Raw genomic sequence first — 57,671 nt, forward strand, 5'->3', positions numbered from 1 at the left:
CCGCCCGTGTCGCCGGCGCCCGCGGCCGGCGGCAGGCTCTGCCCCGCGGATTGCGGGGCTTGCGCCTGCGCTGGCGGCGGCTGTGCCGCCGGGCTGGCCGTGCCGGCCGGAGCGGCCGGGTCGTCCGCGCAGCCGGCCAGCGCCAGCATCGCCGCCAGTCCGGCGGCGATAAGCCATGTCGGTCTTCTCATGATGATCACCCCACACAATAGAAATGGAACAAAGGGCTTCATAATGGAGCCCTCCGCCGATTATTCGTTTTAAGAAGATTCGTTTAAAAAATGATTCGTTTGCACTACTATTTAATTCTCCGCCGCTTGGCGCTTTATGTCCGTGCGAATTCATAAGGAATTATCTTCATCTTGCTTATCTGCAGCCTACTTGCCGATTTTTTTCTCATATACCCGCACGGCGACAGCAGCCGCCATCTCGCGGGTCATACCTGCATTCGGCTGGAAATTGCCCTGTTCGTCGCCTTCCATAAACCCAAATTCCTGAACGGCGCTGATCGCCAGCTCAGCCCGGTCGTACGCCTGGCTAATATCTTTAAACTGCGAGCCGTCTCCCGCCGCCTTCAGATTAAAAGCACGGGCCAGCACAATCGCCATATCTTGTCTCGACATTGTGTTCTCAGGCGCAAACGCCTGACTGGTGACTCCTTGCACAATGCCTTTCTCCGCCGCTTTGGCGATATATGCGCCATACCAACTGCCCGGTTTCACATCGGCAAAGCCGCTTTGCGCCGCTAGGTCCGGCTTTTCTCCCATCAGCCGCAGCACCAAAGCGACAAGCTCTGCCCGGGTCAATTGCTTCTTCGGTTCAAAACGATTAGCCTCTACGCCTTCCATCAAGCCGTATTGCCGCGCACGCTGCACATAATCGCGCGCCCAACCGGATATGTCGGAAGCATCAGTGAATACGGCAGCGCTCACGGCCGCCCCGGAGCCTGCATCCAAAGCAGTCCCAAAGGCGTTCTGGTACATCGCCAGCGCCAGCAAAGCTTGCTCTGTCGGTATGTCGCCGCTAGGGTCGCCTTTTGTATGCGCAAAACCTCCGTCGGCCTGCTGGTAACCCAGCAGATGAGTCAGCGTATTCCCGCCCGATTTTGTAAATCGCGCGTCCGCAGCCGGAATGCCGTAAGCCGTCCCGGCCATCAGCGCCCATGCCGCGCTTTCGCTGTTCTCCAGCCCGACCAGCTTAAACCCGCCTGTCTCCGTCTGCTGCGCCGAAAGCCAAGCCAACGCCTTATTCGCCGCGGCCTTGACTTCAGGCCGGTCCTGCAGACCCGAAAGTGCGATCAAAGCCATTCCCGTCAAATCCACATTTGGCTCATCGCCAGTGTCTAGCGACCAGCTGCCGTCGGCATTTTGCCGCTCCACTACCCACTTGATTAAACTGTCCAAGCTCCATTTAGCCGAAGCGGGAACCGCATAACGGCCATTTTGCAGCGTCATGACGGCAAAAATCGGCCCATTAACGCCTTGTGCAGTCATACGATCATTATTGTATATTTTCTCGATCAGATCAATACCCGCGATGTTCTGCGGGTTGCCGCCCGCCGCCTTAACGCCAAGCGCCATCCGCTCATAATCCGTGACTAGCCGCAGATTTCCCTGCTTTTCGTTCAGCGTGTTTTCCACAGATTGCAAATAAGAAGCAGGAATCGTTTGACCTGCCGTCCCAAGCGCATAAGCTTCCCAGTCGGAAATATCCGGATCGGCCAGCACACGGTTCACCGCGTTTTGAATCTGCTTGCTCAGGTCAAGCGCCGGTTTATTCATCTTAACCGGAACGGCCGCGCCCAGCTTGGTTTTATCGACCACCGCGAATTTCGTAAAATGATTGACCGCCCCGGTAACAATACCCGTAGCCGCATCTACCGCCGCCGGAATCGGAATCCATTCGCCCGTTTCCTCGTTCAGCCAAACCAAAGCCAAATTGTCCAAATGTTCGATATCCAGTGGTGCTGTAATCGATATATATACAGGCTGATCGAACTGTGCGCCGCTAGGCGAGAATTCGAACATCCCACTTACCGCTTCCGTTCTTTCACCGCTATCCAGCTTGCGAATGCCGATGGTTTGGTCTGATCGCAGCGCATTGGACGGCAGCCGGAGCTTCACTTCCCCTTCGGCATCGCCGATGGTTTGCGCCATTCCTGCAGCAGCCGCCTGCTCCAGCTCCACTTGATTGGCCTTAAGCCGCTCACGCAGCTGCTGTGCGGCGGACAAGCTCATCTTCGAGCTTTCGTTCAGCACACTCACGGTAAACAACTTCATGCTGTCGGCTTTCATATTGCCATAACCAAAGGAAAGCCTGCTGATGCCATCCAGCACTTGACTGCTCAACTCCGGAAGTCCGGCTACCGAGCTGCTGCCGCCGCTACTGCTCGAACTGCCGGCCGGTATGACACACCAGCTGGAAATCGAAGCTTTAATATCGTCGCCATTATTGATGGTATACCGCCAATCGACCCGGTCTCCGCTGCGCAGGCTGTAGCTTCCGGCGCCTATGCCCGGCACGGTACAGTTAACAGCGTAAACCCAGCCGCTTTTGGCACCTTTGTCTAACTCGTGCAGCCCGTCAATGCCGCTGACGTAGATGGAACTGCTGCCCGTTCCTTTTGTTTCCACCCGGTCGGTACCAAGCACGCGGGTCAGCACCGTATACGGATTGTCTCCCGATTGGTAATCCACCTTTTGCTGCGAAACGATGGTTCCCCGGCTGTCATCTCCTTCCACGCTAATCGTAACGGATGGCCCAGGGGGAGTCGTTCCGCCCCCGCCTGTCGTCGGCTGAGGTAATACGGTCAAAGTGCTGACGCTGCGAATCACCTTGGACGGACCTGCGCCGCTTAGCTGGTCGTAGACGTATCCGGTTACGGTGACCGGATACGTTCCCGCCGTCACGCCGTTAAAGGAAGCGACGCCCGACTCATCCGTCGTTGCTTTACTATCGCCGACTTGAACTTGAACGGCAGCTGCCGGCGCTGTAACCGATTCGTTTCTGCCAAAATCGTAATAACCTTTTTTCACTGAAACGCCGAAGCCGTTTCCGCTGTAAATTGTTTCCGGATTTGAGGCAACCGAATCAATGACAAACGTTTTAGCGCTGTAATCAACCGGATCCAATCCCAAATAATAAACAAGCAATTGATCGCCGGATTGTAGCATATACTCGCCGATGCCAACCATCGGCGAATAATCCCACTTGCCGTTATGCTTAACCGCAAAGCTCCAGCCGTTGACCCCTTTGTTTTCCTCGCTAAACGAGAGATTTTCTACTTTTTTGAGAAAAGGGCCATAACCTGAGGTTTCCATCACATACGAGACATTATTTGCATCAAGCACCGATTTGATCGCGCCTGCCACGGTTGCATCCGTACCGATGGCGGCTGTGCCGGCGGCAAAAGTTTTCTGCAAACCTTCAATCGCCACACTGGCGTATCCCGCCGTGCCGATCACGACCGGTTGGACAGCCCTTGCCACTTTGGGCGTGCTGTCCGGCACATATCCGGTTACGGCGAGCGAATAACTTCCGGCATTAACGCCGCTTCGGAAAGTAGCCACACCCTGCTCGTTGGTTGTTGCAATCAGCGAGCCGATTTGCACCTGAACGCCGGAAGCAGGCGAATTCTCGTTTGCATTTGTTTGCCAATTGTACAACTGCTTCTGCACAATCACGGAAAATGGCTCGTTATCTGCCGGCAGCGCCGGGTACAGCTCGACGGAGCTGATTACGCCCGTCGGCGGCGCAAAACCGCCGTAATAAACAATAACTTTGTCCTTTGGCTTCAATTCGAAATCCGCCATGCTTACTTGAGGCAGCAGCAGCTCTCCTTGGCGCCATACGGCAAAGTTCCAATAGTCGGAAAAACCGTTGATCGTTTTGATGTAATTGCCGTAGCTGGAGCTCGTAATTTCATATCCGATATGATTGTCTGTCAAGAAGCCGGTAAGCGCATCCTGCAAATGAACGCCTTTGGCCGTTCCAGTCGCAATCGGCGCTTGCGGACCTTCCACCTGCAGCGAAACGCTTGCGCCGATTCCGATATCCAGCTGTCTGCTGAAGGAAACCAGCTTTGGCGCTCCGTTATATACACCGGCAGATACGGTTAATGTATAGGAACCTTCATTCAGCCCGGTAAAAGCGGCGATACCGCCGGCGTTTGTCGTCTGCCGCTGGCTGCCGATGCTGACGTATACATTATCAGCCACCGTCGGCGCAGCAGGGCCGTTTTCGGAATATGCCAAAATTTGCGTTACCTTGACTTGAAATGGGTTATTTGCTGCGGGAACACCTGTATGGAATTCGTTGTTTTCCGTCGACCCAACGGTGACCGAATCGACTAACTGCGTACTCGACGCAAAATAATACACATAAACGTCGTCCCCGTCCTGCAGCGCATAATCTTTGGTGCCGGCGCTGCCGGTTCCGGCGAAGTCCCAGGCGTCTTGTCTTTTGACGTTATACGCCCAATAATTCGACCAATCGCTTGAAGGACCATATCCCGCTATAGAGTTAATCCAGCCAGAATCGGCTATATCGACTTGACTTCCGGTATATCCCGCACGGGTCAGCAGGCCGGTAAGCCCTTCGTATACATTCGCCGCCTCTACGGCGCCTTCGGCGATGATGCCGTTTGGCCCTTCCACATGGATTTTCGCAAACGCTTTGCGCACATTCCCCGGTCCCGTCGCGGGCCTGCGGCTGCCCTCATAAACGCCGCCGTCCGCATTTAGCGCATGGTATGCCGCAAGCGCTTGAAGCGACTGATTGGTCGCCATGACGGAAGAGGTAACAAGCGATTTGAGATGCGCAAAACCGCCGTCATTTTGCCTGTATCCGAATAAGTAGGTTAAAGGGTCACCGCCAGGCTTGGTGAAATTACCGCTTTTGGCGTCGATGCCCCATGCAGACAAGCCAAAGATAACCTGGGCCGTGCTCTCCGCATTTTCTCCGCCGTCATTATAGCCGCCGTTGGAAAGCTGTCTCGATTGCAGCCAGGCCACCGCACGCGAGCCTGCCGCTTGAACGGCCGGGTCGCTTTTATATGGGGCCAGAGCCGCCAAAGCGGCCGCCGTCATGTCCACGCCGCTGGCGTTTGCGCCTGCGGTACAGCACCAGCCGCCGTCGGCATTTTGGCCGCCGAGCAGCTCGGTTACGATTTTCGACTGGGTCCACACGGCATTTCCCGGTATAACGTAGCTGCCGGCGTCCAGAGCAAGCAACGAATAAATAAGTCCGTTGCTGCCCTGATTTTTCATTTTATCGTTGTTGTATATCTTTTCAATCAGATTGTAACTCGGGTTGCTGCTTCCGCTGGGGATGCTTGTTGCATCTCCCCCAGCCGCGCGAATGCCCAGCGCAATCCGGGCATAGTCGGTTACCGAGCTGTATTCGCCGTTTGCCGTTCTGATCTGCTGCGTCACCTTAGCCAAATAGCTGGATGGCACAGTCTTTCCGGCTTTCCAAAGCGCGTAAGCATCCCAATCGCTGAGATTGCTTTGAGCTTGCAAATACGCGCTAGCGTCTTCAATCGCCTCGGCAATCGTAATCGTGCCGCTTTGCGCCGCTGCCCTTTGGGCCGGCAGGAAAGCGCCCGCCAGCTGCAAGACCAGCATGGTGGCAAGCAGCAGCTTGGCCATCTGTGATTTTACTTTTTTGTTCCCCATTGTATTTCTCCTCCCCTTACTCCTGCGAACCCTACATGTCCTCAACAAAAAAACACCTTCCAGCGGAAGATGCCATGGTCTCAGTATAATCCGGCTGCGCATTGTCCCGTTGTACCCAATTTCCCCTTTGGTCCACCGTCGACCGGGATGCGCTGCTTTCATACACCTCCCTAATTCCGCGTAGGGCCACAATTGGTGTCGACAGAACAGGCAGGTCTCCTGACTTACGGATCAAAGCTGATTGCCATGCCTTCCCGCTTCGCTTACGCGCAGCAGTGGCCTCTAGGCAGCTCCCCGTTTACAGTGGCGCGACCGTGCCGGATTTTCACCGGCTTCCCTCTTGAGCCCTCTCTGCAATGAATTGCAGAAATTGGCACCCGTTCCCTCAATTGATCATGATTTGCTCTCAGCATACCATTCACAGCTTGCCGAGTCTACTGGAAAAGCGCAAGTAAAAAGCCGTCTCGCTTTTCGAAACGGCTCTTTGCAGCTAGCGGACATGCTTGAAACGAGGCGATATCAAATCGGCCGTTTACCCGGCTACATCTCTTCTTGTAAACAGCAGCCATGCTACAGCGTAAAACAAAATCCAATACAAGACGAGCATCGTAACCGAAAATCCGAGCGTCATTCCTTGAAGCATCGGTTTTCCACCGAAGAAGTAAACTTCCAGATTCGTATTGGCAAACAGGATAAATTTAACCCAACCATACTGCATCATCGCAAGTATCCTGACAAACGGATCGGCCATAAACATGAGGAACATCGAAAGGCCAATCGCAAACGAGCTGCTGCGGAAAGCGCTGGAAATCATAAAGGAAAGCGTCACCGCCATCAGCATGTCCACGGCCTTTAATCCATATTCGCCCAATATCCGGCTAAACGACACATTTCCCGCCGTCGGCCCGCTGGCGCCAAAAAACACAAGCCCGATGAAATAAGAACAGATTAACGTCACCACCAGCATACCAAGCATAAACAGCACTACAGCCACATATTTGGACAGCAAAATTTTACTGCGGCTGGCCGGGCGGATCAAGAGCAGCTTGATCGTCCCCCAGGTGAACTCGGAAGCGACGATATCCCCCGCCACGATGACCGAAAAGATAAGCACCAGGGTGCTGACGTTGGTGCTCATACTGGCAAAGGTGAGCACATGATCGATTCCGCCCTTGATGACAAACTTCATCAATATAGCAAATGCGAGCAAAATAACCGGGATGAGCCCGATCATAATCCATGTGCGGGCGCGTAAATAAATTTTCATATTCTCATTTTGAATCAATGAAAGCATGCTGGAGTTAGACAATGCGATTCCCCCTTGTCACCTCAAGGAACTGGTCTTCGAGCGATTTGGTCACCTGCCCAATACCGTACACCTGAATGCCTGCCGCCACAAATTCGGCATTCAGCTTCGCTGTCATTTCCCGCGTCAGCCGCAGCGTCACGGAATGCTCGTCCGCCGATATTTCGGCATCACGGACCATCCCGGCGGCGATCGTTCTGGCCCGCTCTATCGGGTCCAGCTCAAAACGGATCGTCAATCCTTCTTCGCCCTCCTGCGTTTCCTTGAAGGTGCGGACATCCAGCAGCTTCCCGTTCTGGATAATCGCCACCCGGTCGCACATCAGCTCCATCTCCGATAACAGATGGCTGGACACGATGACGGCAATGCCTTCGGTTCTGGACAAATGCCGCAAATAATCGCGCAGCTCGCGGATCCCTTCGGGATCGAGACCGTTGGTCGGCTCATCGAGAATCAGCACCGACGGCTTATGCAGAATGGCCTGGGCCACGCCAAGCCGCTGCCGCATGCCTAGCGAATAGGTCTTCACTTTATCCTGAATGCGCTGCTCCAGCTTGACAAGCGCGATCACTTCATCGATCCGCGCTTTATCCACTCCGCCGGGCACCATGCGGGCATAGTGCTCGAGGTTCTGGTATCCGGTCATAAATTTGTACAGTTCCGGATTCTCCACAATGGCGCCGACTCGAACCATCGCCCGCTCAAATTCCTTAACGACACTGAGCCCTTCAATCGTCACTTCACCGGATGTCATGGAGATCAAGCCGACCATCATGCGGATCGTCGTTGTTTTCCCCGCGCCGTTTGGCCCTAGAAAACCGAATATTTCTCCGGGCATCACATCAAAACTCAGATCGTCCACTATGGTACGGGTGCCGATTTTTTTGGTCACTCCGCGCAGCTGTACTACGGGTTGCTCGTTCATAAGCGCCTCCCTATGCGTTTTAAGCGTCACCGGCCTTGTTTTTCTTTAAGGTCTATAAACGACAGCTTTCCCAATTCGGGCATAAAATTTTCCATTAAGATAAACCTTTAAGACAAACCTTCGTAATATTTGGCCAATGAAACGATCATACTGCCCATCCGTTCTTCTTCCGGAGCGACAATGCGCTCTATGCCTTCCTCCCGCAGCGCTTCCGCGGTTACCTTGCCCACAGCCACAGCAACCGTTGGACCGGCAAACGCCTCAAGCAGACGTGCGGTGTATCCGTTCTCCCTTGCATACTTCATCATAAACCGGACCTGCGGCGTGCTTGTGAAAGTAACCGCATCAATGCTGCCCTCCATAATTTCGCCGATCAGCTTCTCCAACACGTCCAGGTCGGGTGGAACGTGCAAATAAGGCAGGATTTCGTAAACATGCGTTTCCTTCTCCGCAAGCCAAGCTACCAGCTTCGGAGCATGGTCGCCATATAACTGCAGCGCGACGCGTTGGCCGGACAATTCGTAAGGCTCAAGGGCCCGCAATAATCCTGCCGTCGTTCCGTCATCGTCGCATACGGCTGGCTTCAAACCCAGCGTTTTCAAAAAATTAACCGTTTTGTAGCCTCGTGCGGCTATCGACGCCGCTTGCAGCCGTTCTACAAATTTCGCAGCTTCGCCCATTTTTTCGGCCGCTTTATATAACAGCTCCGTACCGATTCCGGTGGTCAGGATCACCCAATCGGCACCTTCGTCCAGCAGTTTCCGGAGCTGCGGCTCCACTTTCTCTTGCTCGACGGCTACCGTGCCTTGAGCGGGCCGAACAAGCGGAACTCCGCCAAGTCTTTCGACAACTGCGCTTAGTTCCTCCGCTTTCCGCGGACCGGTCAAAGCGATTCTTTTTCCTTCTAATCTTCGCATCGTATGCCCCCTATGAATGCTGCCTCGGCGTATGCCTTTATAATGCAGTAATCATAGCTGAAAGCTTCGTTTATTTCAATCCCGCAGATCGGGCAAGCGGGAGGCCTATGACAATTACAGCATATCCCCCTCAGCAAAAAAAACGAGCCAGACAGCCCGTTTCTTCATGCGAAATATGAAAGTATGTACACCTTTGCGTGCTTCACCGGTTCACAACACGACCGTCGGCCCGTTGCCAAACGGTTCGGGTTGCACCGTGCCCGGCTGAGGCGTTGTTCCCGAAGACGGAGCCGGCGCGGGGGACGGAGCCGGAACAAGCTGCGGCGCCGTATCCAAGCCGCGAGGCTGGCCAAAGCTAGGCTGCACTTCCGATCGATTCTCAGGCGCTGAGTCCAAGCCACGAGCTGGTCCAAAGCTCGGCTGATCATCCACCCGATGCTCCAGCGCTGTATCCAAGCCACGATGCTCGCCGAAGCTCGGCTGCGCTTCCGACCGATGCTCCGGCGTCGGGTCCAGGCCGCGAGCTTGGCCGAAACCCAGCTGCATTTCCACCCGATTCTCCGCCGCTGGTGCCGCCGCCGTGTCCGGAGAGGTTTCCTTAGGCATAGCCGCCCGGCTCGAGTCAATTTTACTCATGCCTTGGAAGATGCCGCCATTGTCGATGATAAAAGAGCCGGCTACCACATTGCCGTAAAGCTTGCCTTTGGACATGATCGTCACTTTCCCCGTGGCGGTGACCGAACCATTCAAAGTCCCGGCAATGACGACATCCCTTGCCTTAATATTCGATCGCGCAGAACCCATTTCCACTACGGTTACATCGCCTTTGCACTCGATATCCCCGGTGACCTTCCCTTCAATCCGCACGCTGGCATCCGAATTGATTTTGCCTTCAAACACCGTTCTTTCGCCAATCAGCGTATCTGTCAAGTTCGGGTTAGATGATCTTCTTTTCCCAAACATCTCATTCAATCCTTTCCGTTTTCAGTTAAATATGGCAACGGATCTACACTTTGGCCGTTTTTCAGCAGCTCATAATGGAGATGAGCGCCTGTGCTGCGGCCTGTACTGCCGACCAGACCAATTTGCTGCCCCTTCTGCACGGTGTCGCCTCTGCTAACCAAGATTTTATTGAGATGCATATACCAGGTCTTTAGTCCGTTCGAATGATCGATGATAATATTGTTTCCATGAGAACTATCCGAGCCGGTCGTTACAACGATGCCGTCGGCCGTAGCAACCACGGGGCTGTTCAGCCGGGCCGCGATATCCATGCCGGAATGAAAGCTGGGCTGGCTGTTAAACGGATCCTTGCGGTACCCGAACGGAGAAGTGATGACACGCGAAGTGACCGGCCATAACGTCGGCGTCACCTTCAGTTTTTTTTGCTTTTGCAAAACTTCCTCTTTGACGTTGGCCAAACTGATCTTCAGCTTCTCCAATTGGTCCGTCATTGCAGTGAAGGACGTCTTGGTATCTTCCGACAGTTTGACGATTTCTTCATCCGAAACCGGATTATAAACACCGCCGAGTCCCGAAGCATCTTTTTGACCGCCTGTCGATATTGCCGAACTAACTGCCGTGCTTCCTTGAGTGATCGACCTCAAGTCCTTTTCCAGCGTTTTCATTTCCTCCATCTTCTGCTTGATTTCCGTCGCTTGCTGGGAAAGCTGGATCACATCGTTTTGCAGCTGCTCGATCGCTTCGTTTTTGCCCGCCAGCGTCTGATCGAATTGAATCGTTCTTCCGCTTAACTCCGTAGCCAACTGCTCGTTCGCCAGCTTTTCCCGGGATTCGTACCGGTACAGCGTGACGATCGTGGCCAGAACCAGCACCAAGCTCAGCAAGATGGTATAGATCACATAGTGCGGCACTCTCAGCCGAATTGCGGAGCTATGGGCATCCGGAATGATCACGAAGGTGAGCTTCTTTTTTCGCCAATTAAGCTTCATAGCGGTCTCCTCGGAACTGTTGTCATGTTCTTCCTGTGTGTGATATGTGCAAGTATTCTCCAAAATTTAAGGAATCCCTTCCGATGTTGTCGAAATCACGTAAAAATAGGAAAAAAGTAGCAAGGGATTATGGACATAAAGCTCGAAATTAAGTAGGTATTACGAGGGAGGCCTATTTTTCCTTAAGCATATATGACGAAACCGGGTTTACCGAAAACTGACCGGATAGCATGCAGGTTCCCCTGCAAAGAACGCTTAGGACGCTTAATGAAGCCAGCTTGGCTGGCGTAAAACATTTAGGAGGAATACGGATGTATAAAATTGCCGGTATCGACTTAGGAAACGACAGCATCAAACTCGTCCTGGACGGAGCCCAGGATGCGCTAGTGATCCCTAATATCGTGTCGACAGGCTACGACAGACATATTTTGCAGGAAGAGGATTCTCCGCTGAAGGCGCTCGACGTTGTGGTGTACAGCCCGGCGTTGTCGCAAAACAATAAACGCTGGTTCGTCGGCACGCTGGCCACGGAATTGGAGGACAGTCTGGAGCTGGAGGAGACGGATAACAAAGCGTTGTCGGACCAATCCCTGATTGTCGCTTTGACGGCGCTCGCTTATCAGGGGCTTGTGAGCCAAAGCTACGCCGGCGGCGGACTTTCCCCGATGGATGAGGTGGAATACGTGCTGGGCACGGGCCTTCCCGTACGGACATTCGCCCGTTTCCACGAAGCGTTCGAGAAGAGGCTGACCGGTGAGCACGAAGTGACGTTTATGTCGACACCGCAGTTGAGAGGACGCCGGGTCAAAGTTCGCGTAACCCGTACCGTTTGTTCTATTGAAGGCGCGGCGGCCGTGTTTAACTTGGCTACGCACGACAACCTGCAGGTCAGGGACGATGAGATATACAGCGGGTGTATCGGAGTATGCGAGATCGGAGCTTTGACCACCGATTTGCCGGTCATCCGGCGGATGGGCATCGACAATCATTTCAGTTATGGCGAGCAGCTCGGCATTGCCACGTATTTGGACTCGATTATCAGGGATGTAGAGGACGTCTACGGATATTCGTTCCCGACCCGCGCCAAGCTTGTCCAACGCGTGAAAAATCGCGATTTTGTGATCCAACGCATCGGCGAAGGACAAGCCAGCATTCAAGGCATCGTTGACCAATACTTCAGCCGCGCCGCACAACGTATCGTCGAATTGATTCGCAAGCGTTGGAAAAAATGCCCCGACATTCAATGTTATTATGTAATCGGCGGCGGTGCAGCCGCGCTGAAATCGTATATTTTGGAGGCGGCGGGTACGATGCGGCTGCGTTTTGTCAGCGAAAGCGAGCTGCAGAACGTCCGCGGTTATTTGAAAGTCGCAAAAAGCCGGGTTACCCAGGCTTCCCATGCCGGATAACCAGGTTGTTCATATGATGAAGCGGCCTGTCCGGTGCAAGTAGGACATGCCGCTATCTTTTTTATCCGGGTTAATCGGGAGCTATTTACGGGCCTCGATTGCGACCAGCCCGAGACACGTTTCGTATTCAGCGAGAAACATGCCGTTAAGCGCCAGCGTATCGGTTAGGCCGGGTTGCTTATGGATCCCTTTGGATACAAACCGGTGCGGGTCGGGATAATCGATTTCGCTTCGCAGCGTTTGACGCATGCTGAGCCGGCGGTTGCGCAGCAGCTTGACCCGGGAAAATCCATAGGACCGGTACCGATTCATCCACTCTTCAGCGGACGGAAGTTTTGCCGCACCGTAGATCAGACGCACCTGTTCCTCCGGGATCATCCCTCTGGCGCACAATTCAAGGTCCATGATGCGCCCCCGCGGCTTAAGGACCCGGGCATACTCGCCGATCGCCTCGTTGTCCGGCATAAAAACCGTGACCGACTCGGCGATAACAAGATCAAACGATTCGGCGGGGAAGGGCAGCTCCCGCACATTTCCGCAAACCCATTGCACGGAAACGGAGCTTCTTCGCGCACGCTTCACCGCTTTTCGAATCATCATCGGATGCGCATCGACGCCCGTAACGGAACAGCCGTATTGCTGTGCGATATAACAGGCGGTGCGCCCGGTGCCGCATCCCGCGTCCAGCACCCGCATCCCCGCGTGAAGACCGAGACGGGAGAGCAGCGCTACGCTCATGGCGAAGCCGCCGGGATGCGCGCTTCCTTCGCCGAGCAGCGCCAATAGATCGTGGTAGCGATGGCTGCTCATCTAGATCCAGAATGGAAACACAAACAGCGCGGCCAATACCAATAAAGAAAGCACAAGCGCGCCGCCAAAACCAAATCCCGCTCCGATTCCGGGATATCCGAAGCCAAATGCGCGGGTCTGCGCTTTCGCTTGTTTTCCGGACGGGCGTTTCTTTTTCTGGATGAGCGTTTTGACGTGCGGCTGAGCCATCAGCGATTGGCGGATGCTCTTCACCCAAGCCGGCTTCAATTGAAGCGGCTTCAGTATAAGCTGCCCTCCGTGGACCTTATCGATCACTCCGGCCACAACTTCGCCCGTCTGCAGCACAGCCACCACCGGTTCGCCGCAATGGGGAGAAAGCGCTTGTTCGGAATATGGAAAAGTTGCCAACGGCTTCATTGTTATTCACCTCACCTGAGTATAATAGTAAAAACGAGCGGGAAAATGCCACCGGGTGGGGGGGAACCGATGGCATTTGGGGTCATATGATCAAGTCAGATCACCATACCGCGCGACTTATGATAACAAGCAAAATGAAGAGCACCAAAATGACAGCCGTCGAAGTCCACAATCCAGTACCAGCATAGCTCATTAGCTTAAGCCTCCTCTCCGTGAATCTGTTATACATTACGGATTCGCGGATGCTTTTGCTTGGACGATTATACCGGCCCGGCAAAAGTTTTCGGGACTCGCATCCCCGGTAAAGAGCGCCGTGTTGACATCTGCGGTATAATGAGCTTTAACGTTCACCTTCTAGAAAGGATCTTAACCCATGAGACCTACCCCTACCATTTCCAGAATGAACAGCCGAAGGAGGTTGCCGCCCAGGATGGCACCGATCGTCATCGTTATTGTGTCGGCTGTGCTGGCGCTCTGTCTGCTCAGTATAGGCATTGCCGCTTTTGTAGGGTGGAGTTTGACGCACCCGCAGCGCAGCCCGCTTACCGAAACGCCGGACCATTACGGGATCGCTTACGAAAACGTACAGTTCCCGAGCCGCCGGCATGACGTATCGCTCCAGGGCTGGTATCTTGCCGGAGCCGAACCGCGCAGCCGGATGACCGTCGTGATGGCTCACGGCTATCGCGAAAATCGGCTGCAGTCGCCTTCCCAAGCCTTGCCGCTTGCGCAGTTTCTCGTGAAGCAAGGATACGATGTGCTGATGTTCGATTTCCGCAATTCGGGCAATTCGGAAGGCAACGTGACTTCGGTCGGTTATTTTGAGAAAAGCGACTTGCTTGGCGCCATGGATTGGGTCAAGACGAAGAAACCGGAAGGCATTATCGGGATCATCGGGTTCTCCATGGGAGCCACGACAGCCCTCATGGCCGCTGCGGAAGAACCTTCCGTCGCCGGCATCGTCGCAGACAGCCCGTTCAGCCAACTGAAGCCGTATTTGCAGGAAAATTTGCCGGTTTGGTCGCATTTGCCGAATTTTCCGTTTACACCGCTCATTCTGAACATCATCCCGCCGCTTACGGGCATCGATCCGGAGCAAGTGGATGCCATCAAAGCGGCCGATGCACTGTATCCGCGGCCGGCTCTGTTCATTCACAGCGTCAACGATCACTCGATCCCGATCTCCAACAGCGAAGCGATCGCAAGCCGGCATCCCGATAAGTTTGAGCTGTGGAAAACGGAAAACGAAGGGCATGTCCGCTCTCATCCGGCTGCTCCCGAAGCATATGAAACCAAAGTCGCCGATTTCTTGGGTAAATTGTCCCAATAAGCCGGCGCACGCGCGAATCGGATACGCCATGCAACTTCCGGCCTCCATATCCCGGCATACAAAAAAGCTGTCTTTCGCCCATAAGGCGAGACAGCTTTTTCTATGCATATAAAGAGCAACTCTGCTTGAAAATTAAGATAATGTTACGGCAAACGGCACTTCTTTCTGCAGCCGTGACGATTCGTAAATATCCATGACGATATTTACGGCCTTGACGCCTTCGCGGGCATCGATCCAGAACTTATTACCAGCCAGCACATGCTCGTAAAAATCGCGAATTTGCACCGTATGGCTTACGCCCCAATACGACTTTTCTCCCAAATCGTTGACAGCCGGCTCACACAACAGTGTCTCTTCGCCGTCCTGCTGCAGGTACAAGTAATCGCCGCGCATATACAGCGTCCCTTGCTCGAATACGACTTCCAGCTCGACCGGCGAGTTTTTCAAATAAGCGTTGGTCGCGTAAAAAATCGCTCTTGCCCCGCTCGTGAAACGGATCAGCGCATGCGCCGAATCTTCCACTTCAATTACCCCTTCGAGCGAATCGGTGGAGACCGAACCCTTGATCGAGGAGATTTCTCCGCCCAACCATTGAATCAGATCCAGCGTATGAATCGCCTGGTTAATCAGCACGCCGCCGCCTTCGGTAGCCCACTTGCCTTTCCAAGCCGTCTTATAATAACCGGCATCTCTGAACCAAGTTACAAGTCCTTTCATGCAAAGCAGCTTGCCCAGACGGTTCTGATCGACATATTGCTTCAACAGCTGCGATGCGGGATTATAACGGTTTTGAAAAATAACGCCAAGCTGCGCATCCTGGCTATTCTCCGCCGCTTCGATCAGGCGGGCTGCGGCTGCTTTATTCTCAGCCATCGGCTTTTCCGTCAGCACATGTTTGCCTGCGGCAAGCAGCTCCACCGCCATCGGCGAATGCAAAAAGTGAGGCGTGCACAAATGGACAACCTGAACGTCGCTGCGCCCAAAAAGCTCCTTGTAATCGGTTGTGTACTCGCAGCCGTATTGTTCTGCGGTGCGCTTCGCCAGCTCCTCGTCGGTATCGACAACGAGCTTCAGCTCCGCTAATTCTAGTCCGGATAACGCCTTCAAATGCACTCCGGATATGGACCCGCAGCCGACAATTGCTGCTCCCAGCTTATTCATCGCAATCACCTTCGGTTTCATTTTCGACTTTCTCGGAGTAAAACCCGCTTTATCCGATTGTAGCCCAAGCTGCCCGGGAAATAAAGTTGAAAAGTTTGCACGCCGTTGTGGAATTTAGCTTCCCATTTGACTGTGAAAACGATACTCATATTGACGCTGTTATACAAATGAAGTACTATCGGAAACATGAAAAAACAAAAACTTGAAGAAATTGACGCGCTGAGGGCGTTTGCTTTTTTGGCTGTCGTGCTGCAGCATGCCATCGGGCATTACGCTTATTTGCCGGAATCGCGGCTGGCTGACGGCGTGCTGCTTGGCATGTTGCTGCTGCTTGCCAAGTTTGCGGTGCCTGTATTTATTTTTATCACCGGATTGGTATTATTTTACAACTATGAAGGAGGAGTCCATTACGGCCGCTTTGTACTCAAGCGCTGTAAAGACATACTGCTGCCGTATGCCCCATGGGTCGTCTTGTTTGGCGTCGCCTACAACAGCCTGACTTTGGGTTCCTGGGAAGATTGGAAGCAGCTCGGTTTGCTCCTGATTACCGGGAAAGCTTCGTACCACCTGTGGTATGTCGTTATGATCTTTCAACTGTACCTGATCTTTCCCGCCTTGCGGTATGTCATTCTGCCGATCGCCCGCCGGATCGGAGCGGGAACCGCCGGAGCCGCTGCGCTGACGATACTGGCTGCCGCCTACATCTGGCTGACCGGAGAAACCGCAGCGATAAGCAATGCTTTCGGAACCTGGCACATCCCGGTGTTATCCGACCTGTTCACCGCTTATATCGACCGCAATTCGCTGTTGTTCATCTATTACTTTATCATGGGGGCCGCAGCAGGATTATACATGGAGCGTTGGAAGGCATGGCTGCAGCGCCGGAAAGCTGCGATTATTACGGTATACGGCGTCTATCTCGCCGTCATGTTTTATGTTGTCGTCAGCCATTTCCGCTTTCAACCTGATCTCGTCATTCATTATGACGACACGCTGCTGCTGCAGCCGCTTATGGCTTCGTTCCTGATTGTCTCCATCCCGGCGATGCATCTGGCGGCGGCCGAATTCACCCGCTGGGCCGGCGGCAAGCTTCGCCGTCTTTCGGATTTGATCGGCCGCCATTCCTACACTGCGTATTTGGCGCATGCGCTTGTGCTGGGCGGGTCCACCTGGATCGCCGACCTGCTGCTGCCGGGCGCAAACACAACGCTGCGGACGATCCTCTCGTTTGCGCTGTGCGCTTCGGGCTCCGTGCTCACCGCATGGCTACTGAGCCAAGCCGCCGCCCTTCTGCGGCAAGCGCGTCCGGCCGGGCGTACGCAAAAAAACCTTTCTCCGCCGCAATAGCGGCTCAAAGAAAGGTTGAACGGAAACGTCATGAACAAACATCCATTTTTAAGCAAAATTTCAGCTTTCTTTCATTTTGCTTTAAGGTGGGGCTTATATAATGTACCTATCCTCACTTATATACATTTTTCGACGGCCCGGATGATTCCGGGCTCTTTTTTTTATCCTGCGGAGCAAAGCTTATCTCGCTGCGAAAAAAATTGCAAAAAATGCAATGACGATAGAGAGAAGCGCTTCGTTTCCAAACGTCGGCGCAATGGTATGCGTCACAAGCAGCAGCGCGACAATTGCCGACAACCCTGCCATAAATATCGTTCTGAACCAATTGATCATGCCGTTCTCCTCCCGGTTAGCGGCGGCTATTGCGGTTACCGCTGGCTTGCCCCGTCCCTATCCCCTGCGCATTTATCTCCGGACTACCAGGTGTAATCCAGCACGATGACATCGGCAAAATGCCTTCTTATTTTATCGACGGTTGACGTATGCATCGGGTGCGGCAAATAGGCGTCCAGCGCCTCGCGTGTATGAAACCCGATACGCATGCCGACTTCAAAACCTTGGCTTTTTCCCTCTTGAGAATGGTTGAGGCCCGCGGAAAAAGCCGCTATTCCGTCCATCCCAGAGAGCTGCTTCAGCGTTTCCACAATATGCAGCTTTTCTTCTTCTGTCGTTTCTTCCTTCAATTTAAACAATACCAAATGCTCGACCATTACTCATCCCTCACCGTTTCTATAAGAGGTTATTCTAAAAGTCAACTTTGGATCACGAAGTTTTCTCGGTGCTGAAAAGCCGACTTTTTGAATTTGCACTATAACGAATATCAGCAACTATTTCATATTAACACAAATAAGCAAATTCGGGCGCAAAAAAACACGGAGTCCAACCGATCGGCGGAATCCGTGTTGACGCCAAGCTTCAGCTTGCCTGCCTTAGGGGCTTAGCGAACCTGCTTGGGCTGCAGCGACTCATCTTCGGCGCTGTCGATATTTTGCAGGGCGGATACGGTCTGCTCCTCCACTTGGACAAGTTCCTGATGATGATGTCCGTCCTCTTGAGCGGAAAGCTGCTCTTGCGCTTCTCTTACTTCCCTTTGCGCGGTTTGCAGCTTGCCAAGCGCCGCCTGCAGCTTGTGCGGATCGGAAGCTTCCCTTGCCCGCTCGATTTCCTGCTCGGCATATTGGGCCATGGAAATGGCCTTCTCGGCGTTATCGATGGCATGCCGCTCCGGCATTTGGTGCTGCTGTTCTTGTGTCATATGCGCTGATCCTCCAAGGTAGCGTATTGGCGTTCACGCCGGGCCGATGAAGCAGCCAAGGCGCTTGCCGCCGATTTTAGCATCCCTTAAGATGCGCGAATGACGCCAAATTTATTCCTTAATCTTCCGCTCGTACACGACAAAATCGTGCGGATATTTATTTTTCTCGTCGACTGCGCCATGCGTGCGGGACACCTCAGCCCACTCCAACATATCCATCTTGGGGAACCACGTATCCACCTCGAACACGCCCCCTACCTCGGTGATGTACATTTTATCGACGTATGGCATAAATAGTTTGTAAATTTCCGCACCGCCAAAAACAAAAAGCTCTGCGTCCTGGTACTTATCGAGCGCCTCCGCCACCGAATGAACGACTTCGCAGCCTTCAGGCCGGTAGTCCGGCTGCTGTGTCATGACAACATTGCGCCGGCCGGGCAGCGGTTTGCCGATCGAGTCGTACGTTTTGCGCCCCATCAGCAGCGTTTGGCCCATCGTCAGCCGTTTGACATAAGCCATATCGGCAGGCAGACGCCACGGCAAGCTGTTATTGAGACCGATCCCCCGGTTGGAATCCATTGCCAGCAGGAAACTGATGCTCATGCGTTTGCCCCGCTTTCTTTAACTATTGTTTTTTCACGTTTTCAACACTCCTTATTCTAAATTAAGTTGGACGGCAATTCAATTGAAACCGCCTTCTCAAAACATGTAGATCGATAAAAGAACAAGCGCGCCAACAATCCAGCAGTAATAAGCAAAAGGCCTCATCGCCTGAAATTCGTGTTTTTTAAACCATTTCATCATGACCCATACGGCAATTAAAGCGAACACCCCCGATAAAATCCCCCCGACAATCGACATGCCGAGCAATCCTTGCATGCCTGTCTTTAATTTGGGGACCTCCAGAATACTCGCTCCGACAATAATCGGAGTCGCCAGCAGCAGGGAGAAACGCGCGGAGGCCTCATGTTTGAGTCCCATCCAGAAGCCGGCGGTTATACTCGATCCCGATCTCGAGAACCCCGGAACAAGCGCCAGAGACTGAAACAACCCGATGACAAAAGCTTGTCCCAGCTTTAAATCTTCGATTTCTTTGCTGCCCTTGCCGGCCGCTTTCTCGCCGAAATAGAGCAAAATCCCGTTGACGATAAGAAAAATGGCGGCGCTTGTCACGCTGCTGAAAAGATGCCTTAACGTTTTTTCCAACAACAACCCGATCACCGCCGCGGGAATCGTTCCGGCCACAACAAGCCACAGCACCTTCCTTGAACGCGTCCCTCCACCTGCAAACAAAGATCGCAGCATCCCGAGCCAATCGCGGCCAAAGAAGAGCAGCAAAGCAACAGCCGTCCCCAGATGGAGCATTACGACATACGGCAAGAAGTGCTCTTTGAGAAATTCGGGATCCAATTGCCAGTGGAACACATATGGTGTCAATACTCCATGCGCCACGCTGCTGATCGGAAACAGCTCGGTAATACCTTGAATAATGGCAAAAATGACGGTTTGAATAAAGTCCATGTGCAGTTCTCCCATCCTACTATGAAAATTTGTTTTTAATATAACTTATCCTCAACGGAGCGTGTTAGACGCCTGAAAGCAAATACCCGACACCGAAATAAATCAGCAGCGCGATACTACCGCTGACCGCCGCCGCAGCCGGTCCTGATGCGGCCCCCCGTTTCTTTCCCAACCGTTGGAAAAGGAGCGGGAGAACGGCGCTTATGATCGTCCCGAACATAATGGAAATCCATAACGCCAGACCGACAGCAATTCCGGCTTGCAGCGGTAATTGAAATAGCAGGGTCAGCAGCAGCGACGCGGCTAATCCGCATACGCCTCCTACAAATCCGCCGCCTCCCAATTCCCGGCCAATCACATTCCCCCTGCTGCCCGCAAGCGATCCTGCCCTGCTTCCGGCGGCCTCCGGCATCGACTGAAGTTCGTGGTTACCCGGTATGCCCGGCACAACGGGAATAAATAAAGTCAGCAGGGCAAACCAATCCAGCGAAGCGATAAAAGGCCCCATAATTCCCGCAAGGAAAAGTCCGGTGACCGCAAGTGCCATAAGCCAGATCAACCGGTGACTTGCCGGTTGCATGGCGGCAAGCGACAGCAGCAGTACCCGTTGCAGCACCCCGGCCTTTGAAGAGCGCTTATCCTTATGTACCATCATCATGTTATGGTGATATGATCTGATCGGGATTCCGGCGGTTGTTGCGTGGTTCTTGAAACATGAGATCCGGTACATGCGGCAAAAGATGCATGTTGCAGCACCCCCTACTTTTTTGATTCTTCATGAAGTCTTCTGTTGTTGTCGCGGGAGATGCTCAGCAGTATCCCCGTGCTCGCCATGCATAATATAAGCGAGGACCCGCCGTAGCTGATAAACGGCAGCGGCACGCCGGTGATAGGCAGACTGCCCGTCACGGCTCCCAGATTGAGCAGCAGTTGGATGCAGATCATCGCCACGATGCCCATACCAAGCATGGCGCCAAACGGATCGGCGCTGCGGACCGCCGCCGTAAACCCGCGCCATATAAACAGATAAAAAACGATAAACAGCAGGGAAGCCCCGGCGAAGCCGATTTCCTCTCCGACGACGGCGAAAATAAAGTCCGTATGAGCTTCCGGCAAATAAAACAGTTTTTGCACACTTCCTCCTATACCGGTGCCTGTAAGCCGTCCGTGAGCTAATGCATATAAAGATTGAATCAGCTGATAACCCGCGCCGGTCTGATCGTCAAACGGATTCAGAAACGAGTTCATCCTTTTCAAGCGGTAGCTTTGGCTGATTGCTAAATAGGCCATTACCGGCGCAAATCCGGTGCTGAGCAGAAGAAGATGACTCCACGCCATGCCGCCGACAATTAGTATGACCGTGGAAATCGAAACGAGGATTAACACGGTGCCGAAATCCGGTTGTTTCATAACAAGCAGCAGGATCGAACCAACGATAATCAGAATCGGAAGCAAGCCGTCCCGAAATTTTTTGATCCGCTCGCCTTTTTTGCTGATCAAAGCGGATAAATAAACGATCAGCGACAGCTTGGTCCATTCCGCGGGCTGAAAGTTAAAGCCGGCCACGACAAACCACCGTTTGGCCCCATTGATGTTCACTCCGCCGATTAGAACAAGTACCAGCAGCAGCAGCGAGGAGATCAACAGGACGGGGGCTGCTTTTTTCCAGACGGAAAATGGGAGACTCATAAATAAAAACATGAGAAATAAACCGATCATGGCAAAAGTGCCCTGTTTCAATACGAAATACCAGGGACTGGCATGATTGAAAAGCGCTTTAGGGGAACTCGCGCTGAAAATCATCACAAGACCGAAACCAACCAGCAATACCGTTACGAACAACAGCAAAAAGTCCGGACGGCCTCTTATCGTACCCTCCAAAGCGCTCCCCACCCTCCATAGATCTAGAAAAAAACTCTCCCGCAAGAGAGAGTCGCACATTTTGCCTAGTTATGGACAACGGCAAGCATCGGCACTTTTGAATGGGATTGCCCGTGAAAGGCTATAACAATTTCTCCAAATCGAACTGCCCGTAATACCCTTTTTTGCCCCACAAACGTAACGTGTTGTTTTTCCATTCATAGATATCCATGCCGTTTTCTCCCGCCCCCAAAGACCAGCCCAAAATAAGATCGGGTGCGCCGTCCTTGGTCACGTCGGCAAATCCGGCATAATCGATGCCATATCCGGAACCGGCCATCTTCCAGACAATGCGCCATTCTTTATTGTTCTGTTTCAGCAGAGCGGCCCTTAACGCTTTGTCATCGGTCCGCTTCTCCTCGTATACGACCAGCGCTTCGTCGATGCCGTCCCCGTCCACATCGCCATAAAGCACGCCATTGTTTCCTTTCAAGCGGTCGGTCACTACAACGTGGGCTCCATCCGGCAGCAAGCCACGGATGATCTTGCTGAATTGATCTTCGTTTATGCTTGTTTCGATGGCAGGCGCGTGAATCAGATCGATCGGCGCTTTCGGTATGCCGCATCCGCTCATCCACAGCAATACCGCTGCAATAATGCAGATTCCCAGCAGCTTGCGGTACATCGCGACTCCCTCCTTATGCCTTCAGCTAGATTTTAACTGTTTTCCGGCCGCAAAAGGTTATGAAAAGGTTAAATTTTATGTGCCGCCAACGGTTCATACGGCAGACAAAACTCGACTTTTGTTCCTTTGCCCAGCTCGCTTTTCATGTTCAGCCGACCTTGATGAAGCCGGATAATCTCCTCCGATATGGTCAAACCCAATCCGCTGCCGACCGCTTCCCCGCTGCCACGGTAAAACTTCTGGAATACGCGAGCCAATTCGTTCTCCGCAATTCCCGAACCGTTATCCTCGACAGAAACAATCACTTGCCCTTGCATCGAATACGCATGTACTTTGATCGAACCTCCGGAATTCGTGAATTTAAGCGAGTTATCGATTAGATTGATGAGCACCTGCTTCAGACGGTTTTCATCGGCATAGATGACCGGCAGATTGCCGCTTACCCTTACCTCCAGGTCAATGTTTTGTCTTGCCGCTCGCGGGGAGAGCTGTTTGCCGATATGCTGCAGCAAGTCGGATAGCTGCAGAGGGACACGGTTCAATGTCATTTGTCCGTTATCCAATTTGGAGAAATCGAGAAGTTCGTCCACCAGCTGCGTTAACCTGTCGGTTTCCGCGTCGATGATTTCCAATCCGTCATCCAAAAGAGCCTTGCCGCCGTCTGTACCCGTTTGTAAGGTGACCACCCAACCTTTGATCGACGTCAACGGCGTACGCAGCTCATGGGAAACGGCGGCGATAAACTCGCTTTTCAGCTTTTCGTTCTGTACGATTTTGGCAGCCATCGTATTTAACGTATCTGCAAGTGTCCCCAACTCATCCCGGTATGTTTTTTCCGCTTTGACGGAAAAATCGCCTTCGGCCATTTTCTCCGCAGCCTGCTTCAATTTCGTGATGGAACCGGTAATCGTCCGCGACAGCAGCAGGCTGAGCACCGCTACAATCACGATGACCACGAGCCCGGACACGATAAAAATGACCGATATTTGCCGGATCGCTTCCGTTGTTTCGGTCAGCGAGGTAACAAACCGCACTACCCCCACCGTCGTATCATGCGCCTTCAGCGGATACGATACCGCAAGCACCGATTCACCGGTAGCCGGAAGTTTCCCTTCCCAGATACCGGCGCTTCCGCTGCAGGCCTCCTGCACATCCGGGTACAACGACATATCGGCCCCGGTTTGCCGGCCCGTGGAATCCTGCAGCAGCACTCCCGATCGGCTTACGATTTGAACCTGTGCGGACGAATGCTGGGAAAATCCGTTCAACAATCGCCCGGACTGTTTTTCGAGCTCCTCATCGGCAAAATACTGCTGAAAAAACGAGGCGGACAGCTCCGCCTGGTTCAGCAAAATGCGCTCGATGTTGGAGTAGTAGTAATACTTCACGAATCCGATCAGCAAAGTTTCCAGAATCGCCACCGTAATAAAAATGACGATCAAATAACTGCCAACCAGTCTTTTTTGAATTCCCAGCAAATCAATCGCCCTTTCTCCAGCGGTAACCCAGTCCCCACACCGTTTCGATCAGACGCGGATGCGCACAATCATCCTCCAGCTTCTCTCTCAGCTTGCGCACATGCACATCGACCGTTTTTGTATCGCCGAAAAAATCTTCCCCCCAGATGAAGTTAAGCAGCTCGTTTCTGGACAGCGTTTTACCCTGATTTTCTATAAACGTTTTCGCCATGAAATACTCTTTGCGCGTTAACTCGATTAGTTCGCCCTTCTTGTACAGCTGGTTGGCGTCGAGATCAAGCCGGATGCAGCCGGATTCAAGGATGTTTCCCGGCCGCTCCTCAGCCGTTCTCCGGGTACGGCGCAACACCGTGCGGATCCGGGCGACAAGCTCCAGCGGATTAAACGGCTTGACGATATAATCGTCGGCACCAAGCTCCAGCCCTTTGATTTTGTCCAAATCTTGACCCCGCGCCGTCAAAAAGATGATGACAATATCGCGGTCGATTTCTCTGAGCCTCCTGCAGAACTCAAATCCGTCCATATCGGGGAGCATGATGTCCAGCACCACGGCATCGGGCCGGTTTGCAGCCAGCTTGTCCAGCCCTGCCGTCCCCCATGCCGCTTCCGTAACCTGAAAGTCATTTCGCTCCAAATTTATCGTGATAAACCGTCTGATATTGTCATCGTCTTCTACAACAAGCACTTGATTGCGTTGCCGTTTCTCCATACATTCCCTCCGACAGCCTGACATCGGTTCAGGCCCATTGAAAAAAGAGCCTCCCCGCCGACGGAAAAGTCTGACCGTCCCATCTCCTGAGGAAGCTCTTTTTATATTTTATTTTAACGTTAACGTTTAAATCGCAATCGGCGCTTTGATCCCGGGATGAGACTGATAACCGGCGATTTCGAAATCCTCGAATACGTAATCGAAGATGGAATCCGGTTTTCTTCGAATATGCAGCGTTGGCAGCGGATATGGTTCCCGTGTCAGCTGGCGCTTTACTTGCTCCAGATGGTTTAAGTAAATGTGCACATCGCCGCCGGTCCAAATCAGCTCTCCGGCTTCCAGCCCGCACTGCTCCGCAATCATATGTGTCAGCAGCGCATAAGAAGCAATGTTGAACGGCAAGCCGAGGAACGTATCGACCGACCTCATCTGGAACATACACGACAAATGCCCGTCCGCAACATAAAACTGCATTGCATAATGGCAAGGAGGCAGCGCCATGCCGTCCACTTCGGCCGGATTCCACGCGCTGACCATATGCCGCCGCGAGTCCGGATTTTTCTTGATTTGCTGCACCACATTGGCGATCTGATCGACAACTTGCCCGTTCGGGCCAAGCCAGGTACGCCACTGCGCGCCGTACACCCGGCCGAGATTGCCTTGTTCGTCGGCCCACTCGTCCCAGATGGTCACGCCGTTCTCCTGGAGGTAACGAACGTTCGTTTCTCCGCTCAAAAACCATAACAGTTCGTGAACGATCGATTTGATGTGCAGTTTTTTCGTTGTAAGCAGCGGAAACCCCTGCCGCAGATCAAACCGCAGCTGTCTTCCGAAAACGGAGATCGTGCCGGTACCGGTACGGTCTTCTTTCCGCACGCCATGCTCCAATATATCGTTAAGCAATTCCAGATACGCCTTCATAATCCACCTCTTCAATTACTTTCTCCGCCGCGGCGCAAGAATGAATAAGTATCATTATATAACGTTCAGGATGGTAAACAAAGCCCCCCCGTATGGAGGTGAATATTCTTAGTTGCCAGCCTGTACATTATGATGCTAACCTAGTATTCTTAAAAAGGCTTCTCTAGATGAGATACTGAAATGAAAGAGTGGATGGGTCATGCTGAACAAAATTAAACGAATCGACGTCCCCATATTGATGATTCTGCTCGTTTTTATGGGAATGAGCACGGCGGTTATTTATAGCGCAACGCAAGGCACCAGTTTTGCCGGCATTCATATCAACAATATCGTTACATTTGCCGTCCTGTTCGTGCCGTTGATCCTTGTAGCGTTGTTCGATTACCGTATCATAGTCCAGCACTTGTCTTATATCTTATACGGCGTGGGGATTTTACTGCTGCTGTTTGTCGTTTTTAAAGGGATGAATATTAACGGTTCGCAGCGCTGGATCGACCTGAAGGTGATGGCCTTCCAGCCCTCCGAGCTGATGAAGCTGTTTATTATTCTGGTTTTGTCCAAATGGCTCAAAACCCGCAACGGGCATTCTCTGCGTTTGACAAATGATTTGCTGCCCCTTGGCGCGCTTGTTGCCGTACCTTTTTTCATCGTACTCCAGCAGCCCGATCTGGGTACCTCCATCGTGTTTTTGGCGATTTTTATCGGCATGATGTGGATCGGAAATATCGAGTGGAAACATCTGATCGCCGGGCTGAGTGCCGTTGCTGTGGTGGTGGCCAGCGTGACCGCGTTGTACTTTTACAATTTTGCCTTGTTCTCCAAAATCGTCAAACCGCACCAGCTGCACCGAATCCAGACCTTTCTCGACCCCACCTTGGACGCCAATAACAGCTGGCATGTGCTGAACTCGATTAAAGCCATATCGTTTGGCCAATTGATGGGGGAAGGCTTCCGGCACGGCAGAATGGTTCAAGGAGGGTTTATCCCTTACGATTACGCGGATTCGATTTTTGTGGTGATCGGCGAGGAGTTCGGGTTTCTTGGCGCTTCCGCTTTGTTTATGCTTTATTTTATTCTGATCTACCGGATGATCCGTATTGCCGTGGATACCAGGGACGATGAAGGCAAATATTTGATCGTGGGCGTTATTTCGATGTTTACGCTGCAAATTTTCGAAAATGTGGCGATGCATACCGGCCTGATGCCACTTACGGGGATCGCGCTGCCTTTTGTCAGCTATGGCGGCAGCTCGCTGCTCACCAACATGCTAGCTATCGGCTTTGTGCTGAGTGTCAAGATTCATGAGGAACCTTTGTAATCGCGCCACGCAAAAATGCCGCCATGCCCATTTCGGGACATGGACGGCAAGCGGCGGCACTGCCCGCATAAACGGATCCATTTACTGTAGATGCCGGTCCGCAGCATCGATGAAACACGACCAATCGTATTCGGTCAAATCGTGTTTTCCTGCTCTCAGATGGTACGCGATGCGCCCTTCTTGCAGCGGATATCCCGGATCCGGCTTTTCCCGCCGGCCCGCCGCGGCCAAACCTTTAAGCCCATACAATTCATAGACGGGACTGGCCAGCGTGCATGCCCAATATTCCGCATCCGGATCGGCCCATGTATCTTCCGTAGCGCTGGTGACATAAAGCAGCCGGGGCGCGGCAAGAGCGAGCAGCATGTGCTGATCCACCGGCAAATCGTTTTCCTTGCCGTTGTAGCTTTTGAAATTGCCGCTAAACCAGTGGGGGAACTTTTCATTGATCGCCTGAACCGTCTCGCCTTGCTTGCCCCTGCTGACAGCAGCTCCGCCGCAGCCGGAGTTGTTACTGACCACCATCGCAAACCGATCATCTTGCGCTCCGCACCAAAGCGCCGTTTTGCCGCCTCTGGAGTGTCCGACGACAGCAACTCGATTGGCGTCGATATCCGGATCTTCTGCGAGATAATCCATCACGCGGCTTGCTCCCCAAGCCCATGCGGCGATCGTTCCCCATGCATCGCCTTCACGAGTAATGCCAGGGGGGTCGAATATGCCGTGGACACCGTTTATAAAACCGTCATGGTCGTCCGGATCGACATCCGCCACATGAAACGCTGCCGCCGCATAACCGCGGGATACGATATATTCCGCCGGCCAGAAAGCGCTTTTGATAGTACGGTCAGGATCGATATGTTCCTCTTCCCGGTTGTTGATGAGCAGGAAAGCGGGTACTGGCCGATGGATGTCCGCAGGAATAAACAGGAGTAAACGGATGACCCCCGTACCTCCAGGGCCTTCATAAACGATGTTGATTTGTTTCCTTACCGCTCTGCCGTCCATCCATCCGTCCGAACGATCCACCGTTTCAAACCGCAGCTCAGCCGGCCGGTCTATTGCATTTCTGCCGTAGACATGCTGCCGAAACAACTCCAGAATCTCGGGCCGTCTCAGCTGCCATTGCTCCCGCGTCGTAATTCGCTCGCCTTCGCTTCCTGTCAGAAGATCCGGCAGCTCCCATTTTCCTGCTGCAATATGCTCCATCCCCGCTCCACTCGCTTTCTCACCGTTTGATAAGCTGCTTCCTAACGCAGGTTGTAAAAAGCTGTAAGTAAGTCCATTATATCAAGCATTTGGCGTCCCCGGACGCTTGGCACCAGATTTTTTTCATAAAACATACGCCCGGTAAAAGCAAAAAGACCCCCGCCGCTTGGGGAGGCCACTGAAAAAGTGAACGCTGCATGAGCGAATCATGCTTACAATCGCCAATTGTCCCCGAATTTCTTGAATGTACCTGCTTGCGGCAGGTGAAATTCGGGGACAAAAGCGAACGCTGGCGCTTCTCCAGCATGATTTCGTTCACTCCGCTGCTTTTTCAGTGGCCCCCCGCCAAGGCGAGGGCCGTGAAGTCGCGCTTAATGCGCAACCTGGTTGTAGGTCATAATCCAAATCGATCCGGCGACAATCGTCAGCAGGATGATGATGCCGAGTACCAAAGCGGACATGTTCCAGCGGGCGTTTTCCCCATCTTTCAAATGCATGAAGAAAAACAGCTGCACCGCAAATTGCAAGACCGCCATAATCAGGATCAGGAGAAGCGTTGCCGTCCTGCCCAGCATGCCGTTCATCACTACGACTAGCGGGATAATCGTCAGCACGATGGAAAGCGCAAAACCGATCACGTACGACTTGAGCGATCCGTGCGATGCTTGATGCTCATGGGAAGAAGTGTTGTTTGCTGCCACGTTACATCACCCCCATCAAATAAACGACGGTAAAGACGAAAATCCATACGACGTCGAGAAAATGCCAGTACAAGCTCAGAACTTCCACTTTGCGTTTGGTGACCGGCGTAATGCCTCTTTTGCCAAGCTGCAGCATCAGCCCGACCATCCACACAAGGCCAAGCGAGACGTGAAGCCCGTGCGTGCCGACCAGCGCGAAAAATCCGGATAAAAACGCGCTGGTGCTCATTGTTGCGCCTTCATGCACAGCCATCGTGACAAACTCCGTTACTTCGAGCGCGATAAAAGAGGCGCCAAGCAGCGCGGTGACGACAAGCCAGCCGATCAACTGGTTTTTGCGTCCCTGATGCATTGCCAATACGGCAAGCCCGCTGGTAAAGCTGCTTGTAAGAAGGATGAACGTTTCGGCGATAATACCCGGCATTTTGAACAGCTCATGCGGCGTTGGTCCGCCATTGGTATTGCCGTGAAGCACCACATAGGTGGCGAATAAGGAACCGAACAAAATACAGTCGGTAATCAGAAATATCCAGAACCCGAATGTCTTGAGCGACTCGTGATCCTCATGCTCATGATGAGCGTGTTCATGCGCTGCAGCGTGTGCCATCAGACCTTCGCCCCCCTCAATGCGGATTCGGTCCGCTCAATTTCATCAACAGGAATATAATAATCCGTATCGTAAGTGAACGAGCGTGTGATCATACAGATGCCGATACCTACAAGCGCCGGAATCGACATCCACATCCAGCCCCATACAAAACCGAAGCCGGCGACAAACCAGAGTGCCGATTTGATAAACGGAATGGCCGAGTTTTTCGGCATATGAATCGGCTCCAGCGGTATCTTCGGCGTGCGTGCCGTACCTTTCAAGCGAGCTTGCTTCCGTTCCCACCAATCGTCCACATGCTCCACTTGCGGCAGCGTGGCAAAGTTATAAGCCGGAGCGGGAGACGGAATCGACCATTCCAACGTGCGGCCGTCCCATGGATCGCCGGTTGTATCTTTTTCTTGAAACTTGATGCTATGAGCGATTTGCCATACTTGGAACAGGAACCCGATACCCATCAGGAAACCGCCGACTGTCGATATCATATTAAGCGGGCCCCAGCCCATATCGAAGTCGTACACGTACACACGCCGCGTCATCCCCATGAGACCAAGGAAATATTGCGGCATAAAGCAGACATAGAAGCCGATATTCCAGAGCCAGAACGCCCATTTGCCAAGATGCTCGTTAAGCTTGAAGCCGAACATTTTCGGCCACCAATAATACAGTCCGGCGAAGTAACCAAAAGCGACGCCGCCGATCAGTACCTGATGGAAATGCGCGATCAGGAAGTAGCTGTTGTGGAACTGGAAGTCCGCCGGCGCCACGGAAAGCAGCACCCCGGTCATGCCGCCGACGACAAAACACGGAATAAACGCAATCGTCCACATCATCGGCGTTTTAAATCGAATCCGGCCGCGGAACATCGTAAACAGCCAGTTGAAAACTTTCACCCCGGTCGGGATCGCAATCGCCATCGTGGATATGGCAAAAAATGTATTTACATCCGCACCCGAACCCATCGTAAAGAAGTGATGGGCCCAAGTGAAAAACGACAGCACGCTGATAATCAGCATCGCAAATACCATCGATTTATAGCCAAACAGCTTCTTTTTGGAAAATGTAGCCACAATCTCGGAAAAAATCCCGAATGCCGGAACTACGACAATGTATACCTCGGGGTGTCCCCACATCCAGATCAGGTTGATGTACATCATCGGGTTGCCGCCGCCGTCGAGCGTAAAGAAATGCGCGCCGACAAAACGGTCAAGGAACAACAGCGCCAGCGTGACGGTCAGAATCGGGAATGCAAAGATGATCATGATGCAGCTCGAAAATACGGACCAGGTGAACATCGGCATTTTCATCAGCTTCATGCCTGGGGCGCGCATTTTCAGAATGGTCACGATAAAGTTAATGCCTGTTGCCAAACTCCCGATACCGGAAATTTGAATGCCCCAAATATAGAAGTTCTGCCCTACGCCCGGGCTATGCGACACTTCGGAAAGCGGCGGGTACGCAAGCCATCCGGCATCCGGCGAACCGCCGATAATAAACGATACGTTAAACAGCATCGCGCCCCAGAAAAACATCCAGAAGCTCAGCGAGTTCAGGAACGGATACGCCACGTCGCGGGCGCCGATTTGCAGCGGTACGACGATATTAAAAAGACCAAACATCAGCGGCATCGCCATAAACAAAATCATGATGACGCCATGTGTCGTAAATATTTGGTTATAGTGATCGGCTTGCAGGAACTGCGCGTTCGGCACCGCAAGCTGCAGCCGCATCAGCAGCGCATCCACGCCGCCGCGGAACAGCATAAGGATGGAGCATATGATATACATGATGCCGATACGCTTATGATCGACGCTTGTCAGCCATTCGCGCCACAGCCAACCCCATTTTTGAAAAAACGAAAGCACGGCGACGATAGCCACCATCGCAATGGCGATACTGACCTGTGCCCCGAGAATAAGCGGGTCGCCGGTTACGAAAAACCAGGATGCGAAATGCTTGATTTGATCCAGCATGGGCTTTTACTTCCTTTCCATTATCTAGTGGCCTGCATGATGCCCGGCCTGCTCAGGTTTTTGCTGCGCTTGCGGTTGTGCCGGAGCTTTTGGCTCCGCAGAAGACTGCTTGACATCGCCCCCCGTTTGCGAAGACGAGCCCATGTCCGTCTGGCCGCTTCCCATCGTATGGGAGCCGTGGGCGTGCCCTTGTCCTCCAGCCGCATATTTGGTGACGATTTTATTAAACAATCCTTCGGGGAACGAGGAGTAATATTGCTTCACCGATTTGCCCGGTTTGGCCAGTGCATCGTAGGTCTCCATCGTCAGGCCCGGCGACGATTTCTTGATCTGCTGAACCCATGCGTCAAAGTCAGCCTGACTTGTCGCTTTTACGTCAAACCGCATATCGGCAAAATGCTCGCCGCTGAAATTGGCTCCAGACCCGAAATACGTACCCGGTTCGTCAGCCTGCAAAAACAGCGTCATCGCCATACCGGACATCGTGTACATCTGTCCGCCCAGCTGCGGAATCCAAAACGAGTTCATCGGCGCATCGGATGTAAGCTCGAACTTAATCGGCACGCCTTCCGGTATTTGGATCGAGTTGACGGTCGCTATGCCAAGCTCAGGATATGTGAAGAGCCATTTCCAGTCCAGCGACGTCGCTTGAATGACGACCGGCTTCTGGGCCGATTCGATCGGCTTGGACGGCTCCAGATGATGCGTATACCGTGCGGTAGTGATGGCCAATATGATGATAACAATGATAGGAATTCCCCACCATACGATTTCCATCGTTGTACTGTGCGACCAATTCGGCTGGTAGGCCGCTTTGTTCTCCGGCTTATCGCGGTAACGCCAGACGATATAGGCGGTTAAGATAAGTACCGGCACCAAGATGACCGCGCACAAGATGGAGGAAAAATAAATCAGATCTTTCTGGCTTTGCCCGATTGGACCTTTAGGGTCGAGCACGATGATTTGTTCTCCGCAGCCCGATACAAGGGCAAGCATAAACATCACAAGCAGCGGAATTGCGGCCCGAAAAACTTGTTTCGGCTTTTGCATGGCGATCCTCCTTAACAACTTTCTTCATAAGGTTGTTTCATGTTTTTTCTGGGTTGCGCCAGCAAAATTGGCTTCGTCAGCAAGTCCTCCGCCACCCTATGAATTCAATGTCACTGGCTTCATGAAACAATGTGATTTCTTTCACTATTAACATAACAGATTTCCACATATTATTCTCCTCAGTTAACAAATTAGTCATCGGTTTGCCTTTTGTTGGACAAAACTTTTGTCACGAAGTTGCCGCAATCTCACCCGACCGGCGTGAGCGGCGCTTGTCCTTAACCGAAATATTTTATCGTTCTTGCCCGTATTTCATTCACATCTCCATCATACATATGGACTAAAGGAGGTGACGTGCGATTTATGGGCCAGCACCAAACGCTTTACATCGTCGTGATAGACGAGATGAGTCATTGTTTTTCCACTTATGACGAATTCTGCAACTTTATGTCGGAGAACAGCCACCGCTGCATCACCAAAATTGAAAAAAGCGAGGATTAAGCTTGGCAGCCCAATTCCCTCGCTTTTGATCGATACACGATTCGAATCCCTTTTTATGAATGCGCTTTATTGTGTCAGCAAGCGGTCGTAATGTTCAGGGGTCAAGCTGTACAGCTCCTTGCCGTTTTTTCGCGAGGAAGGGCTGAGTTCAGACGGGTGGTCAAAATAAAACACGGAGTCGACCAAAGCCTGCACCGTCTCAGCTTGACCGGCCGCTTTGCGGATTTGCATCAGCTCGAAGTCGCGGATGCCGCGCAGCAGCCATTTATAACGCAGCGACAGCAGCGGCCTGCCCCTACTGCCCGGATAAACAAGGCACAAATCGCCGGCCTTCCAGTCGGGATATCGGTAAGACGCTTCCGAAAGCGGATTGTCGCTCCAGGCGGTAAAACTCCAGCGCAGCAGTCCGTCAAGCTGCCATTTCTCCACAAGCCACGGAAGCAGCCGGCTTTCCAGAGGCGGGGAGACCAGCAGCGTATTCGGCCGTACCGGGTTGCAGCACACATACGCCATCAGCTTTCCCGGTATCGTCTTGCGCAGCTCCATGAGCCGTTCGAACTGTTCGGCCGCACAATGAAGAATCGGCACATAATCCACGATTTCGTTTATGCCGCATTCGATAAACTCGGCGTGGTCCAGCGCAATTTTGTAACGCAGCCGCGGCGCGGTTTCCCGCAAAAAATCCACCCTCTTGCGAAAAAGCTCCATATCGCTGGGTTCATCGGCCATTACCCTGACCTTCTCGATCCAGCCGGCCTCCACGAAATGCCGTTCCAGCGCGGCGATGTATTCGGCCAGATGTTCCTTCTCAGTGATAAAAGCGTAAACGCCCCTGCTTTCGTCATAATAGCGGACTCGCATGCCGTCCGGCACCCCGTCCACAATTGCACCGTAACCCGCCTCAGGATCCTGCCAAATGCTCAGCAGCCCGAATACTTCGATCTCCTTGTCGATCCCGTATTTAGCTGCCAGGCCGATATACCGGTCCATGGCCGAGAAATCGCAGCTGAGCTTGTCGTCGGATCCGAGAGTAACCTTGATCATGCTATACTCGAACAAATCGGAAGGCCGCCGAACCCGGTGAGACCATTGCCCCGACCAGGGGATTTCCGACACGACTACCGAAGCGGCCTTAGCGCCAAGCGCTCCCAACGCCTGCAAATAATGATCCAAAATCGCAAAATGATCCTCCGACCATAATTCAACGTCGTACTTGCGTGCTATGTTTGAATTGTGCTGCCACAAATCGAGGTAAAAGCGGTAGTCGGCCGGTTCAGGCAGCAGCCAGTCCTTGACCGTGACGGAAAACGAGCATTCTTCCACGCAGCGCTCCTCTTCAAACATTTCATGTATGTACAAACGCAGTTTGCCTTCATATACTCCGGACGGAGTTGACTCGTCCGTATGAACCTCTACCCACACCTGCTGGATTTTGCGCCGCTCGACGAAAATCTGCTTTTGCTCCAGCAGCACATCCGATTTACTGACCCTATCGTCGTCCTCCATTAATCCGATCAGCTTGACCTCCGCGCGCACCCCACCGTCCATCTGCAGCTCCAGCCGGGCAACAGGCAGCGGACCCCCTTTCCAGAACAGCGGATCACGGCTCACTGTCAGCATAAAGTCGTCGCTGCCGCTGACTAACGCCTGCACCGCAGCACTGTCGCGTTTGCAGCATACCGTCTCAAGCCGCTTACATGCAGTTTCTTTCCTTCCTTGCTCCCAAAAATTATAATTCCACTCATACTTATAAAACATAGAAGCCAAACCGAAATGCAGCATACCTTTCCTCCTTAACATTGTTCTCGCGAAAATATTGTTCTGCGAAAACTGATTCGCAGCATCCCGGACATTGTATTTTTGCAGCGGTATCGGGTAACCTATAACCATATATCGGAAGATAAAGGAGATTTTTAGATGAAAATAACGCGCATTCTGCTAACTCTCCCGCTGCTGTTCCTCTCCGCCGCAACCGCTGTGCATGCCGAACCTGCAAATATGAAAGGCTCACCGCGGTACGAGGATCTCGCCGTTACCTTACTTACGCCTTATATCACAAAAGAGATCAATCAATATTACAGTAAGACGCTCAAAAACCCTCCGCATTTTGCTCCTTATTATGGAACACGAATATCAATTGAGTCTCCGTCCAAAGAACCCAATGCATTTCTGGTGACGGTTCACGTAGTTCCATATATCGGGGCTCATGTGACGGTAGGAGAAGACGATATCACGTTTACAGTCAACCCGAGCGGTGAGGTCAGCACTACCCAATATACCCATACTAAAGATTACAAACTTCCTCCTAGCCTAGCCGACCAATACATAGGAAAACAATGATAGATTTCGGCGCGCTTACGCTGTTGTCTTTAATTGTCCCCGTATTTGTGTTAATTATCTACATTATGACCAAAGTGCTTATTACCAAGCGAATTCCGGACAGCCGGTATACGCCGTTTGACAGATTGACCGGTCAAACAACCGTGGAATTTCAAATGCAAAAAGAAGAAAAAGAAGAAGACGATGAGCATGGCGACGACAAAAACAAAAACAAGAAAAAGAAGCAGCGGTCCCGCTCCATATAAGAAAAGTTTCTGATTGAAGCAACTTTCGATGAAGTACATTCGTGTCCTAGCTGATGCTTTTCTTGCAATATCAGAATCCTTGAGCTCCGCTCAACACTTATAAATTCTGATATTATAAAATCACCCTCTTAGGCACTTGGCCAAAGAGGGTGTAGTATGTCTTGTATCGTATAAGTTAATGTGATGTTTCTTCCGCTTTCGCCGCCGCGCGGGAAAGCACAAGATGAATCGCAGTGCGAATGACGTAAATATGAACGCTGCCAACCATAAATCCGATGCCCACCATAAGGGATGTGTTGCGGTCGCTAAAATGTTCAATATTCAACAGGCTGATCAAAAGCCCAATTCCAAGAAATACCCACGCCGCAGCCGTCATCATCGTAACAAGGCGGCTCGCATCGCGACCGTTTGCTCCTACTTTACCAACCGATGCCGTTTTTGTAGTCATGTCTGATCCACTCCATAAATTAATGAAAATGCTTTCTAAACAACAGTATACCACACTTTTCACATTTTGTTCATAATAAATTCGCGGATTGGTCAAAAAATCTACACAAAAACTTCGCAGTTGCATAAAGGAGGCAGGTAAAACGAAATTTAGACGATTCTAACCGCCGTCCCGCTGACGGCTACCATCAGCATACCTTCGCGGACCACTTCATAATCGATATCGATGCCGATAATCGCATTGGCGCCCAACTGGGCGGCCTGGGCCTTCATCTCTTCAAGCGATACGTCGCGGGCTTCCTTCAGCTTATTTTCATAAGCTCCGGATCGGCCGCCTACAATATCCGTGATTGACGCGAAAAAGTCGCGCACGATATTGGCGCCCATGATCGCTTCTCCGTTGACGATACCTAAATATTCGGTGATTTTTTTGCCTTCGATGCCCGATGTCGTTGTGACAATCATGCCTTCACTCCTCTCCCATCTTTACTAATGTACCCGGGACCCAAAAAAATATGTATCCGAATCGCGCAGTTAGGATTAATGTTCCCTGCCATATTGGTCGGCCGCTACAATAGCGGCATATACCGTGTCTTCGTTTACGACAAGCGGCAGGTAATGAATCTCCTGTATAGGGTCGCAAGTTAGCCGGGCGCTTTCACGCAAAGATGCATCGGTTAACGATTCGATCCGCAGCTCCGCCATTGTGCTCGGCAGTCCTACTTTACGGTAAAATGGCAGCAGCCGCGCTACCTCGTCTTGCTTTTGCTCAAGCATCAGCTGGCATAAGATGCCGAAAGCGACAAGCTCGCCGTGATAGGTGCGATTAATACCGGATAAATGCGTCATGCCGTTATGAAAAGAATGGGCGCCTGAACCGCGGCATGTATAATGCCCGATGCCACCCACCAGCCCGGCGTATAAAATGTTGACGTCAACGATATTTTTGATGGCTTCTCCCGCTTCGGCTCGTTTATTTTCCTCAATCGCTTGTTCCCCGTATTCAAGCAGCATATCGCGTGCCAGCCCGGCGATCGACAAACCCAAACGGGTGCGCGGATTTAACGTTTTGCCCTCATTCATCGGATTGGCTTCGTACCATTTGGCAAGCGTATCGCCGATCCCGGCAGCCAAATAACGGTAAGGGGCATTCGCTAAAATCAGCGTATCGACCAAGGTGAGGATCGGACAGGAATGAAAATACTCACCTTTTACAAAACGGTGATGCTCGTCATACATAATGGATAGCGGCGTGGTGGAAGCACATGTTGAAGCAAGCGTAGGGATCGTGGCGACAGGCAGCCCAGCGCGAATCCCCGCCAGCTTGACCGTGTCCATGCATTGCCCTCCGCCGACGGCGACAAGCAGATCCGTACCTTCCGGAATCAACGACCGGATGCGGTCCGCTTCGGCATACGTGCAGGTTCCTCCAAACATGATCAGCTCATAAGGCAGGTTCTCCGCCTGCAAGCTTTCCGTCAAAGCGTTCCCTGCATGCTGCCAAGCGGTGCGGCCGCTGACAATAAACAGCCGGCTGCCGAATTTGCGAAGATGTTCCGCGGCGCTGCGCAAAATATCTTTCTCGTGAATGTACATGGTCGGATAGGCCATAGAAATAATCATGATTTACACCCCGCATACCAATTTCCTCCATTATAAAGCGCTTACCTTGTATCTGTCGACGACTTCTTCGTTTAGTTCAACACCAAGACCCGGTCCTGTCGGCACTTGCAGAGTGCCGTCCGCTTCCAGCTTCAGCGGATTCAGCGTCAGCTCTCTGCTCAGCGGCGTGTCGTTGGTGCAGAACTCTTGGAACGTCGGATTTTTCTGGTATGCGTTTAAATGCAAGGATGCAGCGGTCAAAATATCCGATGTCCAGGCATGCGGGATCAGCAATTTCCCCGCTTGCTCAACTACCGAAACGAGGCGGCGCACTTCAGTTAAGCCGCCCGCACGCGAGATATCCGGCTGAATGATGTCGACATCCCCTTCACGAATCAACTGCTCGTATTCGAATAATCCAGCCAGCTGCTCACCGCAGGCGATCCGTGCGTTAACGGAGCGGGATAATTTGCCGTATCCCTGCAAGTTGTCGGACTTTAACGGCTCTTCAACGAAAAATACGCCATACTGTTCGATTTCCTTAACCAGATGAACAGCCAGCTTGACGTCGGAGGTCCACATCCCGTCAACCATGATATCCATATCACCCCCCGCTTCCAGTCGGGCCGCTTCAACCAGCTTCACGATGCTGCGCGGGTCGTCCCACACGATCCCCCACCCAAATTTGATCGCGGTAAATCCGAGCTCGCGGTATTTATGCACAGCCTCCTTCATTCCGGAGGGCGTGTTGCGGAACAACGTGCTGGCATATGCGCGTATTCGTTCATGCTGCCTGCCGCCCATCATCACGCTCACCGGCTGTCCGGTTGCTTTGCCAATGATGTCCCAGATCGCAATGTCGATGGCGCTCATCGCATGAAGGGCGACCCCGCGCCGTCCCTGGTAAAATGAATAGCGGTACATTTTATCCCATATTTTTACAATTTCAAATGGGTTTTCGCCGATTGCCGCATAACGCAGCCCTTCCGAAAAAGCGGGAATATAGCTGGGCGCGTTGATGATCGAATGGACAATATGCGGATGCGAATCGCAATCGGCAATGCCGGTAATCCCTTCATCGGTATGCACCTTCACGATCGCCGCATATTTGGGGCCATGCGAATCGTCGGCTCCGTCTTTCATGCCGTACACATGAGGACTTTCCAAAACGATACATTCCACATCGGTGATTTTCATTGCAGTCCCTCCCCCTCCGCCAAAGGATTTGGTATTTCCTCGGCAATCACCATCACGACGTCGCCCTGCCGCGTCCTGGCCCGGAACTTACGGCAGGCCACATAGCCGTCACGATCGGCTTGAATAATGACGCCCGGGTTCGTAATGTCGTCAAAATCGTGAATACAAACGACAGGATCACCTTTGTTCACAAAAGCCCCGATCGGCGCAAGCGGCTCGGCAATGCCCGAAATCGGAGCCGTAATATAACGGTCAATGTCGGTGTTGGCGGCAAGAACCTGCCGCTTGAACCGCTCGGGCAGCAAACGTTCCAGCTCCCCGGGCATTAGGCCATGCAGCTTCATGACGTTTTTCAATCCCTCATAAGCCCATCTGACGCCTTCCAAATCGGCCGAAGCGCCGTAGCCGAATTCCCCGCCGATCGTAATTTTGCCCATCTTCTCGGCTTCTTCGCTCAACAGACCGGTCCCCATCCCGCCTGTGTATACCAGCGCAAACGGCATGCCAAAAGCAAAAGCCGTCTCCACATGCGCCCGGAACAGCTCCGGATCGTCGATCTGATGGAAGCTGGCCGCGCGCATAATCTCCATTGAGGTACCGGCGGCGTGAATGTCGACGACGATATCCGCCCGGCTTAACACCTCGTGTGTGACAAAATGCGCGATACGCGAAGTAATCGTCCCGTTCGCATCGCCCGGAAACGCGCGGTTCATGTTGCCTCCGTCCAGCGGCGATTCCCGCTGGTCCGCTTGGAAAGCCGGCACATTCAGCACCGGGATCACGATGACCCTGCCGCTGAGCCGCTCCGGCTCCAGCTCGGCGACCAGCTTTTTGCAGCCGATCGGCCCTTCGTATTCGTCCCCGTGCGTTCCGCCGATCGCGACAAGCGTTTTGCCGGGACGGTGCCCGCAAATGACGGATACGGGAACCCGGACGCGCGCCCATTCGCCGTCATATGTAAAAGGGACATGGTACAGCCTATTGCCGGGACTTTCCCAATCGATGTCTTTTACCGGGGTTATGTCCATAATCACTGGCATCTCCACCTTTATTTAGATAATCGTACGTAAGGCCCGCCTACTTATAATTGGCCGCACGCGTAATGCCGTTCATAGGTCATGAACGGCATTGCAGCTTTTAACGGCACGATATCACTTGAAGCCATAAAGCAGGCTTTTTCATCAATTCTGAACAGTATCGCCCATTCGGTTTGATACGCGGCTTACTTTTAAAGCACCCCGTATTTATCGTAAACTTCGCGCAGCGTCTTGCCGACCAGCAGCTCATCGCGTGTATGATTTTCCCTTGTCGCTTTGTCCAGCGCAATCTCGACAACTTCCTGCACAAGGTTCTGCGGTATGCAGACAACGCCGTCGCGGTCGGCAAAAATTACATCCCCGGGATAAACCAGCACACCGCCGCATACGACCGGCACGTCATAATCGATAACGAGTCCGCGCCCCTTGGAATCGACAGGTTTTGTTCCAGTGGCGAAAACGGGGAAGTCCAGCTCCAATATTTTTTTCGTATCCCGGATTAAACCGTCCACAATCGCACCGCGGGCGCCTCTGGCTTTGGATGCTGTCGACAGCAGCTCACCCCACAGGCCGTTCTGCTTCGATTCATTCGTGCAGCCGACGACGATTTCGCCCGGCTTGACGCTGTCTACCGCGGCGATTTCCTTCTCATAGGGATTTTCCGGAATGTGGTGCACGTCGACCGCAAGAATGGTCTTCGCCCTTCCCGCAACGATCCACTCCAGGCTTAAAGGGACGATATTTTCGCGCATCACCTGATTGCGGTGCCCCAGTTCGTCTAACGTATCCGAAACTACGGCGGTATATAATTTTTCGCACATCAGATCGAACAATTCGTTGTCATTCATTGGAGTTCACTCCTCGTTATGTTTTGTAAGGAACTATTCTGGACACAAGTTTCCTTGGCTACCTACGCCGATCGTAATCCTTGGTTGGGCGGTTAGGTAAGGAAAGATGATCTTTTTTTATAGCCGGGGTATGTTTCGATAACAGGATGCAGCTTGATCCCGAGCCCGGGCGTTTCCGTCGGAACGAGATAGCCGTTTTCGATGACCGGCAGCGCGGTCGCTAGATCGCGGTACCAGGACGAGTAATACGCTCTGACAAATTCCGCGGTAAAACAATTTGGCGCGTTCACGGCAAAATGAGCGTTTGCGGCAAGCGCCACCGGCCCTGTGCAGTCGTGAGGCATTACCGGCAGACGATACGCTTCGGCCATCGTGGCGATTTTTTTCGCTTCGGAAAAGCCGCCGCACCATACCAGATCAACGATGACAAAATCGACGGCCCTTTTCACGAATAAGGGCAGGTACTGCCTGCGCGTAGCGAGCAGCTCGCTGCCGGCCACCGGCGTTCGGGTGGAGCGGGCGAACTCCAGCCAGGTGTCGAGGTTATCCGGCTTGACCGGATCCTCGTACCAGACCGGGCCGTACGGGTCTACGGCGGCGGCAATCGCTTTGGCGGCCGGAAGCGACCATTTGGCGTGCATCTCCAGCGCAATCTCCATCTTGCTGCCGACAGCGTCGCGGATTTCACGGATGACGGCGACGCCTTTTGCCAAATCCTCCGGCGAAATCCATTGCCCGTTAAATGGGCCTGCAAATTGGTCGAACGGCCATATTTTCATCGCGGTAATGCCTTCGGCAAGCAAGCTTCGCGCCAAATCGCCAGGACGATGGTGAAATGCGTCGAGGTCCTCGTAAGGCCCTGCCTCCGCTATGCCCACTCCGTGTTTTTCCGATAAATTTTGCCCGTCGTGCAAATTAAATTCCGGGGAAACTTTTTTGCGGTTGTACCCGTATCCGGCGCAAGTGTTGTACACTTTCACTTTGTCGTGTGTCCGGCCTCCGAGCAGCTGATAAATCGGCAGACCGGCACGCTGACCGAAAATATCCCACAAGGCGATATCGATCGCCGACGCTCCGCGCATCTCGGCGCTGATGCTGTTGAAGCCGACGTAACCGTCCAGAGCCTGCGCATGCAGGTCGATGGTCAGCGGGTTCCTGCCGAGCAGATAAGGAGCCGCCGTTTCGTGAATGTAACCCGAGACGGCCTGAGGGCCGTAATAGGTTTCGCCTAAACCTGTAATCCCCTCGCTTGTTTCGAGCTGGACCCATATCAGATTCGGAAATTCGTCCAATGTGATGGTGTGAATTGCGGTTATCATCATGTGTGTGATCCCCCCCCTAAGTCCCCCCGCCGGGGGATTCCAGGCGCTGCGCCCTGGACCCGCTACGTTTGAGCGGCTGTTGTGCCTCGAACCCGCACCTTGGTCCGCTTTGCCGTCGCTGGCGCTTGGCTTTTGCGCACCGTGCTTTACTGCGGCGCGATGATGCGGGGCGCGACTTTGTGCCTCGAGCTCGCACCTTGGTCCGCTTGCCATCGCTGACGCTTGGCTTAGCGCACCGTGCTTTACTGCGGCGTGGTGATGCACGGCGCGACTTTGTGCCTCGGGCTCGCACCTTGGTCCGCTTGCCATCGCTGTCGCTTGGCTTTTGCGCACCGTGCTTTACTGCGGCGTGGTGATGCACGGCGCGACTTTGTGCCTCGGGCCCGCACCCTGGTGCGCTTTGCCATCGCTGACGCTTGGCTTTTGCGCACCGTGCTCTACTGCGGCGCGGTGATGCGCGGCGCGACTTTGTGCCTCGGGCCCGCACCTTGGTGCGCTGTGCCATCGCTGTCGCTTGGCTTTTGCGCACCGTGCTCTACTGCGGCGTGGTGATGCGCGGCGAGACTTTGTGCCTCGGGCTCGCACCTTGGTCCGCTTGCCATCGCTATCGCTTGGCTTTTGCGCACCATGCTTTACTTTGAGTTCAATCCCGATACTATGTCTAAATGTTACTTTCAGCGCAATTCGCTATTACATCTAGATACATCTGAACCTTTAAACTTGTCCCCGCAGCTCTTTCGGGAGCAGGAAATCGAAATCACAGCCTTGATCGGCTTGCAGCACCCGATCGATGTAGAGCAGTCCGTAGCCGCGGTCGTAGAAAGGAGCCGGGGCTTGCCAGCTCTCGCGCCGCCTGGCGAGCTCGGCGTCGTCAACGAGCAGGTTCAAGCGGCGCTCGGCGATATCAAGCTCGATCTCATCTCCGCTTTGCACCAAAGCAAGCGGGCCGCCGATCGCCGCTTCCGGGGCAACGTGCACGATCAGCGCCCCATAAGAGGTACCGCTGATGCGTGCGTCGGAGATACGCACCATATCGCGTACCCCTTGCCTCAGCAGCTTCTTCGGAATTGGCAGCTGGCCGATTTCCGGCATCGCCGGGGCGCCCTTCGGGCCGGCGTTTTTGAGCACAAGCACGCTTGTTTCGTCGACGTCCAGCTCCGGGTCGTCGATCCGCCGTTCAAGATCGGCCGGCGATTCGAAAACGACGGCTTTGCCCCGGTGTTTTTTCAGATGCGGCGAAACGGCCGTCTGCTTGATCAAAGCGCCGTTCGGGGATAAGTTGCCCCGTAGCACGGCAATACCGCCCTGCCGATCCAGCGGCTGATCGACCGGGTAGATGACGTCCCGGTCCAGCACGCGGGCGCCGACCAAGTTTTCGGTCACCGTTTTGCCGGTTACGGTCAGACAGTCTCCATGCAGCATGCTCTCCAGTTCCTTCATTAAAGCTGGAACGCCGCCCGCTTCAAAATATTCTTCCATTTGATATTTACCGGAAGGCCGAAGGTTGAGAATAAACGGCGTTTCCGCGCTGATTTCGTCGAACTTCTCCAAAGGCAGCTTCATGCCGAGGCGACCGGCGATAGCGACCAGGTGAATGATCGCATTTGTCGAACCGCCGCTGGCCATCGTCACGCGGATTGCATTTTCCAGCGCCTGCTCGGTCATAATGTCCCGCGGCCTGATGTTGTTTTGGACCAGCGAGACGATCTGCTTGCCCGTCCGCTCCGCTATATGCCGCCTGCGGCTGTCCGGCGCAGGGATGGCGGCGCAGCCGGGAAGCGCCATGCCGATTGCTTCCGCAATGGAAGCCATCGTGCTCGCCGTTCCCATCACCATGCAGTGGCCGTCGCTGCGGCAGATCGCATTTTCCGCCGTGGACAACTCTTCATCGGTGATATTTCCCGCCTTATGCTCCAGCGTGAACTGGTAGCAGTCGGTGCAAGCCCCGAGGCTGCGGCCGTTCAAACGGCCGTTGAGCATCGGTCCGCCGGTCAGCACTATCGCCGGCACATTGGCGCTGGCCGCCGCCATCAACTGGGCCGGCACCGTCTTGTCGCAGCCGCCGATCAGCACCACCCCGTCGAGCGGATGCGCCTTGAGCATTTCTTCCGTGTCCATCGCCATCAAATTGCGCAGCAGCATCGTCGTTGGTTTGACGTAAGGCTCGCCGATCGAAATCGTCGGAAACTCCATAGGCAATCCGCCCGCCTGCCAGACGCCGCGTTTGACGTAATCCACCAATTCGTTAAAGTGCGAATGGCATTTATTCAGCTCGCTGAACGTATTACAGATGCCGATCACCGGCTTGGCGATATCCTCTTCGGTGAAGCCCATCGATTTGGTAAAGGAGCGGTGCACGAACCCCCACATGCCCTGATCGGTAAAATAGGCTTCGCCTTTTCGCTTGGCGGCTTCGGGTTCATTGGTACCGTTACTGGAATTTTGCTTTGGATCGCTCATGAGCTGTGCTCACTCCTTAAGTCCGAATGAAAAAGATAATTTCTGCTGATCTCAAATCAATGAAGCCAGGTAATCTTAAGTATCGTACCTGTCGTTGCTTGATTTCATGTACAGGCCCAGCCTGGCAACAATCCGCATCGTCCCTTTCAACAGAACGATTAATCGATCAAACCTAATATCTCAGGCGTATTCCGATGGATGATCCCTTCGATCACTTCTTCGGGAATACGCGGCATTTTCGTACCTTCGGCGACATCGTTGATTTTACGGAACGAGTCGACCGTCTGCTGTGTCGTAAAAAACGGATAGTCCGAGCCGAACAAAATTTTATGCGGAATTCCGTATTCCACCGCCAGCACCATCGCATTGTAAAACTGCCACGGCCTTGTGCCCAAAGCGGAAATGTCCATGTACAGGTTCGGATGCTTGCGCACGACCGAAATGCATTCGCCGACCCAGGGATGCCCCATATGGGCGATGATCATTTTCAAATTCGGAAAAGCGCGGGCAATCGGGTCCAGCATGGCCGGACGCGAAGCGTCCAAATACCCCTCAGGGACAAACGACGTGCCCTGATGCCACAAAATCGGAACGCCGAGCTCTTCGGCTTTGGCGTATAAAGCGTAATGCTCTTTGGAATCGGGGTAAAAGTTTTGGTAAATCGGCCCAAGCTTGAGCCCGCACATATGTAGATTGCGGATCGCGTCTTCAAAAATCGTTACGGCGTTCAGGTTGTTCGGATCGACGCTGGCAAAACCAAACAGCTTACCCGGGTGTTTGGCGCAATAATCGGCCACGTATTCATTTGGCACAACGATGCCGGTCGCCGGAGCGTCCATCGCCAAAATGATGCCGCCGGAAAAATCCTTGATCATCTCCCAATGTTCCTCGGGAAGCGCCTCCATTTCCTTGTCTTCACCCCAGGCGCGTTTGTTCGCCGCTCGGGTCGCTCCGCCTACATGGCCGGGACCAAAAACGTGAGTATGGCAATCGAAAATCATGTTCATATCCTCCTTGTCGGGTATATTGATGTTACAGCTCCGCCAAATGGCATGCTACCGAGTGGCCGTCGCCGCCTACGCGCAGCTCCGGCTCCACCGTTCTGCAGGTATCCGCCGCAAATGGGCAGCGGGTATGGAAGCGGCAGCCGGACGGCGGATCGATCGGCGACGGGATTTCGCCCGCGAGCGCGACCGCTACCTGACGCCGCACCGGGTCGGGAACGGGAATGGCCGAGATCAACGCTTGCGTATACGGGTGTTTGGGACGGTTAAAAATGGCGTCGCTGGTTCCCATTTCGACCAGCTTGCCCAAATACATCACGGCAATCCGGTCGCTGATATGCCGGATCACGTCCAGCCCGTGGGCGATAAACATATATGACAAGCCGAACTGCTGCTGCAAATCCTGCAGCAAATTCAAAATTTGCGCCTGCACCGAAACGTCAAGCGCAGACACCGGCTCGTCGCAGATAAGCAGCTTTGGCTTCAAAGCCAGCGCCCGGGCGATACCGATCCGCTGGCGCTGCCCGCCGCTGAATTCGTGGGGGTACCGCTCGGCATGACCGGCGCTCAGTCCGACGACCTCCAGCAGCTCATCCACCCGTTTGTTGCGCTCGCTCCGTGTGCCGACGCTGTAAATGTCGAGCGGCTCAGCGATAATTTGCCGCACTTTTTTGCGCGGATTGAGCGACGAGAACGGGTCTTGGAACACAAGCTGCATATGCCTGCGCATGTCCCTCATCTGCTTTTTGCCAAGCTGCTCAAGCCGTACCCCGTCAAATTCGATGCTGCCTTCGGTCGGTTCGATCAGACGGCAGATGACCCGGGCCAACGTCGATTTGCCACAACCGCTTTCGCCGACGACACCGACGATTTCCTCCCGGTATATGCTCAGGTTCACTTTATCAAGCGCATGCACCTTCGATTTGCTTTTACGGAGCATGCTCTCCTTGACGGGAAAATGCTTGCTGATGTTTTCAGCTTTGAGCAGCAGCTCCTTCATACCGTCCCCCTCCTTTCTCCGCATATAAAAAGCAAGCTACTTCGTGCTCCGCAGCTGCCGGAAGCAATGGCGGCTCGCTTTCCCGGCAGCTGAGTTCGGCATGCGGGCAACGCGAAGCGAAGCGGCAGCCCGGCGTCTTGTCGCGCGGATCGGGCACGGTGCCGGGGATGTTGTAAAGCCGCTGCTTCGCCTGCGATTTGCCCGGAATCGCTTTCCACAGCCCCTGCGTGTACGGGTGCAGCGGCTGCTCGAACAAGCTGCGCATGTCGGCGGTTTCCACGATACGTCCCCCGTACATGACGATAATCCGGTCGGCCATTTGCGACAGTACGCCCAAATCGTGGGTGATGAACATCATCGACATGTTCGTTTTTTGCCGGATGTCGTGCAGCAGACCGAGAATTTGCGCTTGAATCGTTACATCCAGCGCCGTGGTCGGCTCATCGGCAATCAGCAGCTTCGGCCTGCACGACAACGCCATCGCAATCATCGCCCGCTGCCGCATGCCGCCCGACAGCTGGTGCGGGTAATCGCGGATTCTTTTTTCCGGCGAGGGAATGCCGACCAGCTTGAGCAGATCGGCCACTTGACCTTCCACTTCGGCTTTGGGCGTATCCAGATGGGTACGGATCGCCTCGCCGATCTGATCCCCGATCGTAAACACCGGATTCAGCGAAGTCATCGGCTCCTGAAAAATCATCGAGATCTGTTTTCCGCGGAACCGGTTCATCTGCTTTTTGCTTAAGGCCGCCAAATCGGTGTCCCCGTAGCGGATCGCCCCGGCCTGCACCTTCAGCGGGTCCGCCAGCAGCCCCATCACCGCCAGGGAGGTCAGGCTTTTGCCGCAGCCGCTTTCCCCGACGATGCCCAGCGTCTCGCCGTGGCCAACGGTAAACCCGATATTTTTTAAAATGTCGACACGCTCCCGCTTGGAGGCATAGCCGATCGTCAGCTGCTCCACTTTTAGCAATGGCTCGTTCATATCAGCATCCTCCTAACGTTTTCGCGTTTCCCTGGGATCGAAAATATCGCGCAAGCTGTCCCCGAGCAGATTCAAGCAAAGCACGGTCAAAAAGACGGCCGCTCCGGCAATCAGCGAATACTGCGGAGCCTGGGTCAAATAGCTGCGCCCGGAATTAAGCATCGAACCCCAAGAAGGCGTCGGAGGCTGTACGCCAAGACCGAGAAAACTTAATGCCGCTTCGATCAATACGGCGGATGCGAAAGTCAAGCTGAACTGCACCAGAATCGGCGACAAGCAGTTCGGCAGTATTTCCCGCAGCATGATGCGTATATCGCCAGCTCCCATCGACCGCGAAGCCTCCACAAATTCGCGTGTTTTGACGGTCAGCACGCTGCCCCTTGTAATCCGGGCGAACACCGGGATTGAAACAATTCCGATCGCAATCATCGCGTTATAAATGTCCGGACCAAGCACCGCCATGACGGCCAATGCCAAAATGATCGACGGAAAAGCAAGCAATCCGTCCAAAAACCGGCTGACAAGCACATCCGTTTTGCCTCCGTAATAACCGCTGATCAGCCCCAGGCTGATGCCAAACGCCATAGCGATCAGCGTGGAACATACGCCGACAAGCAGCGAGACACGGCCCGCATATACGATCCGGGTAAAAATATCTCTGCCGATTTCGTCCGTTCCGAACAAGTAGGCTGCTGAAGGGCCAAGCAGCGGCGCTTCTTGGATCTCATCGTACCGGTAAGGCGTAATGACCGGGGCGAGTACGGCCAACAGCACAATGACCGCAAAAATAAGCAGGCTTGCGACAGCAGCGGTGTCTTTTAGCACATGTTTCATAGTTCCCCCTCTCCACGCCTGCCGTCAGCCGTTGTATTTGATTCTTGGATCGAGCGCTGCGTTCAGCAGGTCTCCGAGCAGATTGATGATGACAATAATTAGTGCGGATACGAGCACCGCCCCCTGCACAACATCGTAATCGCGGGCCAATATCGATTGGATCATCAGCCACCCGAGTCCCGGCCAGGCGAAAATTTGCTCGGTGACGACCATTCCGCTCAGCAGCAGGCTGAAGTTCAGCGCGATCACAGTGATAAGTCCGGGCAGCGCATTGCGGGCCACATGCTTGAAAATGACGTAAAACTCGGAAATTCCTTTCGCCCGGGCCGTGCGGATATAATCCTGGCCGATGACTTCCAGCATACCCGCCCGCAAAAAACGAAACACCTGCGCCGCATTAACGATGCCAACCGTCACTACGGGCAACGCCAAGCTTTTCACATGCAGCCAAGGATCTTCCGACCAAGGCACAAATCCGCCGGCCGGCAGCAGCTGGAATTTGTAAGCCAGCAGCAGCATAAGCAGAACCGCCAGCCAGTAGGCCGGTATGCTGAAGCCAAACAGCGATACCGTGCGCAGCAGCCGGTCCGTCCAGGAATGCTTGTAGACGGACGCCAGCACCCCGGCGGGGACGGCCAGCAGCAGCGCAACCGCCGTCCCGAAGATGGCCAGCTCGAACGTATTCGGTATTTTGGCCGCAAGCAGTGAAACCACGCTTTTATCGTCCAGCGCCGATTTGCCCAGATTGCCTGTGAGCACATGGCCGATCCAGTCGACATACTGGACGACAAGCGGTTTATCCAGCCCCATCTCCGCTTTCAGAGCGGCAAGCGCCTCCGGTGTCGGATTAAGCCCCAGACGCATCTGCGCCGGGTCGCCCGGCAGCAGCCGGAATGTAAAAAACACGATCAGCGATACAAACAGCAGCACCGTCAAGAGCTCGGCGACTTTTTTCAAAATTAACTGCAGCAATTTTCCTTCACTCCCTTGCCATTAGGGGATAAAACATCGTTTAGCCTTGTAGATTGCAAGCGCCTCATGGGAAACGGCAGACCAAGAAAACCAGCGGATTGTTAATCCGGCTTATTGCTTCGTCACCGCTTCAAAATAAAACTTCGACTGCGGGTTAGGCACGAAACCTTGCACCTTTTTGGACAAGGCCGGCAGCTGTACAAGCCCTCCTACGATGATCGCCGGTGATTCGTCAAGCACTTGCTTCTGCAGATCGAATAGCGCCTTTTTCCCGTCGCTTGGCGACATTTGGCTGACCTTGAGCAAATTGTCATACCACGCCTGGTTGGACCACTGAATTGCTCCGCCGTTGATTTTACCGTAAGCGTGATTCAGCATATCGACCGGATTCGGCTTCGGCGTAATCCCTGTGATCGCCATGTCAAACGCTTTTTTCTGGTACACGCTGTCGGTCCATTGGGCGACCTCGAGACCTTTCATATCGATGCTGATGCCGGCGTCTTTGAGCGATTGCTCGGTAATTTGCGCCACGATTTCATACATCATGTCGAGCTTGAGGTATACCATGCCAAGTTTTTCGCCGTTATAGCCGCTTTCCTTAAGCAGCGCTTTCGCTTTTTCCACATCCTTTGCGTATTTCGGCGAATCGGGATTGTAGCTTTCGTGTTTTTCGGGAATCGCGCTGGCACGTACGACAAAGTTGCCGAACAGCGCTTTTTTCATTTTTTCGCGGTCAAGCGCGTAGTTGACGGCCTGACGGAATTTGACGTTGTTGAAGGGGGCTTTGGTTGTGTTAAACAGCAGGAAATGGTCTTGAATCGCCGCTTCCTCCGGCATTTTGGCGATTTGCAGGTTGGCGTTGTTCGACACCTGCTCGATTTTGGTCGTCGGCACGATGTCGATAAAATCGACCTGGCCGTTGATCAGCTGCAGCAGCTTGACCTCCGCATCCGGAACCGGCATGAACTCAATGCCGTCCAGCTTCGGCAGCCCTTGCTTCCAGTAAGTATCGTTCTTTTTCAGCACAACCTTCTCGTTGCGGTTCCAGCTGACGAACTTGAAGGGGCCAGTGCCAACCGGCGATTTGGCTTGATCGATCGACGGATCGTTTGGTGTGACGAACACCTCGATAAACGAGTCAAGCAGCAAGTTGTCCCGGTTGTTTAACGTGACGGTCAGCTGGGTGTCATTGTCCGCTTTGATCTCTTTGATCGATTTAAGCAGCGCCGCCGTCCGGCTTGCTTCGGGCGCCATCGCTTTTTCCAGCGAATATTTAATGTCGTTCGCGGTTAATTTTTTGCCGTTGTGGAAGATCACGCCTTCCTGGACTTTGAGTGTATACGTGAGGCCGTCGTCGCTTGCTTTCGCTTCTTTAATCAGGCTGGGTACGGGTTGAAGTGTCTTGGGGTCGTATTCCATCAAGCTGTTGAACACTTGCAAAAAGACGTTGCGGTCGTTGTTGGCGGGGAATATGTAAGGATTTAATGTGGTTGGCTCGCTGTTCAGCGCCACCTTCAGTGTACCTCCGGCTTTCGGCGCTTCGGCCGGCTTGCTGTCGGCGGGTTTCGTTTCGGCAGGTTTCGTTTCGGCGGCTTTGCCGCTGTCGGCGGGTTTGGACGCGCTGGGCGCAGTGGAGTTTCCAGCCGAGCTGCATGCGGCGAGTGAACAAGTAAACACAACGCTCAGCAGTAAATGCAGCGCTTTTCTCATTAGGGACGACCTCCTTAAGGATTAGGTTATTTTCCAAGCCGATGTGTAAGATCATGCTGTCCCTTATGTCATCTCTGAGCTGTCAAAAAACATGCAACATTTTAAATACTCAAGATCCCCCCTTCTTCCATTACCGCGGTAGCGTTGTTGTCGATCAGCTACACCACAAAAATGTAACCATCGTTTTGTAGGTTAACCGTTATTTTAAAATTAGACCTACTTTTTTTATTTGTCAATCATTTTTTAAACATTAAACAATTTATAAGTTCGCTTAAGCGGACTGCGAAATTGTTTACCAAGAAAAACTTCCGACAAACCGCGGTCGCCCATCCTTGAAGGACTTCGATACTGCTTTTCTTATATTCCGCGAAATTAAAATTCAGCGGTTATTTCGTCATTTAGCCGCACATAAACGGGGAAATCGACAATTGAGAGGGACTCTTGAATTGTTTAAACATTGTTTTCGAAAACCCTTTTTATTCCACAACGTTTAAGCTATAATGTAACAAACAACGACCGAATCGAGGTGTGTTCCATGTTAACGACCGACAAAAAATATAACGTCCCCGCACTGGAAAAAGCGATCGCCATCATCGAGACCTTGTCCCAGCATAACGATCCCGTCGGTGTAAGCGAATTGTGCAAGCTGCTGGACATACCGAAAACTAGCGTCTTTTTTATTCTCAATACGCTCGAGCAGCACCAGTACATTGCCAAGACGCAAGACGGCAAATATACATTAGGCACGCAATTTATAAACATCGGTTTAGCTGTCCTGAACAAAATCGACATCCGCGTGTTCGCCCGGCCTTATTTGGAAAAGCTGCAGAATGAGACCGGTTTTACCGTACATTTAGCTATTTTGGATAATTGGGAAGCGATGTATGTGGAGAAGGTGGAGAACAACGCCTTCGTCAAATTTTCCACCTACATCGGGCAAAGACAGCCGCTTCACGTAACCGGAGTAGGCAAGGCGATAGCCGCCTATATGCCGGAACATCAGCTTGAAGAATGCCTGCGAGTCAAAGGACTTCCGGAAAAAACGGAAAAAACGATCACAAACGTGAACGATTTTAAAATTGCGCTGGAGGCGATCCGCAAGCAAGGCTACGCGGTGGAAGACGAGGAAGGCGAAAGCGGTGTGCGCTGCGTCGGAGCGCCTGTTTTTGACCATCAGGGGAATTTGAAGGCGGCCATTAGCATTACCGCCCTGCGCACCGATTTGCCGATCCACGATATCGCCAAAGTCGGGGAGAAGGTTAAGGCGTCCGCATTGGAAATTTCCGCACAACTCGGCTATTACGGCACGAAGTAAAACATAGTTTTCCGCAGCATGTCTCTCCTGCTCACTCACTCCTGCAACCCGGACATTTCCCGCCGCGGAAAGTTCCTTATAACGGAATTGTACCTGTCGTACGCATAAAGCAAGGGATACAATGGATGCATGTGAATCCGTTTCCTGCACCCGCGAACGCTAACGTTTTCTAGAATGAACGGGCTCCGTGACACCACACTTTGTGCGCAGAGCTGCGTGAGGTTCGCTCTAATCCAAGACCAGGTGGACCCGCCCAATTATGCCGCACTTCACGTGCAGAGCTGTGTCAGACGCCGCGAACGTTCGGCTAAAATTCCGTCGTTGTAAGGAGAAAAGATGAAATGTAAACAGACACCTGGGAACGGGAATAAAAGCTTAAGCGCAAATCCCCCTTTATACGGCAGCATATCTGAGAGTACCGATGTATTTGCAACCGCGGCCGTGAAGTTACGCGCCGCGGGTTGTGTTTTCGCCGAAGATGAGGCCCGGCTGCTTATTTCCGCGGCCCCGTCGCTTGCCGCTCTTGCGGCGATGATGGAGCGGCGTGTCCGGGGCGAACCCGTCGAGCACGTGATCGGCTGGGCGGAGTTCTGCGGATTGCGAATCGAGGTGGACCCGGGCGTTTTCGTTCCCCGCCAGCGCAGCGAGTTTCTCGTTCGCCAGGCTGCGGCTTTGGCCGGGCCGCAAACCGTCATTGCCGATTTATGCTGCGGCTCGGGCGCGCTTGGCGTTGCGTTGGCCTCAGCATTGCAGCAGGCTAAGTTATATTCCGTCGACATCGACCCTGCGGCTGTGCAGTGCGCGCGCCGCAATGCCGCCGTCGTTTGCGGTCACGTATTCGAAGGTGATCTGTTCGAGCCGCTGCCCTCCTCACTGCACGGGCGCGTCGACATTGTGCTCGCCAACGCGCCATACGTTCCCACCGACGCAATCAGGCTGCTGCCTGCGGAAGCCCGCGTACACGAAGCCCGGATCGCGCTCGACGGAGGGGCGGACGGGCTCGACATCCAGCGCCGGGTAGCTGCTGAGGCGCCGCTCTGGCTGGCGCCGGGAGGCCGCCTGCTGGTCGAAACGAGCCAGCGGCAGGCGCCGCAGACCGCCGAGTTGTTCGTTCGAAGCGGACTGATTGCACAGGTTACCCGTTCCGATGAGTTGGACGCCACGATAATCATCGGTACAAAGCCCAGTGCTTAAGACAGGCTGCTGTCTGGCAATGGGAGATTGGAACATTTTACCATTCAGCAAGTCCACCAAGCGCCTGCTCAGACGTATGAAAGCCAAGCATCTCTTAAAGAGGGGAAATTATCCCTCGTCCGGCCGTATCTTTTGCGGAATTGCTGAAAATGAGAAAGGAGAAGCGGGGTATGTCAACAACAAACGAAACAGATAGCCGTAAAACACTCCGCTTATTGATGCCGCAATGGCAAGGCGGCTATAACCCGCCTTATTATTTAGGCGCGCAATTGTTGAACTGGCTTGCTCCCGCTTCAGACGATATTCAAGAGGAAGTGCCGGTTTCTTTACATACAGAGGGAATAGAAATAGAAAAAGGGACTTATGCACGCGCCGACGTATTGGAACAGTTGCGGCATGCATTTACCATTTTACATAAACATCAACCGGATCGTGTCGTTGTCTTAGGCGGAGACTGTGGCGTAGAATTAGCGCCCATTGCGTATTTAAATGAAAAATACAACGGCGATCTCGCCATCCTTTGGGTGGATTCCCATCCCGACGTCAAATTACCGGATCATTACATCGGTCAACACGCGCATGTGTTAGCCGCCTTGCTTGGTGTCGGCGATGAAGAATTTATCGCATCCGTTCCGAAACTTGTTGAACCCGACCACGTCCTTTATGTCGGCTTAAACGAATGGTCTGCCGAAGAAGAAAAAGTGATGAACCAGTTTCAATTAAACGCTGTGACGCCGGAAGAATTAGTGAACGATAGTTCAGCGGTATTAAATTGGTTAGAGAAATTACGTCCTTCCAAAGTATTTATTCATTTCGATTTGGATGTCCTTGATCTAAGAGAGTTCCGCTCTCTTCTAGCAGCCTATCCGGAAACATATGAAGAGATGCTCCGAAAAGCGCCGAAAGCGTCCAGCATGGAAACGATCATCCGTGTTCTCCAAGATGTCGCAAAAGCGCATGACATTGCAGGCTTAGGAATTACAGAACATTTCCCGTGGGATGCTTATCGCTTACAAAATATGCTGCAGAGACTTCCGCTGCTGGGGGATATCAACAAAAAGGATAAAGCTCCTTACAAAAACCCGGAAATGGGCTAGTGAAGCCAATTCCTTTATCAGCAACGGCAACGTCCAGCGTTAGCTGCTAGCCAGGACGTGGCTCAAACGTTCCAGCGCGCGAATGCCAATTGCCCGTCCTGCTCGTTTCCCCCGCTCCCGCCGTATTAAGTGGCATACTTGAGCCCCCAAGCACATATAACAAAGGTGTCTGATAAGTGACGCGCATATGCAAAAGGCGGTGAGCGAATATGAGGAAGCTGCGGCGGTTGTTTTCGTTTCCCGTGCTTGTCATCTTGTTTGTGGCCGGTCTGAGTTTGCTTGGAAAATCGTTTACGTCAGCCAAAGCAAACGACAAACCGGCGGTCTTCTACAAAGACGATTACCGCATTGAAGTTGCGCTCCCGGAAGGGCCGGCCAAAGCGCTGGCCGAAAATCCGTTTACGCTGACGCTTAAGGACCGGGAGGGATCGCCGGTCAGCGGGGCCAAGATCGGCATGCTGCTGTCGATGCCGGATATGTTCTGCGGCACCAGTTCTGCCGTGCTGGAGGAAACGTCGCCCGGCGTCTACCGCGGCAGCGGCGTTCCGCTGATGGCGGGAGCTTCCTCCGCCGACGTTTCGATCGACACCGGCAAGCAAGCGATTGCCGTGCGGTATCTGTTTACCGCCGTACATTAAAGAAATCCCATCCGCTTTGGTTCGCAAGAACCTTGGGCGGATGGGATTTTTTTGTTTATGAAGGCCACGTGAGGTGTGGCCGCCGCCATGCGACGCCGGGAAGCGTGCTAGGGATTGGCGCTCTAAACTCGCGTTCAGGATTCACGTCGGGATCCACCACAGATTCGAGTTCGGGATCCCCACTCGAGATCCACACCGGGATCCACGCCAGATTCACGTTCGAGATTCCCACTTGAGTTCCATGTCGGGATCCACACCAAATTGCGTTCGGTATTCCCGCTTGAGATCCACGCCGGAATCCACGCCAAATTCGCGTTCGGATTCCCGCTCGACATTCACGCCATGATTTCACCACAGCCATGGGTGGATGCTCGGAATCCAGCCGTTGGCGGCCAACCCGCGCAAAATGCATAATACGCCCATGGCGTACGCCAGCCAGCGGCCCACCCGCATCATCCGCCTGCGCAGAGCCCCGCGGATTGCGCCCGCCGTCAGGCCAACGATCATCAGTGTCGGAACGGTCGCCAGTCCAAACACCGCCATGATCGATGCCCCAGTTCCGGCGCCGCCGCTGGCCGCAGCGTTCATCTGCATCGCATACGTCAGCCCGCATGGGATGAAGCCAAGCAGCAGGCCGCTTGCCCATACAGCGGCATAATCATTGCTGAGGCGCAGCATCCGCGTAAGCCGCTCCAGCGGTGGCCAGCGCAGCAGCTTTCCGCCGGATACCGGCAGCTCGTATTTCCAGTGCGCCCACAGCAGGATAAAAATTCCGCCGGCGATTGCCGCCGCCCCTTGAATGCCGGCCAGCTTGCTGGCTCCGTTCAAAAAGGAGCCGATCCCTCCCATCATAGCGCCAAGCAGCGTATACGTCGTCACCCGGCCCAAGTTGTACATCAGCACGGTGCGCGCCGCCCCCGCTTCCGCGTTCAGCGCCATACCCGAAACGATCCCTCCGCACATGATTGTACAGTGCGGGGCTCCGGCGATTCCGGTCAATACGGCCAATGTGAGTAAGGAGTAATCCATCGGTTAAGCGTTCCTCAGCCGCAGCGCATTGCCGATGACCGTCAGCGAGCTTAGAGCCATCGCCGTACAAGCCATCCAAGGAGCAAGATTTCCGGTTATGGCAAAAGGAATCGCAACGGCGTTATAAACAAGCGAAAGCGCCAGGTTTTGCCGGACATTACGCAAGGTCAACCGGCTTAAGCGGATCGCCTCCGCGATGCCGTTCAGATCATTTTTGAGCAAATACAGATCGGCCGACGCCTTGGTGATGTCCGTACCCGAGCCCAGCGCCGCGCCGACATCGGCGGAGGCCATCGCCGGAGCGTCGTTGATCCCGTCCCCGACCATCAGCACCTTGCGGCCTTCTTTTTGCAGCCGCTGGACCAGTTCCAGCTTGTGCTCGGGCAGCATCTCCGCATAGGTCTCCTGGATGCCGGCTTGCCCGGCGGCGGCAACCGCGGCGGCCGTACGGTCGCCGGTGACCATGACGACACGCAAACCAAGCTCGCGAAGACGCCGGACCGCATTTCTCGAGGTCGGCTTCAGCTTATCGGCAAAGATGACGGTGCCCGCCCACTTGCCGCCCACAGCTACACAAAGCGCCGATTTCCCCTGCTGCGCGATATGTCCGAGCTGGTCCTGCAGGCTAATCCGGAAGCCAAGCTGCCGAAACCATTTAACCGAACCGGCCAGCACCTCGCGGCCTTCCACGATCGCCCGCAGCCCGCAGCCCGGCACGGCTTCGAACGACTCGCACGCCGGCAGCGGCAGCCCTCTGCGCTGCGCCTCCTGCACGATTTCTTTGGCGAACGGATGCTCCGAATGCTGTTCCGCTGCGGCAAGCTGCCGGAGCAGCTCATTTTCCCCGTCCCCGCGCCCTGCCGGAGCTTCAATCGCCACGATCGCCGGCTTTCCTTCCGATAAGGTGCCGGTTTTATCGAGCAGCACCGTATCGACCCGGCTGAGGCTTTCCAAATGCGCGCCTTGCTTGAACCATATTCCGGCCAGCGCCGCCCTGCCCGAACCGACCAGGACGGAAATCGGCGTGGCCAGCCCAAGCGCGCACGGGCATGCAATCATCAGCACGGCAACGGCGGTCGCCAGGGCTAAGCCGGTTTCCCCCGGCGCCATCACATAATAGCTGGCGAGAAATGCGGCGGCGGCAACCACAATGATCACGGGTACAAATACGCCGGAAAGCCGGTCCGCCAACCGCTGAATAGGCGGTTTGGCCACCTGCGCCTCCTCCAGCAGACGCAGCATCGAGGAGGCCGTCGTATCGCTGCCCGAGCGGGTCGCTCGAATCCGCAAATAGCCGTCGGTATTGATCGTGCCGCTGACGACCATGCCGCCTTCGTGCTTATCGACGGGCAAACTTTCGCCGGTCACCGCCGATTCGTCGACCGTGGCGCTTCCTTCGG

At 53.6% G+C, this 57,671-nt stretch carries 55 protein-coding genes and 1 riboswitch (1 of these 56 running past the window's edge); of the genes, 11 read left to right on the top strand and 44 right to left on the bottom strand.

The window, feature by feature from the left end; genetic code table 11:
- From EYB31_RS31305 to EYB31_RS31335, 7 genes are all read right to left on the bottom strand, one after another.
- A partial coding sequence (locus EYB31_RS31305) for a hypothetical protein (protein ID WP_476703872.1) occupies nt 1-233 on the bottom strand: 233 nt, incomplete at its 3' end.
- Between the two features lie 144 nt (nt 234-377).
- Nucleotides 378-5,675, bottom strand: a complete 5,298-nt coding sequence (locus EYB31_RS31310) for an S-layer homology domain-containing protein (RefSeq protein WP_165452710.1) — start codon at nt 5,673-5,675, stop codon at nt 378-380.
- Nucleotides 5,676-5,867: 192 nt separating this feature from the next.
- Nucleotides 5,868-6,071: riboswitch (cobalamin riboswitch) on the bottom strand.
- Between the two features lie 136 nt (nt 6,072-6,207).
- The gene (locus tag EYB31_RS31315) at nt 6,208-6,984 is read right to left on the bottom strand and encodes an ABC transporter permease (protein WP_240763077.1); all 777 of its coding nucleotides are present in this window, start codon (nt 6,982-6,984) and stop codon (nt 6,208-6,210) included.
- Nucleotides 6,977-7,906, bottom strand: a complete 930-nt coding sequence (locus EYB31_RS31320; RefSeq protein ID WP_131017439.1) for an ABC transporter ATP-binding protein — start codon at nt 7,904-7,906, stop codon at nt 6,977-6,979. Before EYB31_RS31320 ends, EYB31_RS31315 begins: the two co-directional genes overlap by 8 nt.
- A gap of 107 nt (nt 7,907-8,013) precedes the next feature.
- Complete coding sequence (locus EYB31_RS31325) at nt 8,014-8,823, bottom strand: uroporphyrinogen-III synthase (RefSeq protein WP_131017440.1); 810 nt, start codon at nt 8,821-8,823, stop codon at nt 8,014-8,016.
- Nucleotides 8,824-9,033: 210 nt separating this feature from the next.
- Nucleotides 9,034-9,786: a bactofilin family protein gene (locus tag EYB31_RS31330; protein ID WP_131017441.1), complete on the bottom strand. Its 753-nt coding sequence runs from the start codon at nt 9,784-9,786 to the stop codon at nt 9,034-9,036.
- Nucleotides 9,787-9,791: 5 nt separating this feature from the next.
- The gene (locus EYB31_RS31335; RefSeq protein WP_131017442.1) at nt 9,792-10,775 is read right to left on the bottom strand and encodes a M23 family metallopeptidase; all 984 of its coding nucleotides are present in this window, start codon (nt 10,773-10,775) and stop codon (nt 9,792-9,794) included.
- Nucleotides 10,776-11,086: 311 nt separating this feature from the next.
- On the opposite strand from EYB31_RS31335, the gene EYB31_RS31340 reads away from it, so the two are divergent.
- Nucleotides 11,087-12,184, top strand: coding sequence for a ParM/StbA family protein (locus EYB31_RS31340; protein WP_131017443.1), 1,098 nt, complete (start codon nt 11,087-11,089; stop codon nt 12,182-12,184).
- A gap of 81 nt (nt 12,185-12,265) precedes the next feature.
- On the opposite strand, the gene EYB31_RS31345 is transcribed toward EYB31_RS31340, so the two are convergent.
- The 3 genes from EYB31_RS31345 to EYB31_RS41050 all read right to left on the bottom strand — a co-directional run bounded on the left by EYB31_RS31345 (nt 12,266) and on the right by EYB31_RS41050 (nt 13,565).
- Nucleotides 12,266-12,994: a class I SAM-dependent methyltransferase gene (locus tag EYB31_RS31345; RefSeq protein WP_131017444.1), complete on the bottom strand. Its 729-nt coding sequence runs from the start codon at nt 12,992-12,994 to the stop codon at nt 12,266-12,268.
- On the bottom strand, nt 12,995-13,372 hold the full coding sequence (locus tag EYB31_RS31350; RefSeq protein ID WP_131017445.1) for a hypothetical protein: 378 nt from the start codon (nt 13,370-13,372) through the stop codon (nt 12,995-12,997).
- A 100-nt stretch (nt 13,373-13,472) separates the two neighbouring features.
- Complete coding sequence (locus EYB31_RS41050) at nt 13,473-13,565, bottom strand: YjcZ family sporulation protein (RefSeq protein WP_131017446.1); 93 nt, start codon at nt 13,563-13,565, stop codon at nt 13,473-13,475.
- A gap of 237 nt (nt 13,566-13,802) precedes the next feature.
- Here EYB31_RS41050 and EYB31_RS31360 point away from each other — a divergent pair, with 237 nt between their 5' ends.
- The gene (locus EYB31_RS31360) at nt 13,803-14,702 is read left to right on the top strand and encodes an alpha/beta hydrolase (protein ID WP_131017447.1); all 900 of its coding nucleotides are present in this window, start codon (nt 13,803-13,805) and stop codon (nt 14,700-14,702) included.
- A gap of 132 nt (nt 14,703-14,834) precedes the next feature.
- On the opposite strand, the gene EYB31_RS31365 is transcribed toward EYB31_RS31360, so the two are convergent.
- Nucleotides 14,835-15,884, bottom strand: coding sequence for a Gfo/Idh/MocA family protein (locus EYB31_RS31365; RefSeq protein ID WP_240763079.1), 1,050 nt, complete (start codon nt 15,882-15,884; stop codon nt 14,835-14,837).
- 165 nt (nt 15,885-16,049) lie between these two features.
- Here EYB31_RS31365 and EYB31_RS31370 point away from each other — a divergent pair, with 165 nt between their 5' ends.
- On the top strand, nt 16,050-17,210 hold the full coding sequence (locus tag EYB31_RS31370) for an acyltransferase (RefSeq protein WP_131017448.1): 1,161 nt from the start codon (nt 16,050-16,052) through the stop codon (nt 17,208-17,210).
- 180 nt (nt 17,211-17,390) lie between these two features.
- On the opposite strand, the gene EYB31_RS40445 is transcribed toward EYB31_RS31370, so the two are convergent.
- The 11 genes from EYB31_RS40445 to EYB31_RS31420 all read right to left on the bottom strand — a co-directional run bounded on the left by EYB31_RS40445 (nt 17,391) and on the right by EYB31_RS31420 (nt 25,639).
- Nucleotides 17,391-17,543: a hypothetical protein gene (locus EYB31_RS40445; protein ID WP_165452711.1), complete on the bottom strand. Its 153-nt coding sequence runs from the start codon at nt 17,541-17,543 to the stop codon at nt 17,391-17,393.
- 83 nt (nt 17,544-17,626) lie between these two features.
- Nucleotides 17,627-17,920 carry a Dabb family protein gene (locus EYB31_RS31375; RefSeq protein WP_131017449.1) on the bottom strand — a complete coding sequence of 98 codons (294 nt, stop codon included), beginning with the start codon at nt 17,918-17,920 and terminating at the stop codon, nt 17,627-17,629.
- Between the two features lie 227 nt (nt 17,921-18,147).
- Nucleotides 18,148-18,465 (bottom strand): hypothetical protein, encoded by a 318-nt coding sequence (locus EYB31_RS31380; RefSeq protein ID WP_131017450.1) that lies wholly within the window; start codon nt 18,463-18,465, stop codon nt 18,148-18,150.
- Nucleotides 18,466-18,576: 111 nt separating this feature from the next.
- Nucleotides 18,577-19,068, bottom strand: a complete 492-nt coding sequence (locus EYB31_RS31385; RefSeq protein ID WP_131017451.1) for a dihydrofolate reductase — start codon at nt 19,066-19,068, stop codon at nt 18,577-18,579.
- Between the two features lie 96 nt (nt 19,069-19,164).
- The gene (locus tag EYB31_RS31390; RefSeq protein ID WP_131017452.1) at nt 19,165-19,986 is read right to left on the bottom strand and encodes an undecaprenyl-diphosphate phosphatase; all 822 of its coding nucleotides are present in this window, start codon (nt 19,984-19,986) and stop codon (nt 19,165-19,167) included.
- Nucleotides 19,987-20,050: 64 nt separating this feature from the next.
- Complete coding sequence (locus tag EYB31_RS31395) at nt 20,051-20,644, bottom strand: magnesium transporter (RefSeq protein WP_165452712.1); 594 nt, start codon at nt 20,642-20,644, stop codon at nt 20,051-20,053.
- Nucleotides 20,645-20,745: 101 nt separating this feature from the next.
- Nucleotides 20,746-21,867, bottom strand: coding sequence for a putative lipid II flippase FtsW (gene ftsW / locus EYB31_RS31400; RefSeq protein WP_131017454.1), 1,122 nt, complete (start codon nt 21,865-21,867; stop codon nt 20,746-20,748).
- A 121-nt stretch (nt 21,868-21,988) separates the two neighbouring features.
- Nucleotides 21,989-22,531: an FG-GAP repeat domain-containing protein gene (locus EYB31_RS31405; protein WP_131017455.1), complete on the bottom strand. Its 543-nt coding sequence runs from the start codon at nt 22,529-22,531 to the stop codon at nt 21,989-21,991.
- A gap of 68 nt (nt 22,532-22,599) precedes the next feature.
- The gene (locus EYB31_RS31410; protein WP_240763081.1) at nt 22,600-24,009 is read right to left on the bottom strand and encodes a sensor histidine kinase; all 1,410 of its coding nucleotides are present in this window, start codon (nt 24,007-24,009) and stop codon (nt 22,600-22,602) included.
- A gap of 1 nt (nt 24,010) precedes the next feature.
- On the bottom strand, nt 24,011-24,718 hold the full coding sequence (locus EYB31_RS31415; protein ID WP_131017456.1) for a response regulator transcription factor: 708 nt from the start codon (nt 24,716-24,718) through the stop codon (nt 24,011-24,013).
- A gap of 126 nt (nt 24,719-24,844) precedes the next feature.
- Complete coding sequence (locus EYB31_RS31420; RefSeq protein ID WP_131017457.1) at nt 24,845-25,639, bottom strand: thymidylate synthase; 795 nt, start codon at nt 25,637-25,639, stop codon at nt 24,845-24,847.
- Nucleotides 25,640-25,838: 199 nt separating this feature from the next.
- Here EYB31_RS31420 and EYB31_RS31425 point away from each other — a divergent pair, with 199 nt between their 5' ends.
- Nucleotides 25,839-26,957, top strand: a complete 1,119-nt coding sequence (locus EYB31_RS31425) for an FtsW/RodA/SpoVE family cell cycle protein (RefSeq protein ID WP_131017458.1) — start codon at nt 25,839-25,841, stop codon at nt 26,955-26,957.
- Nucleotides 26,958-27,038: 81 nt separating this feature from the next.
- On the opposite strand, the gene EYB31_RS31430 is transcribed toward EYB31_RS31425, so the two are convergent.
- From EYB31_RS31430 to cyoA, 5 genes are all read right to left on the bottom strand, one after another.
- Nucleotides 27,039-28,166, bottom strand: coding sequence for an alpha/beta hydrolase family protein (locus EYB31_RS31430; RefSeq protein ID WP_131017459.1), 1,128 nt, complete (start codon nt 28,164-28,166; stop codon nt 27,039-27,041).
- 371 nt (nt 28,167-28,537) lie between these two features.
- The gene (gene cyoD, locus EYB31_RS31435; protein WP_131017460.1) at nt 28,538-28,867 is read right to left on the bottom strand and encodes a cytochrome o ubiquinol oxidase subunit IV; all 330 of its coding nucleotides are present in this window, start codon (nt 28,865-28,867) and stop codon (nt 28,538-28,540) included.
- A gap of 1 nt (nt 28,868) precedes the next feature.
- The gene (gene cyoC, locus EYB31_RS31440; protein WP_131017461.1) at nt 28,869-29,474 is read right to left on the bottom strand and encodes a cytochrome o ubiquinol oxidase subunit III; all 606 of its coding nucleotides are present in this window, start codon (nt 29,472-29,474) and stop codon (nt 28,869-28,871) included.
- Nucleotides 29,474-31,447 (bottom strand): cbb3-type cytochrome c oxidase subunit I, encoded by a 1,974-nt coding sequence (locus EYB31_RS31445; RefSeq protein ID WP_131017462.1) that lies wholly within the window; start codon nt 31,445-31,447, stop codon nt 29,474-29,476. The genes cyoC and EYB31_RS31445 overlap by 1 nt, the downstream gene beginning before the upstream one ends.
- Nucleotides 31,448-31,471: 24 nt before the next feature.
- Nucleotides 31,472-32,497 (bottom strand): ubiquinol oxidase subunit II, encoded by a 1,026-nt coding sequence (cyoA, locus tag EYB31_RS31450; RefSeq protein WP_131017463.1) that lies wholly within the window; start codon nt 32,495-32,497, stop codon nt 31,472-31,474.
- Between the two features lie 363 nt (nt 32,498-32,860).
- Here cyoA and EYB31_RS40450 point away from each other — a divergent pair, with 363 nt between their 5' ends.
- Complete coding sequence (locus EYB31_RS40450) at nt 32,861-32,998, top strand: hypothetical protein (protein ID WP_165452713.1); 138 nt, start codon at nt 32,861-32,863, stop codon at nt 32,996-32,998.
- A gap of 66 nt (nt 32,999-33,064) precedes the next feature.
- Here the strand turns inward: EYB31_RS40450 and EYB31_RS31455 are convergent, their stop codons facing one another.
- Nucleotides 33,065-34,780, bottom strand: a complete 1,716-nt coding sequence (locus EYB31_RS31455) for a DUF4091 domain-containing protein (RefSeq protein ID WP_240763083.1) — start codon at nt 34,778-34,780, stop codon at nt 33,065-33,067.
- Nucleotides 34,781-34,915: 135 nt separating this feature from the next.
- Between EYB31_RS31455 and EYB31_RS31460 the strand changes: the two genes are divergently transcribed.
- Complete coding sequence (locus tag EYB31_RS31460; protein ID WP_131017464.1) at nt 34,916-35,338, top strand: DUF3888 domain-containing protein; 423 nt, start codon at nt 34,916-34,918, stop codon at nt 35,336-35,338.
- Nucleotides 35,335-35,583 (top strand): DUF3951 domain-containing protein, encoded by a 249-nt coding sequence (locus EYB31_RS31465; RefSeq protein ID WP_131017465.1) that lies wholly within the window; start codon nt 35,335-35,337, stop codon nt 35,581-35,583. The genes EYB31_RS31460 and EYB31_RS31465 overlap by 4 nt, the downstream gene beginning before the upstream one ends.
- A gap of 175 nt (nt 35,584-35,758) precedes the next feature.
- On the opposite strand, the gene EYB31_RS31470 is transcribed toward EYB31_RS31465, so the two are convergent.
- The 14 genes from EYB31_RS31470 to EYB31_RS31535 form a co-directional block, all read right to left on the bottom strand.
- Nucleotides 35,759-36,031, bottom strand: a complete 273-nt coding sequence (locus EYB31_RS31470) for a hypothetical protein (protein WP_131017466.1) — start codon at nt 36,029-36,031, stop codon at nt 35,759-35,761.
- 149 nt (nt 36,032-36,180) lie between these two features.
- Nucleotides 36,181-36,495 carry a YbjQ family protein gene (locus tag EYB31_RS31475; protein WP_131017467.1) on the bottom strand — a complete coding sequence of 105 codons (315 nt, stop codon included), beginning with the start codon at nt 36,493-36,495 and terminating at the stop codon, nt 36,181-36,183.
- A gap of 75 nt (nt 36,496-36,570) precedes the next feature.
- Entirely contained in the window at nt 36,571-37,653 is a 1,083-nt protein-coding gene (locus tag EYB31_RS31480) for an iron-containing alcohol dehydrogenase family protein (protein WP_131017468.1), read from the bottom strand.
- Nucleotides 37,654-37,683: 30 nt separating this feature from the next.
- Nucleotides 37,684-38,829, bottom strand: a complete 1,146-nt coding sequence (locus EYB31_RS31485) for a mandelate racemase/muconate lactonizing enzyme family protein (RefSeq protein ID WP_131017469.1) — start codon at nt 38,827-38,829, stop codon at nt 37,684-37,686.
- Complete coding sequence (locus EYB31_RS31490) at nt 38,826-39,857, bottom strand: M14 family metallopeptidase (protein ID WP_240763093.1); 1,032 nt, start codon at nt 39,855-39,857, stop codon at nt 38,826-38,828. The genes EYB31_RS31485 and EYB31_RS31490 overlap by 4 nt, the downstream gene beginning before the upstream one ends.
- A gap of 200 nt (nt 39,858-40,057) precedes the next feature.
- Complete coding sequence (locus tag EYB31_RS31495) at nt 40,058-40,714, bottom strand: RraA family protein (RefSeq protein ID WP_131017471.1); 657 nt, start codon at nt 40,712-40,714, stop codon at nt 40,058-40,060.
- 92 nt (nt 40,715-40,806) lie between these two features.
- Nucleotides 40,807-42,036: a mandelate racemase/muconate lactonizing enzyme family protein gene (locus EYB31_RS31500; RefSeq protein WP_131017472.1), complete on the bottom strand. Its 1,230-nt coding sequence runs from the start codon at nt 42,034-42,036 to the stop codon at nt 40,807-40,809.
- A gap of 714 nt (nt 42,037-42,750) precedes the next feature.
- The gene (locus EYB31_RS31505) at nt 42,751-44,496 is read right to left on the bottom strand and encodes an IlvD/Edd family dehydratase (RefSeq protein ID WP_131017473.1); all 1,746 of its coding nucleotides are present in this window, start codon (nt 44,494-44,496) and stop codon (nt 42,751-42,753) included.
- 158 nt (nt 44,497-44,654) lie between these two features.
- The gene (locus EYB31_RS31510; protein WP_131017474.1) at nt 44,655-45,497 is read right to left on the bottom strand and encodes an amidohydrolase family protein; all 843 of its coding nucleotides are present in this window, start codon (nt 45,495-45,497) and stop codon (nt 44,655-44,657) included.
- Nucleotides 45,498-45,528: 31 nt separating this feature from the next.
- Complete coding sequence (locus tag EYB31_RS31515; RefSeq protein ID WP_131017475.1) at nt 45,529-46,500, bottom strand: ABC transporter ATP-binding protein; 972 nt, start codon at nt 46,498-46,500, stop codon at nt 45,529-45,531.
- Nucleotides 46,475-47,482, bottom strand: coding sequence for an ABC transporter ATP-binding protein (locus EYB31_RS31520; protein WP_131017476.1), 1,008 nt, complete (start codon nt 47,480-47,482; stop codon nt 46,475-46,477). Before EYB31_RS31520 ends, EYB31_RS31515 begins: the two co-directional genes overlap by 26 nt.
- 12 nt (nt 47,483-47,494) lie before the next feature.
- The gene (locus EYB31_RS31525) at nt 47,495-48,316 is read right to left on the bottom strand and encodes an ABC transporter permease (RefSeq protein WP_131017477.1); all 822 of its coding nucleotides are present in this window, start codon (nt 48,314-48,316) and stop codon (nt 47,495-47,497) included.
- Nucleotides 48,317-48,340: 24 nt separating this feature from the next.
- Entirely contained in the window at nt 48,341-49,288 is a 948-nt protein-coding gene (locus EYB31_RS31530) for an ABC transporter permease (protein ID WP_131017478.1), read from the bottom strand.
- Nucleotides 49,289-49,399: 111 nt separating this feature from the next.
- Nucleotides 49,400-50,998: an ABC transporter substrate-binding protein gene (locus EYB31_RS31535; protein ID WP_131017479.1), complete on the bottom strand. Its 1,599-nt coding sequence runs from the start codon at nt 50,996-50,998 to the stop codon at nt 49,400-49,402.
- Between the two features lie 535 nt (nt 50,999-51,533).
- On the opposite strand from EYB31_RS31535, the gene EYB31_RS31540 reads away from it, so the two are divergent.
- The 4 genes from EYB31_RS31540 to EYB31_RS31555 all read left to right on the top strand — a co-directional run bounded on the left by EYB31_RS31540 (nt 51,534) and on the right by EYB31_RS31555 (nt 55,242).
- Nucleotides 51,534-52,313 carry an IclR family transcriptional regulator gene (locus tag EYB31_RS31540; protein ID WP_131017480.1) on the top strand — a complete coding sequence of 260 codons (780 nt, stop codon included), beginning with the start codon at nt 51,534-51,536 and terminating at the stop codon, nt 52,311-52,313.
- A 336-nt stretch (nt 52,314-52,649) separates the two neighbouring features.
- Nucleotides 52,650-53,507: a putative protein N(5)-glutamine methyltransferase gene (locus tag EYB31_RS31545; RefSeq protein WP_131017481.1), complete on the top strand. Its 858-nt coding sequence runs from the start codon at nt 52,650-52,652 to the stop codon at nt 53,505-53,507.
- Between the two features lie 170 nt (nt 53,508-53,677).
- On the top strand, nt 53,678-54,604 hold the full coding sequence (locus tag EYB31_RS31550) for an arginase family protein (protein ID WP_131017482.1): 927 nt from the start codon (nt 53,678-53,680) through the stop codon (nt 54,602-54,604).
- 209 nt (nt 54,605-54,813) lie between these two features.
- Entirely contained in the window at nt 54,814-55,242 is a 429-nt protein-coding gene (locus EYB31_RS31555) for a FixH family protein (RefSeq protein ID WP_131017483.1), read from the top strand.
- A 348-nt stretch (nt 55,243-55,590) separates the two neighbouring features.
- Here EYB31_RS31555 and EYB31_RS31560 read toward each other — a convergent pair whose 3' ends face one another.
- Entirely contained in the window at nt 55,591-56,271 is a 681-nt protein-coding gene (locus tag EYB31_RS31560; RefSeq protein WP_131017484.1) for a sulfite exporter TauE/SafE family protein, read from the bottom strand.
- Nucleotides 56,272-56,274: 3 nt separating this feature from the next.
- Nucleotides 56,275-57,671 carry the 3' portion of a heavy metal translocating P-type ATPase gene (locus EYB31_RS31565; RefSeq protein WP_206105511.1) on the bottom strand. Its footprint extends 829 nt past the window's final position, so the window shows 1,397 of its 2,226 coding nt (coding positions 830-2,226); its start codon lies beyond the right edge, outside the window — the gene reads right to left on this strand; its stop codon occupies nt 56,275-56,277.

It is taken from the genome of Paenibacillus thalictri, from assembly GCF_004307995.1.
Classification (GTDB): Bacteria; Bacillota; Bacilli; order Paenibacillales; family NBRC-103111; genus Paenibacillus_AF; species Paenibacillus_AF thalictri.

Coding starts and splice junctions, on each gene's coding strand:
- EYB31_RS31310 (WP_165452710.1), bottom strand. CDS start 5,675: ATGGGGAACAAAAAAGTAAAATCACAGATGGCCAAGCTGCTGCTTGCC.
- EYB31_RS31320 (WP_131017439.1), bottom strand. CDS start 7,906: ATGAACGAGCAACCCGTAGTACAGCTGCGCGGAGTGACCAAAAAAATC.
- EYB31_RS31325 (WP_131017440.1), bottom strand. CDS start 8,823: ATGCGAAGATTAGAAGGAAAAAGAATCGCTTTGACCGGTCCGCGGAAA.
- EYB31_RS31330 (WP_131017441.1), bottom strand. CDS start 9,786: ATGTTTGGGAAAAGAAGATCATCTAACCCGAACTTGACAGATACGCTG.
- EYB31_RS31335 (WP_131017442.1), bottom strand. CDS start 10,775: ATGAAGCTTAATTGGCGAAAAAAGAAGCTCACCTTCGTGATCATTCCG.
- EYB31_RS31340 (WP_131017443.1), top strand. CDS start 11,087: ATGTATAAAATTGCCGGTATCGACTTAGGAAACGACAGCATCAAACTC.
- EYB31_RS31345 (WP_131017444.1), bottom strand. CDS start 12,994: ATGAGCAGCCATCGCTACCACGATCTATTGGCGCTGCTCGGCGAAGGA.
- EYB31_RS31350 (WP_131017445.1), bottom strand. CDS start 13,372: ATGAAGCCGTTGGCAACTTTTCCATATTCCGAACAAGCGCTTTCTCCC.
- EYB31_RS41050 (WP_131017446.1), bottom strand. CDS start 13,565: ATGAGCTATGCTGGTACTGGATTGTGGACTTCGACGGCTGTCATTTTG.
- EYB31_RS31360 (WP_131017447.1), top strand. CDS start 13,803: ATGGCACCGATCGTCATCGTTATTGTGTCGGCTGTGCTGGCGCTCTGT.
- EYB31_RS31365 (WP_240763079.1), bottom strand. CDS start 15,884: ATGAAACCGAAGGTGATTGCGATGAATAAGCTGGGAGCAGCAATTGTC.
- EYB31_RS31370 (WP_131017448.1), top strand. CDS start 16,050: ATGAAAAAACAAAAACTTGAAGAAATTGACGCGCTGAGGGCGTTTGCT.
- EYB31_RS40445 (WP_165452711.1), bottom strand. CDS start 17,543: ATGATCAATTGGTTCAGAACGATATTTATGGCAGGGTTGTCGGCAATT.
- EYB31_RS31375 (WP_131017449.1), bottom strand. CDS start 17,920: ATGGTCGAGCATTTGGTATTGTTTAAATTGAAGGAAGAAACGACAGAA.
- EYB31_RS31380 (WP_131017450.1), bottom strand. CDS start 18,465: ATGACACAAGAACAGCAGCACCAAATGCCGGAGCGGCATGCCATCGAT.
- EYB31_RS31385 (WP_131017451.1), bottom strand. CDS start 19,068: ATGAGCATCAGTTTCCTGCTGGCAATGGATTCCAACCGGGGGATCGGT.
- EYB31_RS31390 (WP_131017452.1), bottom strand. CDS start 19,986: ATGGACTTTATTCAAACCGTCATTTTTGCCATTATTCAAGGTATTACC.
- EYB31_RS31395 (WP_165452712.1), bottom strand. CDS start 20,644: ATGATGATGGTACATAAGGATAAGCGCTCTTCAAAGGCCGGGGTGCTG.
- EYB31_RS31405 (WP_131017455.1), bottom strand. CDS start 22,531: ATGTACCGCAAGCTGCTGGGAATCTGCATTATTGCAGCGGTATTGCTG.
- EYB31_RS31415 (WP_131017456.1), bottom strand. CDS start 24,718: ATGGAGAAACGGCAACGCAATCAAGTGCTTGTTGTAGAAGACGATGAC.
- EYB31_RS31420 (WP_131017457.1), bottom strand. CDS start 25,639: ATGAAGGCGTATCTGGAATTGCTTAACGATATATTGGAGCATGGCGTG.
- EYB31_RS31425 (WP_131017458.1), top strand. CDS start 25,839: ATGCTGAACAAAATTAAACGAATCGACGTCCCCATATTGATGATTCTG.
- EYB31_RS31430 (WP_131017459.1), bottom strand. CDS start 28,166: ATGGAGCATATTGCAGCAGGAAAATGGGAGCTGCCGGATCTTCTGACA.
- cyoC (WP_131017461.1), bottom strand. CDS start 29,474: ATGGCACACGCTGCAGCGCATGAACACGCTCATCATGAGCATGAGGAT.
- EYB31_RS31445 (WP_131017462.1), bottom strand. CDS start 31,447: ATGCTGGATCAAATCAAGCATTTCGCATCCTGGTTTTTCGTAACCGGC.
- cyoA (WP_131017463.1), bottom strand. CDS start 32,497: ATGCAAAAGCCGAAACAAGTTTTTCGGGCCGCAATTCCGCTGCTTGTG.
- EYB31_RS40450 (WP_165452713.1), top strand. CDS start 32,861: ATGGGCCAGCACCAAACGCTTTACATCGTCGTGATAGACGAGATGAGT.
- EYB31_RS31455 (WP_240763083.1), bottom strand. CDS start 34,780: ATGCTGCATTTCGGTTTGGCTTCTATGTTTTATAAGTATGAGTGGAAT.
- EYB31_RS31460 (WP_131017464.1), top strand. CDS start 34,916: ATGAAAATAACGCGCATTCTGCTAACTCTCCCGCTGCTGTTCCTCTCC.
- EYB31_RS31465 (WP_131017465.1), top strand. CDS start 35,335: ATGATAGATTTCGGCGCGCTTACGCTGTTGTCTTTAATTGTCCCCGTA.
- EYB31_RS31470 (WP_131017466.1), bottom strand. CDS start 36,031: ATGACTACAAAAACGGCATCGGTTGGTAAAGTAGGAGCAAACGGTCGC.
- EYB31_RS31475 (WP_131017467.1), bottom strand. CDS start 36,495: ATGATTGTCACAACGACATCGGGCATCGAAGGCAAAAAAATCACCGAA.
- EYB31_RS31480 (WP_131017468.1), bottom strand. CDS start 37,653: ATGATTATTTCTATGGCCTATCCGACCATGTACATTCACGAGAAAGAT.
- EYB31_RS31485 (WP_131017469.1), bottom strand. CDS start 38,829: ATGAAAATCACCGATGTGGAATGTATCGTTTTGGAAAGTCCTCATGTG.
- EYB31_RS31490 (WP_240763093.1), bottom strand. CDS start 39,857: ATGGACATAACCCCGGTAAAAGACATCGATTGGGAAAGTCCCGGCAAT.
- EYB31_RS31495 (WP_131017471.1), bottom strand. CDS start 40,714: ATGAATGACAACGAATTGTTCGATCTGATGTGCGAAAAATTATATACC.
- EYB31_RS31500 (WP_131017472.1), bottom strand. CDS start 42,036: ATGATGATAACCGCAATTCACACCATCACATTGGACGAATTTCCGAAT.
- EYB31_RS31505 (WP_131017473.1), bottom strand. CDS start 44,496: ATGAGCGATCCAAAGCAAAATTCCAGTAACGGTACCAATGAACCCGAA.
- EYB31_RS31510 (WP_131017474.1), bottom strand. CDS start 45,497: ATGATTTTCGATTGCCATACTCACGTTTTTGGTCCCGGCCATGTAGGC.
- EYB31_RS31515 (WP_131017475.1), bottom strand. CDS start 46,500: ATGAAGGAGCTGCTGCTCAAAGCTGAAAACATCAGCAAGCATTTTCCC.
- EYB31_RS31520 (WP_131017476.1), bottom strand. CDS start 47,482: ATGAACGAGCCATTGCTAAAAGTGGAGCAGCTGACGATCGGCTATGCC.
- EYB31_RS31525 (WP_131017477.1), bottom strand. CDS start 48,316: ATGAAACATGTGCTAAAAGACACCGCTGCTGTCGCAAGCCTGCTTATT.
- EYB31_RS31535 (WP_131017479.1), bottom strand. CDS start 50,998: ATGAGAAAAGCGCTGCATTTACTGCTGAGCGTTGTGTTTACTTGTTCA.
- EYB31_RS31540 (WP_131017480.1), top strand. CDS start 51,534: ATGTTAACGACCGACAAAAAATATAACGTCCCCGCACTGGAAAAAGCG.
- EYB31_RS31545 (WP_131017481.1), top strand. CDS start 52,650: ATGAAATGTAAACAGACACCTGGGAACGGGAATAAAAGCTTAAGCGCA.
- EYB31_RS31550 (WP_131017482.1), top strand. CDS start 53,678: ATGTCAACAACAAACGAAACAGATAGCCGTAAAACACTCCGCTTATTG.
- EYB31_RS31555 (WP_131017483.1), top strand. CDS start 54,814: ATGAGGAAGCTGCGGCGGTTGTTTTCGTTTCCCGTGCTTGTCATCTTG.
- EYB31_RS31560 (WP_131017484.1), bottom strand. CDS start 56,271: ATGGATTACTCCTTACTCACATTGGCCGTATTGACCGGAATCGCCGGA.